General features: G+C 72.6%; 56 protein-coding genes, 4 tRNA genes and 1 pseudogene (2 of these 61 running past the window's edge). 29 read left to right on the forward strand and 32 right to left on the reverse strand.

Going from position 1 to position 54,870, the window contains the following annotated elements:
• From G6R13_RS04060 to G6R13_RS04100, 9 genes are all read right to left on the reverse strand, one after another.
• A protein-coding gene (locus G6R13_RS04060; protein WP_036381533.1) for a DNA-directed RNA polymerase subunit beta' crosses the window boundary here: on the reverse strand, nucleotides 1-1,766 show its 5' portion. It extends 2,131 nt beyond the left edge of the window; only the first 1,766 of its 3,897 coding nucleotides appear in the window; it begins with the start codon at nucleotides 1,764-1,766; the stop codon falls past the left edge of the window.
• Between the two features lie 83 nt (nucleotides 1,767-1,849).
• Nucleotides 1,850-5,356: a DNA-directed RNA polymerase subunit beta gene (rpoB, locus tag G6R13_RS04065; RefSeq protein ID WP_036381530.1), complete on the reverse strand. Its 3,507-nt coding sequence runs from the start codon at nucleotides 5,354-5,356 to the stop codon at nucleotides 1,850-1,852.
• Between the two features lie 285 nt (nucleotides 5,357-5,641).
• The gene (gene rplL / locus G6R13_RS04070; RefSeq protein WP_010080376.1) at nucleotides 5,642-6,031 is read right to left on the reverse strand and encodes a 50S ribosomal protein L7/L12; all 390 of its coding nucleotides are present in this window, start codon (nucleotides 6,029-6,031) and stop codon (nucleotides 5,642-5,644) included.
• A 69-nt stretch (nucleotides 6,032-6,100) separates the two neighbouring features.
• A complete protein-coding gene (gene rplJ / locus G6R13_RS04075; protein WP_002854782.1) occupies nucleotides 6,101-6,622 on the reverse strand; it encodes a 50S ribosomal protein L10 in 522 nt (173 codons plus the stop codon).
• Nucleotides 6,623-6,965: 343 nt separating this feature from the next.
• A complete protein-coding gene (gene rplA / locus G6R13_RS04080) occupies nucleotides 6,966-7,673 on the reverse strand; it encodes a 50S ribosomal protein L1 (protein ID WP_036317746.1) in 708 nt (235 codons plus the stop codon).
• 77 nt (nucleotides 7,674-7,750) lie between these two features.
• On the reverse strand, nucleotides 7,751-8,182 hold the full coding sequence (gene rplK, locus G6R13_RS04085) for a 50S ribosomal protein L11 (protein ID WP_010080374.1): 432 nt from the start codon (nucleotides 8,180-8,182) through the stop codon (nucleotides 7,751-7,753).
• Nucleotides 8,183-8,314: 132 nt separating this feature from the next.
• Complete coding sequence (nusG, locus tag G6R13_RS04090; RefSeq protein WP_145951043.1) at nucleotides 8,315-9,190, reverse strand: transcription termination/antitermination protein NusG; 876 nt, start codon at nucleotides 9,188-9,190, stop codon at nucleotides 8,315-8,317.
• Nucleotides 9,191-9,294: 104 nt separating this feature from the next.
• Nucleotides 9,295-9,546, reverse strand: coding sequence for a preprotein translocase subunit SecE (secE, locus tag G6R13_RS04095; protein ID WP_002854774.1), 252 nt, complete (start codon nucleotides 9,544-9,546; stop codon nucleotides 9,295-9,297).
• Between the two features lie 80 nt (nucleotides 9,547-9,626).
• Nucleotides 9,627-9,699, reverse strand: a tRNA-Trp gene (locus G6R13_RS04100).
• A 173-nt stretch (nucleotides 9,700-9,872) separates the two neighbouring features.
• Here G6R13_RS04100 and G6R13_RS04105 point away from each other — a divergent pair.
• Nucleotides 9,873-11,081 carry a pyridoxal phosphate-dependent aminotransferase gene (locus G6R13_RS04105; RefSeq protein WP_049146289.1) on the forward strand — a complete coding sequence of 403 codons (1,209 nt, stop codon included), beginning with the start codon at nucleotides 9,873-9,875 and terminating at the stop codon, nucleotides 11,079-11,081.
• 47 nt (nucleotides 11,082-11,128) lie between these two features.
• Here the strand turns inward: G6R13_RS04105 and G6R13_RS04110 are convergent, their stop codons facing one another.
• Complete coding sequence (locus G6R13_RS04110; RefSeq protein ID WP_145951044.1) at nucleotides 11,129-11,827, reverse strand: response regulator transcription factor; 699 nt, start codon at nucleotides 11,825-11,827, stop codon at nucleotides 11,129-11,131.
• Complete coding sequence (locus G6R13_RS04115; RefSeq protein WP_145951045.1) at nucleotides 11,824-13,083, reverse strand: ATP-binding protein; 1,260 nt, start codon at nucleotides 13,081-13,083, stop codon at nucleotides 11,824-11,826. The genes G6R13_RS04110 and G6R13_RS04115 overlap by 4 nt, the downstream gene beginning before the upstream one ends.
• Nucleotides 13,084-13,179: 96 nt before the next feature.
• Here G6R13_RS04115 and G6R13_RS04120 point away from each other — a divergent pair, with 96 nt between their 5' ends.
• The 3 genes from G6R13_RS04120 to G6R13_RS04130 all read left to right on the forward strand — a co-directional run bounded on the left by G6R13_RS04120 (nucleotide 13,180) and on the right by G6R13_RS04130 (nucleotide 16,114).
• Nucleotides 13,180-14,244 (forward strand): PspC domain-containing protein, encoded by a 1,065-nt coding sequence (locus G6R13_RS04120; protein WP_145951046.1) that lies wholly within the window; start codon nucleotides 13,180-13,182, stop codon nucleotides 14,242-14,244.
• A gap of 89 nt (nucleotides 14,245-14,333) precedes the next feature.
• Nucleotides 14,334-15,365 (forward strand): ATP-dependent 6-phosphofructokinase, encoded by a 1,032-nt coding sequence (locus G6R13_RS04125; RefSeq protein ID WP_036317733.1) that lies wholly within the window; start codon nucleotides 14,334-14,336, stop codon nucleotides 15,363-15,365.
• Complete coding sequence (locus G6R13_RS04130) at nucleotides 15,362-16,114, forward strand: hypothetical protein (RefSeq protein ID WP_134416836.1); 753 nt, start codon at nucleotides 15,362-15,364, stop codon at nucleotides 16,112-16,114. Before G6R13_RS04125 ends, G6R13_RS04130 begins: the two co-directional genes overlap by 4 nt.
• 13 nt (nucleotides 16,115-16,127) lie before the next feature.
• On the opposite strand, the gene G6R13_RS04135 is transcribed toward G6R13_RS04130, so the two are convergent.
• The 3 genes from G6R13_RS04135 to G6R13_RS04145 form a co-directional block, all read right to left on the reverse strand.
• On the reverse strand, nucleotides 16,128-17,324 hold the full coding sequence (locus G6R13_RS04135; protein WP_134416835.1) for a folate-binding protein YgfZ: 1,197 nt from the start codon (nucleotides 17,322-17,324) through the stop codon (nucleotides 16,128-16,130).
• Nucleotides 17,321-17,989 (reverse strand): FABP family protein, encoded by a 669-nt coding sequence (locus G6R13_RS04140; RefSeq protein WP_036337900.1) that lies wholly within the window; start codon nucleotides 17,987-17,989, stop codon nucleotides 17,321-17,323. The genes G6R13_RS04135 and G6R13_RS04140 overlap by 4 nt, the downstream gene beginning before the upstream one ends.
• A gap of 187 nt (nucleotides 17,990-18,176) precedes the next feature.
• Entirely contained in the window at nucleotides 18,177-18,983 is an 807-nt protein-coding gene (locus G6R13_RS04145) for a hypothetical protein (RefSeq protein WP_237069077.1), read from the reverse strand.
• A gap of 101 nt (nucleotides 18,984-19,084) precedes the next feature.
• On the opposite strand from G6R13_RS04145, the gene mshD reads away from it, so the two are divergent.
• The 8 genes and pseudogenes from mshD to asd all read left to right on the forward strand — a co-directional run bounded on the left by mshD (nucleotide 19,085) and on the right by asd (nucleotide 24,733).
• On the forward strand, nucleotides 19,085-20,038 hold the full coding sequence (gene mshD / locus G6R13_RS04150) for a mycothiol synthase (protein ID WP_049146270.1): 954 nt from the start codon (nucleotides 19,085-19,087) through the stop codon (nucleotides 20,036-20,038).
• A gap of 138 nt (nucleotides 20,039-20,176) precedes the next feature.
• On the forward strand, nucleotides 20,177-21,187 hold the full coding sequence (locus tag G6R13_RS04155) for an NUDIX hydrolase (protein ID WP_163721099.1): 1,011 nt from the start codon (nucleotides 20,177-20,179) through the stop codon (nucleotides 21,185-21,187).
• A 59-nt stretch (nucleotides 21,188-21,246) separates the two neighbouring features.
• A complete protein-coding gene (locus G6R13_RS04160) occupies nucleotides 21,247-21,603 on the forward strand; it encodes a GNAT family N-acetyltransferase (protein WP_134416831.1) in 357 nt (118 codons plus the stop codon).
• Between the two features lie 21 nt (nucleotides 21,604-21,624).
• Nucleotides 21,625-21,903 (forward strand): annotated as a pseudogene (locus G6R13_RS04165) (GntR family transcriptional regulator); the annotation flags it as partial.
• Nucleotide 21,904: 1 nt separating this feature from the next.
• Nucleotides 21,905-22,735 carry a thymidylate synthase gene (locus G6R13_RS04170; RefSeq protein ID WP_036317717.1) on the forward strand — a complete coding sequence of 277 codons (831 nt, stop codon included), beginning with the start codon at nucleotides 21,905-21,907 and terminating at the stop codon, nucleotides 22,733-22,735.
• A 22-nt stretch (nucleotides 22,736-22,757) separates the two neighbouring features.
• Nucleotides 22,758-23,318, forward strand: coding sequence for a dihydrofolate reductase (locus G6R13_RS04175; RefSeq protein WP_041103571.1), 561 nt, complete (start codon nucleotides 22,758-22,760; stop codon nucleotides 23,316-23,318).
• Between the two features lies 1 nt (nucleotide 23,319).
• Nucleotides 23,320-23,550: an NF038396 family protein gene (locus tag G6R13_RS04180; RefSeq protein WP_041103572.1), complete on the forward strand. Its 231-nt coding sequence runs from the start codon at nucleotides 23,320-23,322 to the stop codon at nucleotides 23,548-23,550.
• 10 nt (nucleotides 23,551-23,560) lie between these two features.
• On the forward strand, nucleotides 23,561-24,733 hold the full coding sequence (gene asd / locus G6R13_RS04185; RefSeq protein ID WP_052520052.1) for an aspartate-semialdehyde dehydrogenase: 1,173 nt from the start codon (nucleotides 23,561-23,563) through the stop codon (nucleotides 24,731-24,733).
• A gap of 204 nt (nucleotides 24,734-24,937) precedes the next feature.
• Here asd and G6R13_RS04190 read toward each other — a convergent pair whose 3' ends face one another.
• From G6R13_RS04190 to G6R13_RS04220, 7 genes are all read right to left on the reverse strand, one after another.
• Complete coding sequence (locus G6R13_RS04190) at nucleotides 24,938-26,137, reverse strand: UDP-N-acetylmuramate dehydrogenase (protein WP_101965855.1); 1,200 nt, start codon at nucleotides 26,135-26,137, stop codon at nucleotides 24,938-24,940.
• Nucleotides 26,134-26,625: a MaoC/PaaZ C-terminal domain-containing protein gene (locus G6R13_RS04195; RefSeq protein WP_078025942.1), complete on the reverse strand. Its 492-nt coding sequence runs from the start codon at nucleotides 26,623-26,625 to the stop codon at nucleotides 26,134-26,136. Before G6R13_RS04195 ends, G6R13_RS04190 begins: the two co-directional genes overlap by 4 nt.
• Nucleotides 26,625-27,074 carry a MaoC family dehydratase N-terminal domain-containing protein gene (locus G6R13_RS04200; protein ID WP_002854745.1) on the reverse strand — a complete coding sequence of 150 codons (450 nt, stop codon included), beginning with the start codon at nucleotides 27,072-27,074 and terminating at the stop codon, nucleotides 26,625-26,627. The genes G6R13_RS04195 and G6R13_RS04200 overlap by 1 nt, the downstream gene beginning before the upstream one ends.
• Nucleotides 27,075-27,114: 40 nt before the next feature.
• Nucleotides 27,115-27,408 carry a hypothetical protein gene (locus G6R13_RS04205; protein ID WP_041103577.1) on the reverse strand — a complete coding sequence of 98 codons (294 nt, stop codon included), beginning with the start codon at nucleotides 27,406-27,408 and terminating at the stop codon, nucleotides 27,115-27,117.
• Between the two features lie 89 nt (nucleotides 27,409-27,497).
• Nucleotides 27,498-27,571 (reverse strand) — tRNA-Met (locus tag G6R13_RS04210).
• 60 nt (nucleotides 27,572-27,631) lie between these two features.
• Nucleotides 27,632-27,703, reverse strand: a tRNA-Thr gene (locus tag G6R13_RS04215).
• An 87-nt stretch (nucleotides 27,704-27,790) separates the two neighbouring features.
• Nucleotides 27,791-29,920, reverse strand: a complete 2,130-nt coding sequence (locus G6R13_RS04220; protein WP_134416933.1) for a DEAD/DEAH box helicase — start codon at nucleotides 29,918-29,920, stop codon at nucleotides 27,791-27,793.
• A gap of 309 nt (nucleotides 29,921-30,229) precedes the next feature.
• Here G6R13_RS04220 and G6R13_RS04225 point away from each other — a divergent pair, with 309 nt between their 5' ends.
• Complete coding sequence (locus G6R13_RS04225) at nucleotides 30,230-30,859, forward strand: hypothetical protein (RefSeq protein WP_163721101.1); 630 nt, start codon at nucleotides 30,230-30,232, stop codon at nucleotides 30,857-30,859.
• A 40-nt stretch (nucleotides 30,860-30,899) separates the two neighbouring features.
• Here G6R13_RS04225 and G6R13_RS04230 read toward each other — a convergent pair whose 3' ends face one another.
• The 3 genes from G6R13_RS04230 to G6R13_RS04240 form a co-directional block, all read right to left on the reverse strand.
• A complete protein-coding gene (locus tag G6R13_RS04230) occupies nucleotides 30,900-32,108 on the reverse strand; it encodes an amidohydrolase (RefSeq protein ID WP_060974117.1) in 1,209 nt (402 codons plus the stop codon).
• Between the two features lie 66 nt (nucleotides 32,109-32,174).
• Nucleotides 32,175-33,434 carry a cystathionine gamma-synthase gene (locus G6R13_RS04235; protein WP_078025945.1) on the reverse strand — a complete coding sequence of 420 codons (1,260 nt, stop codon included), beginning with the start codon at nucleotides 33,432-33,434 and terminating at the stop codon, nucleotides 32,175-32,177.
• A 61-nt stretch (nucleotides 33,435-33,495) separates the two neighbouring features.
• Nucleotides 33,496-35,061 carry a pyridoxal-phosphate dependent enzyme gene (locus G6R13_RS04240; RefSeq protein ID WP_036317690.1) on the reverse strand — a complete coding sequence of 522 codons (1,566 nt, stop codon included), beginning with the start codon at nucleotides 35,059-35,061 and terminating at the stop codon, nucleotides 33,496-33,498.
• Between the two features lie 162 nt (nucleotides 35,062-35,223).
• Between G6R13_RS04240 and G6R13_RS04245 the strand changes: the two genes are divergently transcribed.
• Both G6R13_RS04245 and G6R13_RS04250 read left to right on the forward strand, forming a co-directional pair.
• Nucleotides 35,224-36,252, forward strand: a complete 1,029-nt coding sequence (locus G6R13_RS04245) for a 3-methyladenine DNA glycosylase (protein ID WP_163721103.1) — start codon at nucleotides 35,224-35,226, stop codon at nucleotides 36,250-36,252.
• 205 nt (nucleotides 36,253-36,457) lie between these two features.
• Nucleotides 36,458-36,922 (forward strand): hypothetical protein, encoded by a 465-nt coding sequence (locus tag G6R13_RS04250; protein ID WP_041103583.1) that lies wholly within the window; start codon nucleotides 36,458-36,460, stop codon nucleotides 36,920-36,922.
• Between the two features lie 15 nt (nucleotides 36,923-36,937).
• Here the strand turns inward: G6R13_RS04250 and G6R13_RS04255 are convergent, their stop codons facing one another.
• Complete coding sequence (locus G6R13_RS04255; protein ID WP_134416932.1) at nucleotides 36,938-38,698, reverse strand: AMP-binding protein; 1,761 nt, start codon at nucleotides 38,696-38,698, stop codon at nucleotides 36,938-36,940.
• A gap of 220 nt (nucleotides 38,699-38,918) precedes the next feature.
• Nucleotides 38,919-39,000, reverse strand: a tRNA-Tyr gene (locus G6R13_RS04260).
• Nucleotides 39,001-39,209: 209 nt separating this feature from the next.
• Between G6R13_RS04260 and G6R13_RS04265 the strand changes: the two genes are divergently transcribed.
• A complete protein-coding gene (locus G6R13_RS04265; RefSeq protein ID WP_002856881.1) occupies nucleotides 39,210-39,698 on the forward strand; it encodes a YajQ family cyclic di-GMP-binding protein in 489 nt (162 codons plus the stop codon).
• 16 nt (nucleotides 39,699-39,714) lie between these two features.
• Here the strand turns inward: G6R13_RS04265 and G6R13_RS04270 are convergent, their stop codons facing one another.
• Together G6R13_RS04270 and G6R13_RS04275 are read right to left on the reverse strand one after the other, a co-directional pair.
• The gene (locus G6R13_RS04270) at nucleotides 39,715-40,833 is read right to left on the reverse strand and encodes a site-specific integrase (RefSeq protein ID WP_095353676.1); all 1,119 of its coding nucleotides are present in this window, start codon (nucleotides 40,831-40,833) and stop codon (nucleotides 39,715-39,717) included.
• Complete coding sequence (locus tag G6R13_RS04275) at nucleotides 40,808-41,419, reverse strand: helix-turn-helix transcriptional regulator (RefSeq protein ID WP_095353641.1); 612 nt, start codon at nucleotides 41,417-41,419, stop codon at nucleotides 40,808-40,810. Before G6R13_RS04275 ends, G6R13_RS04270 begins: the two co-directional genes overlap by 26 nt.
• A gap of 75 nt (nucleotides 41,420-41,494) precedes the next feature.
• On the opposite strand from G6R13_RS04275, the gene G6R13_RS04280 reads away from it, so the two are divergent.
• The 13 genes from G6R13_RS04280 to G6R13_RS04340 all read left to right on the forward strand — a co-directional run bounded on the left by G6R13_RS04280 (nucleotide 41,495) and on the right by G6R13_RS04340 (nucleotide 50,308).
• The gene (locus tag G6R13_RS04280; RefSeq protein WP_235186517.1) at nucleotides 41,495-41,710 is read left to right on the forward strand and encodes a helix-turn-helix domain-containing protein; all 216 of its coding nucleotides are present in this window, start codon (nucleotides 41,495-41,497) and stop codon (nucleotides 41,708-41,710) included.
• Nucleotides 41,711-41,821: 111 nt separating this feature from the next.
• Nucleotides 41,822-42,109 carry a hypothetical protein gene (locus G6R13_RS04285; protein WP_095353642.1) on the forward strand — a complete coding sequence of 96 codons (288 nt, stop codon included), beginning with the start codon at nucleotides 41,822-41,824 and terminating at the stop codon, nucleotides 42,107-42,109.
• Nucleotides 42,090-43,154, forward strand: a complete 1,065-nt coding sequence (locus G6R13_RS04290) for an AAA family ATPase (protein WP_095353643.1) — start codon at nucleotides 42,090-42,092, stop codon at nucleotides 43,152-43,154. The genes G6R13_RS04285 and G6R13_RS04290 overlap by 20 nt, the downstream gene beginning before the upstream one ends.
• Nucleotides 43,147-43,584, forward strand: a complete 438-nt coding sequence (locus tag G6R13_RS04295) for a hypothetical protein (RefSeq protein WP_095353644.1) — start codon at nucleotides 43,147-43,149, stop codon at nucleotides 43,582-43,584. Before G6R13_RS04290 ends, G6R13_RS04295 begins: the two co-directional genes overlap by 8 nt.
• A gap of 1 nt (nucleotide 43,585) precedes the next feature.
• Nucleotides 43,586-45,040 (forward strand): terminase TerL endonuclease subunit, encoded by a 1,455-nt coding sequence (locus tag G6R13_RS04300; protein WP_095353645.1) that lies wholly within the window; start codon nucleotides 43,586-43,588, stop codon nucleotides 45,038-45,040.
• An 11-nt stretch (nucleotides 45,041-45,051) separates the two neighbouring features.
• A complete protein-coding gene (locus G6R13_RS04305; protein WP_095353678.1) occupies nucleotides 45,052-46,356 on the forward strand; it encodes a phage portal protein in 1,305 nt (434 codons plus the stop codon).
• Nucleotides 46,353-46,982 carry a hypothetical protein gene (locus G6R13_RS04310; protein ID WP_095353646.1) on the forward strand — a complete coding sequence of 210 codons (630 nt, stop codon included), beginning with the start codon at nucleotides 46,353-46,355 and terminating at the stop codon, nucleotides 46,980-46,982. The genes G6R13_RS04305 and G6R13_RS04310 overlap by 4 nt, the downstream gene beginning before the upstream one ends.
• On the forward strand, nucleotides 46,979-47,467 hold the full coding sequence (locus G6R13_RS04315; RefSeq protein WP_205521332.1) for a hypothetical protein: 489 nt from the start codon (nucleotides 46,979-46,981) through the stop codon (nucleotides 47,465-47,467). Before G6R13_RS04310 ends, G6R13_RS04315 begins: the two co-directional genes overlap by 4 nt.
• 11 nt (nucleotides 47,468-47,478) lie before the next feature.
• Nucleotides 47,479-47,724 carry a hypothetical protein gene (locus tag G6R13_RS04320; RefSeq protein ID WP_095353647.1) on the forward strand — a complete coding sequence of 82 codons (246 nt, stop codon included), beginning with the start codon at nucleotides 47,479-47,481 and terminating at the stop codon, nucleotides 47,722-47,724.
• A gap of 129 nt (nucleotides 47,725-47,853) precedes the next feature.
• Nucleotides 47,854-48,696, forward strand: coding sequence for a phage major capsid protein (locus tag G6R13_RS04325; protein WP_179288537.1), 843 nt, complete (start codon nucleotides 47,854-47,856; stop codon nucleotides 48,694-48,696).
• A 1-nt stretch (nucleotide 48,697) separates the two neighbouring features.
• Nucleotides 48,698-49,015: a hypothetical protein gene (locus G6R13_RS04330; protein ID WP_095353649.1), complete on the forward strand. Its 318-nt coding sequence runs from the start codon at nucleotides 48,698-48,700 to the stop codon at nucleotides 49,013-49,015.
• Between the two features lie 8 nt (nucleotides 49,016-49,023).
• Complete coding sequence (locus tag G6R13_RS04335) at nucleotides 49,024-49,413, forward strand: DUF6093 family protein (RefSeq protein WP_163721105.1); 390 nt, start codon at nucleotides 49,024-49,026, stop codon at nucleotides 49,411-49,413.
• 391 nt (nucleotides 49,414-49,804) lie between these two features.
• Nucleotides 49,805-50,308 carry a hypothetical protein gene (locus tag G6R13_RS04340; RefSeq protein ID WP_036317679.1) on the forward strand — a complete coding sequence of 168 codons (504 nt, stop codon included), beginning with the start codon at nucleotides 49,805-49,807 and terminating at the stop codon, nucleotides 50,306-50,308.
• Nucleotides 50,309-50,495: 187 nt separating this feature from the next.
• Here the strand turns inward: G6R13_RS04340 and G6R13_RS04345 are convergent, their stop codons facing one another.
• The 4 genes in view from G6R13_RS04345 to G6R13_RS04360 are tightly spaced (at most 41 nt apart) and all read right to left on the reverse strand, a layout consistent with a single transcriptional unit that may run on beyond the window.
• Nucleotides 50,496-51,791 (reverse strand): MFS transporter, encoded by a 1,296-nt coding sequence (locus tag G6R13_RS04345; RefSeq protein ID WP_049145128.1) that lies wholly within the window; start codon nucleotides 51,789-51,791, stop codon nucleotides 50,496-50,498.
• Nucleotides 51,792-51,832: 41 nt separating this feature from the next.
• Entirely contained in the window at nucleotides 51,833-53,260 is a 1,428-nt protein-coding gene (locus G6R13_RS04350) for an FAD-dependent oxidoreductase (RefSeq protein WP_163721107.1), read from the reverse strand.
• A complete protein-coding gene (gene cobA, locus G6R13_RS04355; protein WP_113914188.1) occupies nucleotides 53,257-54,525 on the reverse strand; it encodes a uroporphyrinogen-III C-methyltransferase in 1,269 nt (422 codons plus the stop codon). The genes G6R13_RS04350 and cobA overlap by 4 nt, the downstream gene beginning before the upstream one ends.
• Nucleotides 54,522-54,870, reverse strand: partial view of an ABC transporter permease subunit gene (locus tag G6R13_RS04360; protein WP_041104780.1) — the final stretch only. Its footprint extends 575 nt past the window's final position; 349 of the gene's 924 nt are visible here — the last part of the coding sequence; its start codon lies off the right edge, out of view; it ends in the stop codon at nucleotides 54,522-54,524. Before G6R13_RS04360 ends, cobA begins: the two co-directional genes overlap by 4 nt.

Below are 54,870 nucleotides of genomic sequence, written 5' to 3' on the forward strand. Positions count from 1 at the left end.
GTGAGGTGGTTCAGTCCGATGATCATGTCCTGGGCCGGCACGGCGACCGCGCGGCCGTCCGAGGGCTTCAGGATGTTGTGGCTCGAGAGCATGAGCAGGCGCGCCTCGGCCTGGGCCTCCGGCGACAGGGGCAGGTGGACCGCCATCTGGTCGCCGTCGAAGTCCGCGTTGAACGCGGAGCAGACCAGCGGGTGCAGCTGCAGGGCCTTGCCTTCCACGAGCTGCGGCTCGAAGGCCTGGATGCCCAGACGGTGCAGGGTGGGGGCGCGGTTCAGCAGGACCGGGTGCTCGGTGATGACCTCCTCGAGCACGTCCCAGACCTGCGGACGGAAGCGCTCCACCATGCGCTTGGCGGACTTGATGTTCTGCGCGTGGTTCAGGTCCACGAGACGCTTCATCACGAACGGCTTGAACAGCTCCAGCGCCATCTGCTTCGGCAGGCCGCACTGGTGCAGCTTGAGCTGGGGACCCACCACGATGACCGAGCGGCCCGAGTAGTCCACGCGCTTGCCGAGCAGGTTCTGACGGAACCGGCCCTGCTTGCCCTTGAGCATGTCGGAGAGCGACTTGAGCGGGCGGTTGCCCGGGCCGGTCACCGGCCGGCCGCGGCGGCCGTTGTCGAACAGCGAGTCCACGGCCTCCTGCAGCATGCGCTTCTCGTTGTTGACGATGATCTCGGGCGCGCCGAGGTCGAGCAGCCGCTTCAGGCGGTTGTTACGGTTGATCACGCGACGGTACAGGTCGTTGAGGTCGGAGGTCGCGAAGCGGCCGCCGTCCAGCTGCACCATCGGACGCAGCTCCGGCGGGATCACCGGGACGGCGTCCAGGACCATGCCCTCGGGCGAGTTGTCCGTGGTCATGAACGCGTTGACGACCTTCAGGCGCTTCAGGGCACGGGTCTTGCGCTGGCCCTTGCCCGTCTTGATGGTCTCACGCAGCATCTCGGACTCGGCCTCGAGGTCGAAGGTCTGCAGGCGACGCTGGATCGCCTCCGCGCCCATCGAGCCCTCGAAGTACTGGCCGTACTTGTCCCGCATGGCCCGGTACAGGCCCTCGTCACCCTCGAGGTCGGCGACCTTGAGGTTCTTGAAGCGGTCCCAGACCTGCTCCTTGCGGTCCAGCTCCGCGTCCGCGCGCTTGCGGATCTGCGCCATGGTCTTGTCCGCGGCGTCGCGGGCCTTCTTCTTCTCGGCGGCCTTGGCGCCCTCGGACTCCAGCTTGGCCAGGTCCTTCTCGAGGTCGGCGGCCACCGCGGCGATGTCGGAGTCACGCTGGTCGGCCAGGACACGGGTCTCCTGGTCGTACTCGGCCTGGAGGTTGGCCAGGTCGCGGTGCCGGGCCTCCTCGTCCACCGAGGTGATCATGTACGCCGCGAAGTAGATGACCTTCTCGAGGTCCTTCGGCGCCAGGTCCAGCAGGTAGCCCAGGCGCGAGGGCACGCCCTTGAAGTACCAGATGTGGGTGACCGGCGCAGCCAGCTCGATGTGGCCCATGCGGTCGCGGCGCACCTTCGAGCGGGTCACCTCGACGCCGCAGCGCTCGCAGATGATGCCCTTGAAGCGCACGCGCTTGTACTTGCCGCACGCGCACTCCCAGTCACGGGTGGGGCCGAAGATCTTCTCGCAGAAGAGTCCGTCCTTCTCCGGCTTCAGGGTGCGGTAGTTGATGGTCTCCGGCTTCTTGACCTCGCCGTAGGACCAGCGGCGGATGTCCTCCGCCGTGGCCAGGCCGATGCGCATCAGGCCGAAAGAGTTGTCAGTGGACATGCTGTTCACGCTCATGCTCCGGTGAACTCCCTTGGTTCAGTGGTTCTCAGGTGACGTCTTGTGGATGCGGGATCGGGCCCGGCTCAGACTTCCTCCACCGAGCTCGGCTCGGCGTGGGAGAGGTCGATGCCCAGCTCCTCGGCGGCGCGGTAGACCTCGTCCTCCGCGTCGCGCATCTCGATGGCCTGGCCGTCGGCGGAGAGGACCTCCACGTTCAGGCAGAGGGACTGCATCTCCTTGATGAGCACCTTGAAGGACTCGGGAACACCCGGCTCCGGGATGTTCTCGCCCTTGACGATGGCCTCGTAGACCTTCACGCGGCCGTGGATGTCGTCGGACTTGATGGTCAGCAGCTCCTGGAGGGTGAACGCCGCGCCGTACGCCTCGAGCGCCCACACCTCCATCTCGCCGAAGCGCTGGCCGCCGAACTGGGCCTTACCGCCCAGCGGCTGCTGCGTGATCATCGAGTACGGGCCCGTGGAACGGGCGTGGATCTTGTCGTCCACCAGGTGGTGCAGCTTGAGCATGTACATGTAGCCCACGGACACCGGGTCCGGGAACGGCTCGCCGGTGCGGCCGTCGAACAGCTGCGCCTTGCCGCTGTCGCTCATGAGACGGTCGCCGTCGCGGGTCACGTTCACGTGGCCGAGCAGGCCCGTGATCTCGTACGCCTCGGCGCCGTCGAACACCGGGGTGGCCACGTTGACCGGACCGGACTGCCGCGGGAAGTTCGGCAGGTCCTTGATCCACTCCGGCTCGCCCTGGATGTCCCAGCCGCGCGAGGCGGCCCAGCCCAGGTGCAGCTCCATGACCTGGCCGAGGTTCATGCGGCCGGGGACGCCGAGCGGGTTCAGCACGATGTCCACCGGGGTGCCGTCCGCCAGGAACGGCATGTCCTCGAGCGGCAGGATCTTCGAGATGACGCCCTTGTTGCCGTGGCGGCCGGCCATCTTGTCGCCGTCGGTGATCTTGCGCTTCTGCGCCACGTAGACGCGCACCAGCTGGTTCACGCCCGGGGGCAGGTCGTCGTCCTCGTCGCGGTCGAAGATGCGCACGCCGATGACGGTGCCGGACTCGCCGTGCGGCACCTTCAGGGAGGTGTCGCGGACCTCGCGGGACTTCTCGCCGAAGATCGCGCGCAGCAGGCGCTCCTCCGGGGTCAGCTCGGTCTCGCCCTTCGGGGTCACGCGGCCGACCAGGATGTCGCCGGCCTCCACCTCCGCGCCGATGTGGATGATGCCGCGCTCGTCGAGCTGCGACAGCACCTCCTCGGACACGTTGGGGATGTCGCGGGTGATCTCCTCGGCGCCCAGCTTGGTGTCTCGGGCGTCGACCTCGTGCTCCTCGATGTGGATCGAGGTGAGGACGTCCTCCGAGACCATGCGCTGGGACAGGATGATCGCGTCCTCGTAGTTCAGGCCCTCCCAGGGCATGAACGCGACGAGGAGGTTCTTGCCGAGCGCGAGCTCGCCGTTGTCCGTGGCGGGACCGTCGGCGATGATGCTCAGCGGCTCCACCCGCTCGCCCTCGGACACGCGCACGCGCTGGTTGTAGGCGTTGCCCTGGTTCGAGCGCGCGAACTTCATGATCGGGTAGTGCGTGGTGGTGCCGTCGTCGTTCATGACGGTCACCAGGTCCGCGGCCACCTCGGTCACGACGCCGCCCTGGGTGGCCGTCACGGAGTCACCCGCGTCCACGGCCACGTACTTCTCCATGCCGGTGCCCACGTAGGGGGCCTCGGAGCGGAGCAGCGGCACGGCCTGACGCTGCATGTTCGCGCCCATGAGCGCGCGGTTGGCGTCGTCATGCTCGAGGAACGGGATCAGGGCGGTGGCCGCCGACACCATCTGGCGCGGGGACACGTCCATGTAGTCGATCTCGTCCACGGTCGAGAGCACGGGCTCGCCGTCGCCGCCGCGCTGGCGGCAGAGCACGAGCTCCTCCTCGAACCGGCCGTCCTCATCCACCGGGGCGTTCGCCTGGGCGATCTGGAAGGCCAGCTCGTCGTCGGCGGTCAGGTAGTCCACGGTGTCCGTGACCCGGCCGTCGACCACGCGGCGGTACGGGGTCTCGATGAAGCCGAAGGAGTTGATCCGGCCGAAGGTCGCCAGCGAGCCGATGAGGCCGATGTTCGGGCCTTCCGGGGTCTCGATGGGGCACATGCGGCCGTAGTGCGACGGGTGGACGTCACGGACCTCCATGCCGGCACGGTCGCGGGACAGGCCGCCCGGGCCGAGCGCGGACAGGCGACGCTTGTGCGTCAGGCCGGCCAGCGGGTTGTTCTGGTCCATGAACTGGGACAGCTGCGAGGTGCCGAAGAACTCCTTGATCGCCGCCACCACGGGGCGGATGTTGATCAGGGTCTGCGGGGTGATCGCCTCGACGTCCTGGGTGGTCATGCGCTCGCGCACGACGCGCTCCATGCGGGACAGGCCGGTGCGGATCTGGTTCTCGATCAGCTCGCCCACCGCACGGATGCGACGGTTGCCGAAGTGGTCGATGTCGTCGATCTCCACGCGCACATCCACCGGCTCGCCGTCGCGCGTGCCCTTGATGACGGTCTCGCCGGCGTGCAGCGCGGCGATGAAGTGCACCATCTGGACGATGTCGTCCTCGGTGAGCACAGACGCGTTGGGGTCGCCGAGGTGCACGTCCACGCCGAGCTTGCGGTTGAGCTTGTAGCGGCCCACCTTGGCGAGGTCGTAGCGCTTCGGGGTGAAGTACAGGTTGTTCAGCAGCGTCTGCGCGGCGTCGACGGCGGCCGGCTCGCCCGGGCGCAGCTTGCGGTAGATGTCGAGCAGGGCCTCGTCCTGGTCCGCGGTGCCGTCCTTCTCGAGGGTGGCGCGGATGGAGTCGTAGTGGCCGAACTCCTCCAGGATGCGGGACTCGGTCCAGCCCATGGCCTTGAGCAGCACCGTCACGGGCTGCTTGCGCTTGCGGTCGAGGCGGACGCCGACCTGGTCACGCTTGTCCACCTCGAGCTCGAACCAGGCGCCGCGCGAGGGGATGATCTTCGCGGAGAAGATCTCCTTGTCCGAGGTCTTGTCCGGGGTGCGCTCGAAGTAGGCGCCCGGGGAGCGGACCAGCTGGGAGACGACGACGCGCTCGGTGCCGTTGATGATGAACGTGCCGTTGCGGGTCATCAGCGGGAAGTCGCCCATGAAGACGGTCTGCTGCTTGATCTCGCCGGTCGTGTTGTTCATGAACTCGGCCTTGACGTACAGCGGGGCGGAGAAGGTCGCGTCGCGATCCTTGCACTCCTCCTCCGTCATCTTCGCGTCGGCGAACTCGGGCTCGGCGAAGGACAGGGACATGGTGCCCTGGAAGTCCTCGATCGGGGAGATCTCCTCGAAGATGTCCGTCAGTCCCGAGGTGACGGGCACGGAGTGGTCGTCGGCGGCCAGGGCGGCGTCCACGCGCGCGGCCCACCGCTCATTGCCGATCAGGCGGTCGAACGACTCGGTCTGCAGCGCCAGCAGGTCCGGCACGTCCAGCGGCTCGGAGATCTTGGCGAAGGAGACGCGTCCGGCGGAGGCGCCGGATCGCGGGGAGACGGTAGCGGTTTCGTTGGAGGTGCTCGAGGCGACCACGTAGGATCCTTCCACAGGCCTTCTGGGTTCCGTTCGCTCCCCTGCCGCGAGACGGCGGCGCCGGCCCACCGCTATATGAAGGCCGTGCGGAACCGTGCGGGCCACGGCGGGACGCGAGGTCCTGCGGGCGGCACGGAACAGGGGAGATGCAAATATCCATCCTATCCGCGCCCGTCGCCCCTGTCCAGCCGCGGGTGCGTGACCTGGGACGCCACGAGGCCCCCGGTCCGCAGTGCGGGTCCGGGGGCCTCGTGAGGAGGCGTGATGCGGCTCAAGCCGCGATCATCACTTGAGGGTGACGGTGGCGCCGGCGCCCTCGAGCTGCTCCTTGGCCTTCTCGGCGGTCTCCTTGTTGACGCCCTCGAGGATGGGCTTGGGAGCGCCGTCCACCAGGTCCTTGGCCTCCTTCAGGCCGAGGGAGGTGAGGGCGCGCACCTCCTTGATGACGCCGATCTTCTTGTCGCCGGCGGCCTCGAGGATGACGTCGAACTCGTCCTTCTCCTCGGCGGCGGCGGCCTCGGCACCACCGGCGGCACCGCCGGCGGCGGCCACGGCCACGGGGGCGGCGGCGGTGACGTCGAACTTCTCCTCGAACGCCTTGATGAACTCGGACAGCTCGATGAGGGTCAGCTCCTCGAACGCGGCGAGCAGCTCTTCGGTGGTCAGCTTGGCCATGATGGCTCCTTTACGGGTACGTCTTGACTACGTGTGAAGTGGTGGGCCGTGCAGCCCGGGGCGGACTGCTCAGGCAGCCTCGCCCTGCGCGGCGCGCAGCGCCTCGACCGTGCGGACGGTCTTGGACAGCGGCGCCTGGAACAGGGCGGCAGCCTTGGACATGCTGCCCTTCATCGCGCCGGCGAACTTGGCCAGCAGCACCTCGCGGGACTCGAGGTCCGCGAGCTTCTTGATGCCGGCCTCGTCCAGGGGCTGGCCATCCATGTAGCCGCCCTTGAGCACGAGCTTCTCGTGATCCTTGGCAAAGTCACGCAGGGCCTTGGCGACGTTGACCGGGTCCCCGGTCACGAACGCGATCGCGGTGGGACCGGACAGGTGAGCCTCGAGGCCCTCCAGACCGGCGTCCTTGGCCGCGATCTCGGCCAGCGTGTTCTTCGCCACGGCGTAGGTCGCGTCCTGACGGATGGAGTCACGCAGCTGCTTGAGCTCCGTCACCGTCAGGCCACGGTATTCCGTCAGAACAGCGGCGCTGGACTCACGGAACAGGTCCGTGAGCTCAGCCACCGCCGACTCCTTCGCGGACGTCGCCATGGCACTCCTCTCGATGATGCGTGGGAACCGCCACCCCGAGACGAGAAAACGCCCCGTGCAGATGCACGGGGCGCAGCAGGAGCATCGACGCGGCCGGACCCGGAGGGTCGACGTGCGGATGCGAGCGTGGCTCACGTTCACCTGCGCGGGCCGTCTCCGTCAGGGAGATCCTTCGGTGGGCTCTGCCCGGAGGCAGGGCACCACGACCGGCGGTCTTCGGTAGGCACCAGCGTACACGTCCGGGACGGGTCCGCAAAATCGACCCGCGACGGCGACGGCCGGTCGCCCCGCTGCGGGGACGACCGGCCGGCGTCGTGGGCCCCGATCACCGGGGCCGCGTGGCTCAGAGCTCCGAGGAGTCCACCGAGGTCACGTTCGGGTCCATGGGCACGCCCGGGCCGAAGGTGGTGGCCACGGTGGCCTTGGAGATGTAGCGGCCCTTGGAGGAGGACGGCTTCAGACGCAGGACCTCCTCGAGGGCTGCGGCGTAGTTCTCCACCAGGGCCTTGGCCTCGAAGGAGGTCTTGCCGATGATGAAGTGCAGGTTGGAGTGCTTGTCGACGCGGAAGTCGATCTTGCCGCCCTTGATGTCGGCCACGGCCTTGGCCACGTCCGGGGTCACGGTGCCGGTCTTGGGGTTCGGCATCAGGTTGCGGGGGCCGAGCACCTTGCCCAGGCGGCCGACCTTGCCCATGAGCTCCGGGGAGGCCACGGCGGCGTCGAAGTCCACCCAGCCCTCGGAGATCCGGGCGATCAGGTCGTCGTCGCCCACGACGTCCGCGCCGGCGGCGCGGGCGGCCTCGGCGCGGTCACCGGTGGCGAACACGACGACGCGGGCGGTCTTGCCGGTGCCGTGGGGCAGGCTCACGGAGCCGCGGACCATCTGGTCGGCCTTGCGGGGGTCGACCGAGAGGCGGAGGGCCACCTCCACGGTGGCGTCGGTCTTGGAGGGGTTGGTCTCCTTGGCGAGGCGGATCGCCTCCACCGGCGAGTACAGGTCCTCGCCGATCGCGGCCTTGGCCGCCTTGTATGCCTTGCTGCGCTGTGCCATCTGCGTTCTTCTCCTTGTGCAGTCGTGGTCTGCGGGCCGCGCTCGGCCCTGCCACTGGAAGGGGGTGGGGGTGGGCGTCAGCCCTCGACGGTGATGCCCATCGAGCGGGCGGTGCCCGCGATGATCTTGGCGGCGGCCTGGACGTCGTTGGCGTTCAGGTCCTCCATCTTGGTCTGGGCGATCTCCTCGCACTGGGCCTGGGTCAGCGTGCCGACCTTGGCCGTGTGCGGGGTGGCGGAGCCCTTGGCGACGCCGGCGGCCTTCTTGATGAGCTCGGCGGCCGGCGGGGTCTTGGTCACGAAGGTGAACGAGCGGTCCTCGTACACGGTGATCTCGACCGGGACCACGTTGCCGCGCTGCGACTCGGTGGCGGCGTTGTACGCCTTGCAGAACTCCATGATGTTCACGCCGTGCTGGCCCAGGGCGGGGCCGATGGGCGGGGCCGGGTTGGCGGCGCCGGCCTGGATCTGAAGCTTGATCAGACCGGTGACCTTCTTCTTGGGAGCCATGAGTGGATCCTTCTCTCACTGGGGGAACCTCGGCGCAGGAGCGCACCGGGGGCGGTGGCCGCCGTGGCGCGGCGGCCGGTGCCGCGTCCGGGCCGGCAGGCGGCCGGCCCGGTGCGGAAGCGTCGGGTGTCCTCAGATGGCCTTGGTCACCTGGTTGAAGGACAGCGTCACGGGGGTCTCGCGCTCGAAGATCGAGACGAGCACCACGAGCTGCTGGGCCTCCGGCTTGATCTCGGAGATCGTGGCCGGGAGGGTCTCGAACGGGCCGTCGTTGACGGTGACCGACTCGCCGACCTCGAAGTCCACGTGGATCGCGGGGGCGGCGGGCGCGCCGGACTCGGCCGCGGCGGGGACGGCCAGGCCGGCCTTTTCGGCGGCGCGGGCGGCCTCCTGGATCACGGACGGGGCGAGCATGTCGTACACCTCGTCCAGGCTGAGCGGCTGCGGGTGGTGGGCGTCGTTGCCCACGAAGCCCGTGACGCCCGGGGTGTGCCGTACGACGCCCCACGAGGCGTCGTCGAGGTCCATGCGGACGAGCACGTAGCCCGGGATGCGCACGCGCGAGACGATCTTGCGCGTGGTGTTCTTGATCTCCACGACCTCCTCCATGGGGACCTCGATCTCGTAGATCGAGTCCTCCATGTCCTGGGTCAGGATGCGGGCCTCGAGGTTGGTCTTCACGCGCTTCTCGTAGCCGGCGTAGGTGTGGACGACGTACCAGTCGCCGGGCTGGCGGCGCAGGCGGGTGCGCAGCTCCTCGGCGGGGTCCACGGCGGGCTCGTCGTCGGCCTGCTCCTCGACGGGGGTCGGCGCGTCCTCGCCCTCGGCGACGGCCAGGTCTGCCTCCTGCACGGTGGCCTCGGCGGTCTCGTCACCGCTGCCGACGGGCTCGTCCAGGGCGGCCTCGACGGGCGTCCCGGCGTCCTGCGCGGTCTCGGCGGCCACAGCGTCCTCCGACATCGGGACGGACTCCTCGGCGGGCTGACGATCCAGTTCCTGCTCGGACACGGTTCCTGCTTTCTGCTGACGGACGGCGGGCCCTGCCGTCGGGGAGGGCCCTCACGGGCGTGCGGGGGACGCGTCCTGCGACGTCGGGACCGTCCGCGCCGGGCTCAGAGGCCGCCGGCGCCGAACAGGAGACCCGCCACGGTGCCGAACACCCAGTCCAGCCCCATGACCAGCAGGATCATGAACGCCACGAAGGCGAGCACCACTCCGGTCGTGCGCAGCAGCTCCTCGCTCGTGGGGGTGACGACCTTGCGGAGCTCGTCCACCACCTGGCGCAGGAACAGCGCGATCCGCGCGAACAGCCCGCGACGCTGCCTGCTCGGCGTGGGGGTGGGCCCCCCGCCGTTCGCCGCCATCTCAGTCACGTGGCCTCACTCGTCGGATCGCCGAATCGCTTTCTACACGTCCGATGCCGAGCACGAGGCCCGGCATCGAGCAGGGCAGACAGGACTCGAACCTGCAACCTGCGGTTTTGGAGACCGCTGCGCTACCAATTGCGCCACTACCCTTCGGACCGACGGAGCCGGCCGAACCCTCGCGGGATCGACCGTGAACGCGGTACCGGAGATCCAGGATACGCCATCGGGCGGCGGGAGTCGAACGGGCCCCGGGCAGTCAGTACCCTGGCAGGACGGAGCCCCGCTCCGCCCCGCCCTCCCCGTCGAGCTCGAAGAAGGTCCCCATGGCCGCGCCCGCCCGCCGCGTCTCCGCCCGTCTGTCCGCCATCGCGCCCTCCGCCACCCTCGCCGTCGACGCCCGCGCCAAGGAGCTCAAGGCCGCCGGGCGCCCGGTGATCGGCTTCGGCGCCGGCGAGCCCGACTTCCCCACCCCGGACTACATCGTGGAGGCCGCCGTCGCCGCGGCCCGGGACCCGAAGAACCACCGCTACTCCCCCGCCGCCGGCCTGCCCGAGCTGCGCGAGGCGATCGCGGCCAAGACGCTGCGCGACTCCGGCGTGTCCCTCGAGGCCGCCCAGGTGCTCGTGACCAACGGCGGGAAGCAGGCCGTGTACAACGCCTTCGCCGCCCTGCTGGACCCGCAGGACGAGGTGCTCGTCCCCGCCCCCTACTGGACCACCTACCCGGAGGCGATCCGCCTGGCCGGCGGCGTGCCGGTGGAGGTGTTCGCCGGCCCCGAGCAGGGCTACAAGGTCACCGTGGACCAGCTCGACGAGGCCGTCACGGACCGCACCAAGGTGCTCCTGTTCGTCTCCCCCTCCAACCCCACCGGCGCCGTGTACTCCCCCGAGGAGACGGCGGCGATCGGCCGGTGGGCACGGGAGCGGGGGCTGTGGGTGGTCACCGACGAGATCTACGAGCACCTGACCTACGACGGCATGCCGTTCACCTCGATCGTCCGCGCCGTGCCCGAGCTGGCGGAGCAGTCCGTGATCCTCAACGGCGTCGCCAAGACCTACGCCATGACGGGCTGGCGCGTCGGCTGGATGGCCGGTCCGCTGGACGTGGTCAAGGCCGCCACGAACCTGCAGTCCCACGCCACCTCGAACGTGGCCAACGTGTCGCAGCGGGCCGCGCTGGCCGCCGTCGCCGGCCCGTTGGACGCCGTGGCGGAGATGAAGACGGCGTTCGACCGCCGGCGCCGGGCCATGGTCGAGGCCATGGACGCCGTGCCGGGCTTCCACTGCCCCACCCCGCAGGGCGCGTTCTACGCGTACGTGGACGTGCGGGAGGCGCTCGGGAAGACCTACCGCGGGGGCGTCACCCCCACGACGTCGGCCGAGCTGGCCGCCTTCATCCTCGACGAGGCGGAGGTCGCCGTAGTCCCGGGCGAGGCGTTCGGCCCGTCCGGCTACCTGCGACTGTCCTACGCGTTGGGCGATGCGGACCTCGCGGAGGGCGTCGAGCGCATCCGTGCCCTGCTCAGCGCCTGAGCCGCCCACCCCGTCCCTGAGCCCCGCGACGCCGCGCGCCACGGGGCTCAGGCGTATCCGCGGCGCGCGGCCCAGCGGGTCAGCTCGTGGCGGTTGGAGAGCTGGAGCTTGCGCAGCACGGAGGACACGTGGGTCTCGACCGTGCGGTCCGAGATGAACAGCTCCGCCCCGGCCTCGCGGTAGGTGTATCCGCGGGCGATCAGCCGCATGACCTCCCGCTCCCGTGCCGAGAGCCGGTCGAGATCCTCGTCGGGGGCCGCAGCACCGCTCGTCGCCGCGGCTGGGACGGGCGGGGACGCGGGCGCCGTGCCGCGGAAGGCGTCGAGGACGAACCCGGCCAGCCGGGGCGAGAACACCGCGTCGCCGTCGGCCACGCGGACCGCCGCGTCCGCCACCTCGGCGCCGGAGGCCGTCTTGGTGATGTAGCCGCAGGCCCCCGCACGGATCACGGCGACGACGTCCTCGGCCGCGTCCGAGACGGACAGGGCCAGGAACCGCTGCGCGGGTCGGCGCGCGAGGACACGCTCGGCCACCTCCGCTCCCCCGCCGCCGGCCCCGCCGGGCAGGTGCACGTCCAGCAGCACCACATCCGGCGCCAGGTCCAGCACGGTGCGGACGGCCTCGTCCACGTCCCCAGCCTCGCCGACGATGGCCAGTCGGTCCGGGTCCAGGTCGGCGCGCAGGCCGGAGCGGAAGATCGCGTGGTCGTCCACGATGACGGCCGTGCGCAGGGCGGGGTCGGTCATGGATGCTCCTGTCCGGTGCGCGCTCGCGCACCCTCGGGCTCGGTCAGGGTCAGGTGGACCTCGGTGCCGCCCGGGCCGGACCGGATGCGGGCGGTCCCGCCGGCACGCTTCATGCGGCCGAGGATCGACTCCCGCACGCCGAGCCGGTCGGCCGGGGCCGTGGGCAGGTCGAAGCCGGGGCCGCGGTCCCGGACGAACACCTCCGCGACGGTGCGGCCGCGGTCGTCCTCACCGGCCTCCGCGAAGACCTGCGCGTCGCCGGCGTGCCGGGCCGCGTTCTGCATGGCCTCGCGCGCCGCGGCCGCGAGCGGCTCGAGCCACGCCCCCGCGGCCCGCCCCACGGCCACGACCTCCACCCGGGACCCGTGCGCGTCCTCGACGGCGGCGGCGTGCTCTTCGAGGGCCTCCGCCAGGGAGTGCGGGCCGCCACGGGAGTCCAGGGCGAGGAACTGACGCAGCTCACGCTCCTGGGCGCGGGCCACCCGGGCCACCGCGTCCGCGTCCTGGGCGCGCCGCTGGATGAGGGCGAGGGACTGCAGCACCGAGTCGTGCAGGTGCGCCGCGATCTCGGCGCGCTGGGCCTGCACCGCGAACGCGGTCCGCTCCGCGTCGCGTCGGCGCAGCCAGGCCAGGACGTAGGGCATGGCCACCAGCGCCGCGCCGGCGAGCATCGCGACGGCGGCCAGCAGAGCCCGCCACAGCTCGCCCGAGCTCACGGCGCCCAGGACGATGGCCAGCACCGCCAGCAGCACGAGGGCCGTGCCGAGCACGAGGCGGACCAGTCGTCCGCTCCGCCCGGCCCGGGGCCCGCCCGCCAGGTCGAGCTGCATCCAGGCCAGGCCGAGGCCGATCACGAGGACGGCCACCGGGCCCACGAGCGCCCAGTCGACGGTGAGGCCGAGGCCGTCCGCGACGGTCAGCACGCCCACGCCGAGCACCACGGCGGCCAGCAGCACCGGCCAGCCGCCCTCGCGCACCCGCTCGAGCACCTCGGGGGCGCGACCACGCAGGGTGGGGGCGTCGGCGGCGGGGGCGCCGTCCGGACCCTCCTCCGGCATGAGCAGCCAGAGCCACACGTACAGGGCCAGGCCCGCGCCGCCCAGCAGGCTCAGCAGCGCCAGGGCCGCGCGGACGCGGCCGGCGGGCATCCCGAGGTGCCGGGCGAGCCCCGCGGCGACGCCGGACACCGGACGGTCGGCCCCGTGCCGCATCAACGGCGGACGCGGGGCCGGCGCGGGCGCGGACGGGGTGGACATGCCCCCATCCTGCCGTGTCGGACGGGGCGGCACATCCGGGGAGGATTCCGGGAGTTCCCGGATGGGCGGGGGCCGCAGGCGGACGAGGATGGAGACATGACGAGCACACCCGACCCGTTCACCGGCCCCGGCCCCCACGTCGCCCTCGACGGAGCCGCCGCGGGCGAGACCGGCCCCGACGGACTGGACGCCCTGCCGGGCTGGCTGCGCCGCGCCGTCCTGAGCTGGGGCGTGCGCCGCTCGCCGGCCTCGTGGGTCGGCGGGGTGCTCGGCGGGGTGGCCGAGCGCTACCGCATCGACCCGCTGCTCGCCCGCGGCGTGTTCGTCGCCGTGTGCATGATCTCCGCGGGTCTGGGCCTGCTGGCCTACGCGGCCGCCTGGGCCGTGCTCCCCGACGCCGACGGACGCGTGCAGTTCGGCCGCCTGCGCCGCGGGGAGTGGCAGGACGCCACCGTGGCCATCGGCGTGATCGGGGCGATCGGCGCCCTCAACCTGCTGCTCGGCGCCGGGTTCACCCTCATCGCCCCGGCCGTGGGCGGCCCCGGCTCCCTCGTGGGCCTGGGCGCGCTGGCCGTGCTCGTCTGGTGGCTCGTGACCCGCTGGGACGGCCGGGCGCAGGCCCGCGTGGCCCCGGGCCGGGCCCCCGACGCTGACCAGCCCGCCCACGCCGTGCCGCGCCCGGCCTGGTACGTCGGCGGAGGTCCGCGCGAGCGGGCGGCCGAGGTCACCGACCCGCACGGCTTCCGCCCCGAGTGGATCGACCCCGCGACCGGCACCTGGCGCGACCACGTCCACTCCCGCGAGCGGCGAGCCGCGGCGCGCCTGGCCGAGGAGGCCCCCCGGGCGGCCACCGCCCCGACCGGCTCGGGGTCCGCAGCCACGGCCGTGAAGCCGCGCCTCGGGCCGATCGCGCAGGCCGCCACCTACGCCGGGGCCGTCCTCGCCGCGCTCGCCGCCCTGGGGATCAGCCTGCTGCTCGGTGTCGGTCCGACCCCCACGCTGCTGGCGGTGCCCATGCTCGTCGCCGCGCTCGCGGTGATCGCCCCCGTCCTGCTGGGCGCTCTGCTCAGCGGCCGTCGTCCCGGCACCCTCGGCCCGGCGAGCGGCATCCTCGTGGGTGCGACGGCCCTCCAGGTCGCCGTCCTCGTGGCCCTCGGCTGACCCGCCGCCCGTCGCCCGTCCCCTGACGCGACGCGGCGGGCACGCCTAGGGTGGTGCCGACCCCCACGAGAACGCCCGAGAGGACCCCCATGCGCGTCGGAATGCTCACCTCCGGAGGCGACTGCCCCGGCCTCAACGCCGTCATCCGCTCCGCCGTCCTGCACGGCATCAAGTCGTACGACATGGAGATGGTGGGCATCCGCAACGGGTGGTCCGGCCTGATCGAGAAGGACGTCGAGGACCTGCCCCGCTCCCGCGTGCGCGGCCTGGCCCGCACCGGCGGCACCATCCTCGGCACCTCGCGCACGCACCCCTACAACGCGGAGGGCGGCGGCCCGGAGAACATGCTCCGCAACCTGCGCGAGCTGGACATCGACGCCGTCATCGCCATCGGCGGCGAGGGCACCCTGGCCGGCGCGAACCGCCTGGCCGCGGACGGGCTGCCGATCGTGGGCGTGCCCAAGACGATCGACAACGACCTGCAGGGCACCGACTACACGTTCGGATTCGACACGGCCGTGCAGATCGCCACGGACGCCATGGACCGGCTGCGCACCACGGGCGAGTCCCACCACCGCTGCATGGTCGCCGAGGTCATGGGCCGCCACGTCGGCTGGATCGCCCTGCACTCGGGCATGGCCGCCGGCGCCCACGCGATCCTCATCCCCGAGGTCCGCACCCCGATGTCCCAGGTCGCCGAGTGGGTGCAGCAGGTCCACGACCGCGGTCGCTCCCCGCTGGTCGTGGTGGCGGAGGGCTTCGTCCCCGAGGGCCACGACGACCCGCTGGCCGAGGCCGGCGTCGAGGCGTCCGGCCGGCCGCGTCTGGGCGGCATCGGCGAGTGGGTGACCCGCGAGATCGAGGAGATGACGGGCATCGAGACGCGCAGCACCATCCTGGGCCACATCCAGCGCGGCGGCGCCCCCACCGCCACGGACCGCGTGCTCTCCACGCGCTTCGGCATGGGCGCCGTCGACCTCGTCGCGCAGCGCCGCTGGGGACAGATGGTGGCGGCCAACGGCACGGAGATCATCTCCATCCCCATGAGCGCCGCCCTCAAGGGCCTCAAGAAGGTGCCGGTCTCCCGCTACGACGAGGCGAAGATCCTGTTCGGCCGGTGAGACCCGACCACCCCGCCGTCGGCGTGCTGGCCCTCGGGCTGGCGCGTCGGCTCGGCCTGCCCGACACCGCGCTCCTGCCCGGCGACGCCCCGGCGGCGGGCGCCGAGCCGCGCCGCATCGAGGTGGCCCGGCAGGGCGTCGCCGAGGCGGAGGTGCTGGCCCTGCCCTGGGCCACCGTCGTGGCGGGGCCGGCGTGGTTCACGCGTGCCTGCCGCGGCGTGCCCGCCGAGGCGCTGGGCGTGGAGTCGGCCCTGCTGCGGACGGCGGTGCGCGCCGCCGCCGGGGAGGCCGTGCGCTCGCGCGGCGAGTTCACGCTCTACGCCGCCGAGGAACCGCCGCCAGTCGACCCCTCGCGCACCGTCGCCGTGTCCGACGACCCCGCCCACGTCCACGCCGTGGTCGCGCAGGCCCCCGCAGACGACGTGGCCGAGGCGGGTGTCCCCTCCTGGGAGTCCTCGGTCGCGCTCGTTCCCGACGACGGCGCGGGACGGGCGATCGAAGCCGCGGTGGCGGCGGCGGGGCATCGCGTGACGGGCGGCGTGCTGGCCTCGCTGGGCACCCTCACCCCACCGCGGCTGCGCGGTCGTGGGCTCGGCCGCTACGCGGTGGCCGTGGCGATGGACCGGGCGGCGCTGGAGGGGCTGCTGCCGTTCGCCGAGGTGCCGGCGGGCCACACAGCCGCGCACCACGTGGCGATCGCCGTCGGGCTGGAGGCGGCGGGCACGCGGACCGTCCTCGCGCTGGACTGAGCCGGCGAGTCGGTCAGCGCAGGCGGCCCACGCCGCGCGGTCGGCCGACGACCTGCCCGGCGTCCGGGGACACGAGCGGCTCCTGGCTCGCGGCGATCCAGCCGCCCTCGGCGGCACCGACCTCGCCGGGAGCGTCCTCGCGGACCAGCAGCTCGGCGTCCACGGGCACCGTGCGCTTGAGCAGCGCCAGGGCGACGGCGCCCGCCTCATGGTGCTGGGCCGCGGCGGTGACCGTCCCCACCGGACGGGCGGCGGCGCGGGCCTCGGGCGTGTCCTCGGCCGGCCGGAGGATCACGGGGGCACCGTGCTCGGGGAGCGCGTGGACGGAGCCGTCCAGGAGCAGGCGGGTGAGGCGGCGGGGCGGGCGGCCCAGGTTGTGCACGCGCGCCACGGTCTCCTGACCGCGGTAGCAGCCCTTCTCGAGGTGCACGGCGGTGCGCAGCAGGTCCAGCTCGTGCGGGATCGCGCGGTCGTCCACGTCGAGGGCCCGGCGGGGGCGGCCGGCCTCGATGCGCAGCGCCTCGGCCGCCGTCGTGCCCGCCAGGGACCAGCCCGCGAGCACGCCCGTGCCGAGCGCGCGGACGGTGGCCTCGAGGTCGGCCCGGGTGACGAGGTACTCGCGCCAGGACCAGTCCGCACCCGGGTGGGTCGCCGGATCCGGATCGGCCGTGTAGGCCCAGCCGCCCGCCCCGACGCGCGGCCACGGGTCCAGCCACACGGTGCGGTCCTCCCAGCCGGGCACGGGCGCGGTGGCGCCCACGACGGCGACCGCCCCGGTGTGGTCCCGTAGCGTGACGTCGTGGGAGAAGCGCATCGAGGTGAGCCACGCGGCCAGGCCCGGGCCGTCCTCGCGGTCCGTGACGAGCCAGGCCGCGGCGCCGTCCTCGAGCAGGTGGGCGGCGTGCTCGATCCGCCCCTGCACGTCGAGGAAGAGGATCTCGGTGCTCGTGCCGGGGGGCAGCGTCTCGACGTGCTGCGTGCCGAGCGTGTGCAGCCAGCTCAGCCGGTCCGGGCCGGACACGGAGAGCACGGCCCGGTGGGAGAGGTCGACCAGGGCGCGGCCCCGGGCGAGGGCGCGCTGCTCTGGCAGGGGGCGACCGTAGTGCGCGGCGACGCCGGCGTCCGGGCCGCGGCCCTCGACGGCGCCGCCGGCCGGCCCCTGCGGCTCGGCCACGGCCAGGTCCAGCAGCGGGCTGCGGGAGGCCGTCACGACTGCTCCCCGCGAGCCCCGCGAGGACGCTCGGCCCCCGGGGCGAGCCGACCCTCGGCCGCGCTCGGCATGCGGTCCAGGATGGCGGAGGCGTGCGCCTCGAGCTCGGCGCCCGCTGCGTCCGCGACGTCCCAGCGCCAGAACAGCTGCCCGTTCACGAGACCGGCCATGCGGGTGGCCCGGTGGTACGGGCCGGCGGCGGAGCCGCGCAGGACCGCGTCCGTGGCCAGCTGAAGCTGCGGGCCCTTGATGCGGCCGTAGTACAGCTCGGACAGCGAGCCCGGATGCGTGATGGTGGCGGTCAGGCCGAAGCCCTCGTCGCCGGCGCGCAGCCGCTCGACGTCCTCGGCGGAGCGGAACGCGGGGACGATGTCCGCCGGGCGCATGCCGGGGCCGACGTCGCCGTCGCGCCGCGCCCGGTCCACCTGCCAGAAGCCGGACTCCACGGTCAGCGGACGCAGCAGCGTGCCGTCCGCCTCGCACAGCCACGACTCCGCGCGGTACTCAACGAACGGCAGACCGTGCTCGGTGAAGTCCACCCGCTGGTAGAAGATCTCGGTGCCGGCGGAGCCGTCGCCGAGGCGGCCCTGGCCCTCCCAGCTGCCGATGAGCCAGGACAGGGGCGCGAGCTCGGGGGTGAGGTCGTACGGGAGTTCAGTCGCCATGGCAGATCACGGCGCGGCCCGACAGCGGGCCGCGCGTCCTCAGCGCTGGCCCTTGAAGAGGCCGCTGATGACGACCGCGGCGACGGCGGCCATCCCCAGGCCGGCCAGGACCACGAGGGCCAGGTAGAAGATCTCGAGCGCAAGAAGGGTATCCATGCGGGACATCCTACCGAGCGGGCCCGACCTGTCAGGCCAGGAAGCCCACCATGACGTGCGCCACCACGCCGGCCGCGCCCACGGGCGCCAACGCGAGGGCGTAACCCGCCCGGCGCGGGCGCAGGGTGGTGCCCACCGGCCGGTCCTCGGGTCGCGGCCGCGACGACGGCGCCGTGGCGGCGGTCAGGGACACCAGCACGCCCACCGCGAGCGCCGCGGCCGTGACGGCCGGCCGGTCCCGGGCGCCCACGCCGGCCAGCGCCGAGACGGGCCAGGCGAGCACCGTGCCGAGGGGGATGACGACGAGCGCCAGGACTCCCGGCCGGCCCTGCATCCACGGGGTGAGGCCGACGAGGGAGACCGCGGCCACCGCGACCGCCAGCGTGATGACCAGCCCGGCGACCGCAGGGGTGTCGGCCCAGCGTGAGACGGCCACCCAGCACGCCGTCACGACGGCCATGAAAGCCCCTCCCATCGTGGCGACGGTGGACTCGAGGCGCAGCGGCCGGCCGGTCCCGCGCACCAGCTGGACGACGAACGAGGCCATGGTGCTCCAGGCGACGACGACGGCGAGCGGCTCGAAGAGCGTCCAGGCCCCGCTGTGGCCGTCCTCGAGCGGCGGCCACAGCAGCATGAGCAGCACCGCGGCGCCCCCGGCGACGGCCAGGGTGACGCTGAGCGAGAGGCGCGCGGGCGCCCCCATCTGCCGCGGCCAGCCCCAGGCGATGACCAGGATCACGACGGCGGCGGCGAGGGCGGCGGGGACCGGGCCCAGCAACGCGGCACCGCCCAGGACGAGGGCGGCGACGGCCGCACTCAGGGCCATGGACAAGCGCATCACCTGCCCCATCCTGCCAGGTGCGCACCGGCTCGGCCCTGGGCGGGCGACGGCGGGGCGCACCTCGCGGGCCACCGTCCTCCTTCCGTAGGGTGGCCGGCATGGCCGAACACCCCACCCCCACGACCTCCGACGCCGACGGCATGCCGCGCGTCGTCACCCCGCGCCCGGAGGAGGCGAGCGCCGTCCTGGACCTGGCCGACCGCGCCGGGGCGGCGGACGGTCATCCCCCGCTGTCGGACCAGACGCGGGTGCTGCTCGCCCGCGGCGGGCAGCTCTGGTGGGGAGCCACCCGGGGCCCGGACGGGGCGATCGACGGGGCGGCCGTGCTCGTGCCCGAGGGCACGGCGGCCGTGCTCGAGCTCGTCGTCGACCCGACCGCACGCCGCACCGGCCGGGGGACGGTCCTGGCCGACGCCGCGGCCGCCGCGGTCCGGGACCTGGCGCGGGAGGAGACCACGAGCGTCTGGGCCCACGGCATGCTCCCGGGGGCGGTCCGGCTCGCCCGGCGGCACGGCCTCGAGCCCGTCCGCGAGCTGCGCCGGATGCGCCTGTCGCACGCGGCGCTCGCGGCCCTGCCGGAGGTGCGGCTCGCCGACGGGGTGGCCCTGCGCGGCTTCGTCCCCGGCCAGGACGAGCAGGCCTGGCTGGACGTGAACGCCGCCGCCTTCGCGGACCACCCCGAACAGGGCAGCCTGACCCGCGCCGACCTCGACGACCGCATGGCCGAGGACTGGTTCGACGCCGACGGCCTCCTGCTCGCCGCCCGCGAGGCGGACGGGCGGCTGCTCGGCTTCCACTGGACGAAGGTGGAGCCGGATGCCGGAGCCGACGGCCCGCGCGTCGGGGAGGTGTACGCCGTGGGCGTCTCCCCCGACGCCCAGGGCCTCGGCCTCGGTCGGGCCCTGACGCTGGCGGGGCTGCACCGGATGGCGGAACAGGGAGTCGACGTCGTGGACCTGTACGTGGACGCGGACAACACGGCCGCCGTCGCGCTCTACGCGTCCCTCGGCTTCGAGCTGTTCGCCGCCGACGCCCAGTACCGCCGCCCCTGAGACCCTCGGGCGGGGACCGGCCGGGCACATCCCGGCGGCCTCGTATCCTGGTGGGGCCGGCCCCCGCGGGGTCGGCCACGCCCCGTGCCCTGCCCCAGCAGTCGTCGCGGCCGCCGCACCCCGAGAGGAACCCGCCCCATGCCCTCGTCCCACGCCGACCGCGTCGCCCGCTGGTCCACGGAGGACCGCGCCTCGGAAGGCCCCCGCGCCGAGGTGCTGGCCGCCGGCATGCTGCCGTGGCGCCGCGTGCCCGGCGGCCTCGAGGTGATGGTGATCCACCGGCCCCGCTACGACGACTGGTCGTGGCCCAAGGGCAAGCTCGATCCGGGTGAGACGCTGCCGGAGTGCGCGGTCCGCGAGCTGCGCGAGGAGGTCCGCCTGGAGCTGCGGCCGGGCATCCCGCTGTGCGTGACCGCGTACGAGGTGCCCGGCAAGCGGGGCGTACGTCAGAGCAAGGAGGTCTGGTACTGGGCCGCCGAGGTCGACGGCCAGCGCGCCCTGCCCGACGGCGACGAGGTGGACGAGGTCCGCTGGGTCGGGCCGGACGAGGCCCGGCGGCTGCTGACGAACGACTCGGATCGCGAACCGCTCGAGCTGCTGCTGCGTGCCGCCTCCCGGGGGCGCCTGCGGACCGTGCCGCTGCTGGTGCTGCGCCACGCCAAGGCCAAGCCCCGCTCCTCGTGGTCCCGCGCCGAGCAAGAGCGCCCGCTGGCGGCGACGGGCCGGCGGCAGGCGCTCGCTGTCGAGGGCCTCGTGTCGGCCTGGCGGCCGGAGCGGCTGGTCTCCTCCCCGTGGCGCCGCTGCGTGGAGACGCTGGCCCCGCTCGTGAAGTCCAGCCGGCTGCCGCTGAAGACCAAGGGCGCGTTCACGGAGACCACGGCCCGGGAGAAGCCCAAGAAGACCCGCAAGGTGATGGCCGAGCTCATGGGCCGCTCCCGGCCGCTGGTCGTGTGCACGCACCGGCCGGTGCTGCCGACGCTGTTCGAGGTGGTCGAGGACGCGGCCGCCGGCCAGGCGGACCGCGTGCTGCGGGCCCTGCCGACCGAGGACCCGTGGCTGCGGCCCGGCGCTGTGCTCGTGGCGCACCGCGCGCTCGACCTCGACGGCGACGTGGTGGCCGTCGAGGTCTACGACCCCTGGGACGACTGAGCCGCCCGCGCGACCGGGCCACCGTTGAGCGGGCCCGCCCCCGGCCCTAGGCTCGGGTCATGGAGAACACCGCCGCCCAGAGCCAGCCCGAGAAGATCGTCCACGAGCGCCTCACGGTGACCCGGGACCCGGACCGTCAGCGCTTCGAGCTGCGCCAGGACGGGACCTTCATCGGGTTCCTCGGCTACGACCAGGAGACCGTGCGCGGCGCGGACGGCGAGGACACCGTGGTCCTGCGCCTGCAGCACACCATCGTCGACGAGCAGTTCGGCCGCCGCGGCTTTGCCCGCGCCCTCGTGACCATGGTCCTGGACCGGCTGCGCGCGGAGGGTGACCGGATCGTGCCCGAGTGCTCCTACGTGGAGGACTACCTGCGCCGCTACCCCGAGTACCAGGACATGGTGCTCAACGGCTGACCGGGGGCGGGGCCCTGCCCTGCCGGCACCCGCCTCCCCTCCGTCCGGGCCCTCGCAGGCGACCTCGGCATCGCCCCCAACACCGTGGTGCGCGCCTACCGCGAGCTTGAGGCGGCCGGCGTCGTGCGCACGGCGCGCGGCAGGGGCACCGTCGTGGCGGACACCCCACCCGCCCCGGACGACGCCGCGGTGGGCGCCGCCGTCGAGCGCGCCGTGGCCCTGGCCCGGGCCGCGGGCTGGGATGAAGCCCGCCTCCGCCGGGCCGTCGACGACGCTCAGCGCGTCCGCTCGGATCGCTAGAGTGGACCGGGTGAGCATCCCGACCCCCTACGAGGACCTCCTCGCCGACGTGATGGCCCACGGGGCCGTCAAGACGGACCGGACCGGCACGGGCACGCGCAGCGTGTTCGGCCGCCAGCTGCGCTTCGACCTGGCCGAGTCCTTCCCGCTGATCACCACCAAGCGCGTGCACTTCAAGTCGGTCGCGCTCGAGCTGCTGTGGTTCCTGCGCGGGGACTCGAACGTGCGGTGGCTCCAGGAGCGCGGCGTGCGGATCTGGAACGAGTGGGCGGACGAGGACGGCGAGCTCGGCCCCGTCTACGGCGTGCAGTGGCGCTCGTGGCCCACCCCGGACGGGGGCCACATCGACCAGATCGCCAAGGTCGTGGAGCAGATCCGGACGAACCCCGACTCGCGCCGGCACATCGTCACCGCGTGGAACCCCGCCGAGGTGGACGAGATGGCGCTGCCGCCGTGCCACGCGCTGTTCCAGTTCTACGTCTCCCCCGGTCAGGACGGCGCCCCCGGGCGGCTCTCGTGCCAGCTCTACCAGCGCTCGGCGGACCTGTTCCTCGGCGTGCCGTTCAACATCGCCTCGTACGCGCTGCTCACGGTGATGGTCGCGCAGCAGACCGGGTTGACGCCCGGCGAGTTCGTGTGGACCGGCGGGGACGTGCACATCTACGCGAACCACGAGGAGCAGGTGCGCGAGCAGCTCTCCCGCGAGCCGTACCCGTACCCGCGGCTGCGGCTGCGGCGCACCCCCGCGTCGATCTTCGACTACGACTACGACGACTTCGAGGTCCTCGACTACCGTCACCACCCCACCATCACGGCGCCGATCGCCGTCTGAGCCGAGGATGCGCAGCGACCCCATGAGCCGGGCCACCCGTCCCACCGAGCCCGTGATCGCCATGATCTGGGCCCAGACCCCCGAGCGCGTCATCGGCCGCGACGGCACCATGCCGTGGCACGTCCCCGAGGACCTCGCCCACTTCCGGGCCCACACGCACGGCCACCCCGTGATCATGGGCCGGCGCACGTGGGAGTCGTTCCCGGCGCGCTTCCGCCCGCTGCCCGGGCGCACGAACATCGTGGTCTCCCGCACCCTGACGGCCACCGAGGAGGCCGGCGCGGAGCTGCGGGCCGCGGGCGCCGTCGTCGTGCCGGGCTTCGGGGCGGCCCTGGCCGCCGCGGCCGAGGCCGACGGCTGTGACACCGTGTGGGTGATCGGCGGGGCGACCCTCTACGAGCAGGCCCTCGACGTGGCCTCGCGCGCCGAGGTGACCGTGATCGACGCCGACGTCGACGGCGACACGCACGCCCCGCCGCTCGACGCCCGCTGGCGGCGCACCGCCGTCGACCCCGCCCCCGACGCGTGGCTGGACTCCGCCTCCGGCCCGCGCCACCGCTTCGAACGATGGGAACGCGACTGACATGGCCTCGACCGACTCCGACCAGCGTCTGCTCTCCCCGCAGGCGGTCTCGTTCCTCGCGCTCGTCGCCCTGCCCGTGCTGGCGTTCGTGTGCGCCGTGTTCGGGCTGATCCTCGTGCTGCAGGGCAAGACCCTCGCCGGGCTGGTGTTCCTGCTCGTGCTGACCCAGGTGTTCGCCGTGGGCGGTCTCATCGCGTGGAACAAGCGGAAGCGCGCGCAGCAGGGCCGCTAGCCTGGAGGGCATGACTTCCGCTGCCCCCGCATCTGTGAACGCCCCCGACGCGGCCGCCGTGCCCACCGTGGGCCTGGTCGGCTGGCGCGGCATGGTGGGGTCCGTCCTCCTGCAGCGCATGGCCGAGGAGGGCGACTTCGCCCGTATCCATCCCGTCTTCTTCTCCACGTCCAACGCCGGCGGTCCCGCGCCCGTGCTCGAGGGCATGGCCGGTGACCCGGGCGTGCTCCAGGACGCGTACGACGTGGACGCGCTCACGGCCCTGCCCGTGATCCTCACCGCGCAGGGCGGGGACTACACGCAGGCCGTGTACCCGAAGCTGCGCGCCGCCGGCTGGGACGGCATCTGGATCGACGCCGCCTCCACCCTGCGCATGGCGGACACCTCCGTGATCGCGCTGGACCCCGTGAACCGCGGCGTCATCGACGCCGCCCTGGCGAACGGGACGAAGGACTTCATCGGCGGCAACTGCACCGTCTCCTGCATGCTCATGGGCCTGGGGGGCCTGTTCAAGGCGGGCCTGGTCGAGTGGGGCACCGCCATGACCTACCAGGCGGCCTCCGGCGGCGGCGCCCGGCACATGCGCGAGCTGCTCACCCAGTACGCCGAGCTGGGCGGCGCGGTGCGGGCCGAGCTGGCCGATCCGGCGTCGGCGATCCTCGAGATCGACCGCAAGGTGATCGAGCTGCAGCGCGGCGGCCTGGACTCGACGCAGTTCGGCGTGCCGCTGGGCGGCTCGCTGATCCCCTGGATCGACTCCGACCTGGGCGACGGCGTCTCCCGCGAGGAGCGCAAGGCCTACGACGAGACCAACAAGGTGCTCGGACTGACCGGGGCGGACCGGATCCCGTTCGACTCGCTGTGCGTGCGGATCGGCGCCATGCGCTCCCACTCGCAGGCCCTCACCCTCAAGCTCACCCGGGACGTGCCGCTGGATGAGGTCGAGCAGATCATCGCCGCGGACAACGAGTGGGTGCAGGTGGTGCCGAACACCAAGGAGGCCACGGTCACCGACCTGACCCCGATCGCCGCGACCGGCACCCTGCAGATCCCCGTCGGCCGGCTGCGCAAGCTCAACATGGGTCCCGAGTACCTCTCGGCGTTCACCGTCGGCGACCAGCTGCTGTGGGGTGCGGCCGAGCCCGTGCGTCGCATGCTGATGATCGCCACCGGCAACCTCTGAGCCGCGACGCCGGTGCCGCGGCGCGCGCGGGGACCCGGCCCCACCCCCCTGCCCCCGTGCCCCCAGCCCCCGTTTTCGTTCGGGAAACGGCGGGTGTTCGCGCGTTGTCGTTCGGGAAACGGCGCCCGCGCCGCCTCGGGGGCGCCGTTTCCCGAACGAAAGCACTCCTGGGGGCGCCGTTTCCCGAACGAAAGTGGAGGGGGGTCAGAGGCTGGTGCCGATGATCATCGGCTCGGGGTGCAGCTCGACGCCGAAGCGTTCGCGCACGCCGTCGCGCACGGTGCGCGCGACCGTCAGGACGTCCTCGGTGGTCGCGTCGCCGCGGTTGGTCATGGCGAGGGTGTGCTTCGTGGACACCGACGCGCGGCCCCCGGCCAGGCCGGTGCCGTCGGCTCCGCGGCCGTCCGGCCCGCCCTCGCGGGGGGCGACCTCGGGCAGCCCGAAGCCCTTCGCGAAGCCCGCGCGATCGATCAGCCAGGCCGCCGAGAGCTTCACGAGCGGCGTCCCGTCCTCGGCCTGGCCGGCGGCGAACGCCGGGGCGCCGTCGGGCAGGGAGGCCCGCACGGACGCGGGCACGATCGGGTTTGTGAAGTAGCTGCCCGTGGACCACGTGTCCGGGTCCGCCGGATCGGACACCATCCCCTTGGCGGCGCGCAGGGCCAGCACCTCGCGGCGGACCACCGCGAGCGGGGCATGGGCGCCCTCCTCGACGTCGAGCGCGGCCGCCAGCTGCCCGTAGCGGACCGGCACCGTCGGCTCGGCGTCGGAGGAGGCGCGACGCAGCCGCAGGTCGATCGAGAGCACGATCCACCGGGGACTCGGCGCGCCGGTCTCCAGCATGGAGCGCTTGATCACGGAGTCGCGGTAGCCGAAGCGCAGGTCCGCGGGCGTCAGCTCGACGACGTCGCCCGCCTCCCGGTCCCACGCGCGCAGGGCGACGAGCACCTGCGAGACGTCCGCGCCGTACGCGCCGACGTTCTGCACGGGCGTCGCGCCGGCCGAGCCCGGGATGCCCGAGAGCGCCTCGATCCCGCCGAGCCCGTGCGCCACGGTCCATGCGACGGCGTCGTCCCACGGGTGGCCCGCCGCGATCCGCACGACGACGGCCTCCCCCTCGTGGTCCGCGGACCGGGCCCCGTCGCCGGCGGGCGGCGTCTCGCCCTCGCCGGGCAGCGGCCCGTCCAGCACGTGGATGCCCTCGAAGGCCAGCCGCACGACGGTGCCGGGGAAGCCGGCGTCCGCCATGAGGGTGTTGGAACCGCCGCCGAGGACGAACAGGGGCTCGCCCGCCGCGTCGGCGGCGCGCACGGCCTCGATCGCCTCGGCCTCGGTGCGCGCGGTGACCCACGCGCGCGCAGGCCCGCCGACGCGGGTGGTGGTGTGGTCCGCCAGCCGCTCGCTCACGCGCTCTCCCCCGCGGGGTCGGCCAGACGGACCACGGCCTGCGCCTTGGTCAGCACGCGCGGCTTCGCCGCGTCCGGGTTGGTGACGTTCAGGTCGATCCGCACGGTCCCGGCGGCCTCGTCCACGGCGCCGACCGTGCCGACGACCTCGAGCGTGGCGCCGGGGACGGGCGCGCCGTCGTCGTCCGTGCGCCCCGTGGTGTCCGCGACGGGCACCATGCCGGTGAAGCGGGTCTGGTAGTCGACGACGGCGCCCGGGTCGCCCGCCCAGTCCGAGACGAGCTGCACGGCCGCGCCCATGGTGAGCATCCCGTGGGCGATGACGCCGGGCAGGCCGACGTGCTCGGCGAACGACGGGGACCAGTGGATCGGGTTGCGGTCGCCGGAGGCACCCGCGTAGGCGACGAGGTCGGCGCGGGTGAACGTGACGGTGCGCGTGCCGACCACCTCGCCCCGGGCGAGGTCGGACAGGCGGGGGGCGGTGCTCATCAGGACTCCTCTCCCCGGACCAGCAGGGTGGACGTGACGGTGGAGACGGGCGCGCCGTCCAGATCCGCGATCTCGGTGACGGTGGTGACCATGCGGTTGCCGCCGAGGGACTTCACGGCCTCGACCCGCACGGTCGCCACGACCTCGTCCCCGGCCACCAGCGGGCGGTGGTGGACGAAGCGCTCGTCCGCGTGGACCACACGCGAGAAGTCGATCCCCAGCTCGGGATCGGCGACGACGGCGGCCTCGGCGCGCTGCGCGATGACGACGGCGAAGGTCGGGGGGGCGACCAGGTCGGCGTGTCCCAGGGCCCGGGCGGCCGCGACGTCGTGGTGCGCGGGATGCTGGGCCTGCACGGCCTCGGCGAAGCCGCGGACCGCCTCACGACCGACCTGGAAGGGGGGCGCGGGCGGATAGCTCCGCCCGGCGACGTCGGGGTTCACGCTCAACTCGGGCCTCCTGCGGGACGGTTCTCGACTGCCGTCCAGCCTAACGGCCGGGGCGCCGCTCCCCCTGCCGGCGGGCGGCCTGGCGGAAGCGCACGAGCTGAGCGGACAGGTGAACGGCGACGCCCGCGCCGAGCACGCCCAGGGCGGTCCCGGAGACGGCGAGGCGTCCGGTGGTGCCGCCGACGACCGCCAGCACGATGCCCACGAGGAACAGCGCGGAGCCGGTCAGCACGAGGGTCCGGTACAGCCGGGAGCCGTGCTCCCACGGGGAGACGAAGCCGCGGGGCGCGGCGGTGCCGCGGGTGGGCTGGTGGGCGGGGCGACGCGTGGACATGCCCGCCAGGCTACCGGGGCGACGGACGGGCCCCGGAACGCGAAAGGACCCGGCCCCTCCGAGGAGGTGACCGGGTCCGTCCGATTCCGTAGCGGCGGGGGGACTCGATCCCCCGACCTCACGATTATGAGTCGTGCGCTCTAACCAGCTGAGCTACGCCGCCACGACACGAGAACGCCCGCACTCACGGTTTTCACGCCGCGAGGGCGGGCTCTCATGTCAGAGCCCCGACCGGGAATCGATCCCGGGACCTCCATCTTACCAAGATGGCGCTCTACCACTGAGCTATCGGGGCAACGAGGTGAGACTCTACCAGGGCCCCGGGGCCGATGCAAAATCGGCCCCGGTCACGGCCTCCGGCGGGGTCGGCACCCCGGCGGAATCAGCGGCGGGCGCCCCGATCCGAGCGCTCCTGGGCGCCCCAGCGGGGCTTGCGGCCGCCGGGGCGTCCCCTGCGGTCGCCACGGAAGCTGCGGTCGTCCCGGTCCTTGCGGAAGCCGCCACGATCCTCGCGGGAGCCGCGGTCGTCCCGGTCCTTGCGGTACCCGCCGCGCTGGCCGCCGTCGCGGTCCCCGCGGAAGCCGCCGCGCTCGCCGCGCTCGCCGCGGTCCTTGCGGAAGCCGCCGCGGCGCTCACCGCGGTCCTCGCCGTCACGCTCGGCGCGGGTCGGGCGGCCGGTGTCCTTGCGCAGGCCGAGGCGACGGCCGTTGATCTCGGCGTTGGCCGCGGCCTCGAGCTGGGCCGAGGTCAGGTCTGCCGGCAGCTCGACGAGCGAGTGGTTGCCACGCAGGTCGATCGCGCCGATGGCCGAGGCGGGCAGGCCCACCTCGTTCGCCAGCGCGCCCACGATGTTGCCCGGCCGCACACGGTCCTGGTGGCCGACGGCGATCCAGTACGTCGCGTTGCCGGCCGCGGGCTCCCGGGCCGGGCCACGCGAGCCGCGGCCGTCGCTCGCGCCGCGCTCACGGCCGCCGTCGCGCCCACCCTCGCGACCGCCGTCGCGGTCCTTGCGGCCCCGGCCGCCGCCGGACGGGATCTCCTGTTCGCGGGCCAGCAGCGGGCGGCCGCCCTGGGCCATCATGCCCAGCGCGGCGGCCACACGCGCCGGCTCGACCTCGTGCTCGTCGACGTACGCGGCGACGATCTCACCGAACACCGCCAGCTCCTCCTCCGAGGCGCGCTCGAGGGTGCGGGTGATGCCGTCGGCGAAGCGGCGCTTGCGGGCCGCGTTGACGTCGGCGACGGAGGGCACGGCCATCTCCTCGACCTGCTGGCGGGTGGTCCGCTCGATCTGCTTGAGCAGGAAGCGCTCGCGCGGGGTCATGAAGAGCACGGCGTCGCCCTGCCGGCCGGCGCGGCCGGTGCGGCCGATGCGGTGCACGTAGGACTCCGCGTCCTGCGGAATGTCGTAGTTGACCACGAGCGAGATGCGCTCGACGTCGAGGCCGCGGGCGGCGACGTCGGTGGCCACGAGGATGTCCACGCGGCCGGCCTTCAGGTCCTCCACGGTCTTCTCGCGCTGCTTCTGGGCGACGTCGCCGGAGATGGCCACGGCCTTGAACCCGGCGCGCGTGAGCTTCTGGGCGAGCTCCTCGGTACCGGCACGGGTGCGCACGAAGGCGATGACGCCGTCGTGCTCCTCGGTCTCGAGGATCCGGCTCAGGGCCTCGAACTTCCACTGGTGACCCACCTGCAGGTAGCGCTGGCGGATCGTGGCGGACGTCGTCGACTGACGGGCGACGGCCACCTCCTCCGGGGCGTTCAGGTACTGGGCGGAGATGCGGCGGATGGCCGGGGGCATGGTGGCGGAGAACAGCGCGGTCTGCTTCGTGTCCGGGGTGGAGGCGAGGATGCGGTCCACCTCCTCCGCGAAGCCCATGCGCAGCATCTCGTCCGCCTCGTCCAGCACGAGGGTCTGCAGGTCGGAGAGGTCCAGCGAGCCGCGCTCGAGGTGGTCGATCACGCGGCCCGGCGTGCCGACGACGACCTGGGCGCCGCGGCGCAGCGCGGAGAGCTGGGGGCCGTAGGGCGAGCCGCCGTAGACGGCCAGCACGGACACGTCGCCGAGATGCTTGGCGTACGCGTCGAAGGCCTCGGCGAGCTGGAGCGCGAGCTCGCGCGTGGGGGCCAGGGCGAGGATCTGCGGGGCGTTGGCGCGCCCGTTGACGTCCGAGGCCTCCGCCAGGCGGGAGAGCGCCGGCAGCGCGAACGCGCCGGTCTTGCCGGTGCCGGTCTGGGCCAGGCCCACGACGTCGCGGCCCGCGAGCAGCAGGGGGATGGTCGCCTCCTGGATGGGCGAGGGCGCGGTGTAGCCCAGGTCCTCGACGGCGGCCAGGACGCGGGCATCCAGGCCGAGGTCCAGGAAGGTGGGGCCGGCCGGCTCGGCGGGAGCCTCGGGGGCGGCGGGCTCGGCGGCGTCGACCTGCGGGACGGTCCCGGTGGCCTCCTGCTCCGCCTCGGCGAGCTCGGGGGCGACCTCGGCGGTGGTCTGGGGATCGAGGATGTCGGACATGGGTCCTCCTGTGGGGATGCGCGGGCGCACGCCGGAGGACGTCGGTCGCGGGTCGACGTCGTGGGGCGCAGGGGCCAGCTGGGTCAGATGATTCCGTCCACCCGGCAGCCCCCGAGGGCCACGACGTTCGTGACCCGCACACACATCTGCACAGACATCTGCAGTCCGGCGTGGCACACGCGTCCACGCTCATTCATCACAGGGGGAGAGACCGGATCCGGTCCGCCCAGTCTACGCCACCGGATCCCGGGCCGGGCTGCGCCCTCGGACACCCCGGTCGCTCACCGGCCGGGGCGATAGGCTCGGCAGGTGCCCCAGAACAGCGAAGACCGCCCCCTCGCCCGCGGGCTCGGCCGGGCCGCCGGCCGCGCCGCCCAGTCCTTCCGGGAGAATCAGCGGGCCGACGACGCACGGCTGCGCGCCGAGCGCGCCCGCCTCACCGCCGAGGACGAGGAGCGCCTGGAACGGCGCCGCGCGGACCGCGAGCGCGACCTGGCCGCGCGGGACGCGGCCGAGTCCGACGCCGGCCTCGTCCACCCGCTCCTGAAGGTCGCGCGCCTCTACTGGCTCGCGGTCACCGTGGTGCTGATCGGCATCGCGGGCGCGTTCCTCTGGAACGGGGCCCGCGCACAGGACAGCGGCGAGCCCGTCATCGATCCGCTCACCGGCATGGAGTCGGTGGGCGTGCTGGGCGGCGCGACGGGGCAGTTCACGATGGGCACCGCCGTCGCCCTGCTGGCCGCGGCGTCCCTGTGGGGCTGGATCGGTCTGCTGCGCCGCCGTCGTTCGGCGATCGGGACCCTGACGTTCATCGCCGTCCTGCTGGCCGCCCCCGCGTTCCTGCGGGCCAACGGCCTGCTGATCATCCTCGCCGTCGTGATGCTCCTGGGCGCCGCGCTCGTCTGGCTGCCGCCCGTGCGCTCGCGCGTGCGGCGCTGAGCCCGCGCGTCCCGCCCCCGCCGCCGGGCGGCGGCGCCGCTCAGTCCTCCACGGGACGGGCGGAGGCGACGACGGGCCGGGCCGTGGCGAGGTCGTACTCCATGACCTGACGGCCGCCGATCCACACGCGCAGGGCCCGCTGCATGACATCGAGCGGGTCGCCGGACCAGAGCACCAGGTCGGCATCCTTGCCCACCTCGAGGGAGCCGATGCGGTCGTCCAGCCCCAGCACGCGCGCGGGATGCAGGGTGATGGCGCGCAGGGCGGTCTCCCGGTCCAGGCCCTCCTTCACCGACAGCGCCGCCTGGTAGACGAGGAAGTCGATGGGCACCACCGGGTGGTCGGTGATGATGCTGATCTCGACGCCGGCCCGCGCCAGACGGCCCGGGTTGCGCATCGAGCGGCCCCGCAGCTCCGGCTTGGACTTGGTGGTGAACAGCGGGCCGATCAGCACCGGCACGCCGCGGGCCGCGAGCTGGTCGGCCAGCGGGTGCGCCTCGGTGCCGTGGTCCAGGACGAGGTCGTAGCCGAACTCGTCGGCCAGGCGCAGGGCGGTGGCGACGTCGTCGGTGCGGTGGCAGTGCTGGCGCCAGGGGATCGTGCGCTCCAGGACGAGGGCGAGGGCGTCGAGGTGGGGGTCGCGGGTGAAGGGCTTGTCCTCGCGCTCGGCCTCCGCGCGGCGGGCCATGTAGCCCTGCGCCCGCAGGAACGCCTCGCGGATCACGAGGGCGGTGCCCAGCCGCGTGGACGGGGTGCGGCCCTTCTCCTTGTAGACGTTCTTGGGGTTCTCGCCGAGGGCGGACTTCACGCCCGAGGGACTGCGCAGCACCATCTCGTCCACGGTGCGTCCGTGGGTGTGCAGCGCCACCGCCTGGCCGCCGATCGGGTTGCCCGAGCCGGGGTTCACGTTCACGGTGGTCACCCCGCCGGCCAGGGCGTCCTTCCAGCCCGGCTCGTTCGGGTCGACGGCGTCGATCGCCCGCACCCCGGCCATCACCGGGTCCGTCATCTCGTTGACGTCCGCGGTCGCACCGACCTCGCCCTCGGCGTGCATGCCGAGGTGGACGTGGGCATCCACGAAGCCGGGCAGCAGCCAGCGCCCCTCGCAGTCCACCACCTCGGCGCCGTCGGGCGCCTCGACGTCGGGGCCGAGCGCGGTGATCCGGCCGTCCTCGACGAGCAGGGCGCCGTCGAACGGCTCGGCGGCGACGGGGACGACATGGGCGTTGACGAAGGCGGTGAGGGTCATGCCCGTCACACTACGCCGCCCCGTGCTCCCCACCCGTGCGCTAGACCTCTGGCGGACGTCGGCGGGTCAGAGGCTGCCCAGAGCCCGCTCCAGGTCCGCCACGAGGTCCTCGGCGTCCTCGATGCCCACCGACAGGCGCAGCAGGTCGTCCGGCACGGCCAGCTCGGTGCCGGCCACGGAGGCGTGGGTCATCTCCGCCGGGTAGTTCATCAGCGACTCGATGCCGCCCAGGGACTCGGCGAGCTGGAACAGGCGGGTCGACTCGGCCACGCGGCGGGCCGCCGCGGCGCCGCCGGACAGGCGCAGCGAGACCATGCCGCCGAAACCGCGCATCTGCCGCTGCGCGAGCTCATGGCCGGGGTGGTCCGGCAGCCCCGGGTAGAGCACCTGGGAGACCTCGGCGCGGCCGGTGAGCCACTCGGCGACCGCCTGGGCGTTGGCCTGGTGACGGTCCATGCGCACCCCGAGCGTCTTGAGGCCGCGCGTGGTCAGGTACGCGTCCATGGGCCCGTTCACGGCCCCCGCCGCGAACTGCTGGAACTTCACCTGCTCGGCGAGTGCGGCGTCCGGGATCACGAGCGCCCCGCCGATCACGTCCGAGTGGCCGCCGATGTACTTCGTGGTGGAGTGCACCACCACGTCCGCGCCGAGGGCGATCGGGGACTGCAGGTACGGCGTCGCGAAGGTGTTGTCCACCACGAGCAGGGCGCCGTGCGCGTGGGCCGCCTCGGCGACCGCGGCGACGTCGGAGATCTTCATCATCGGGTTCGACGGGGTCTCCAGCCACACCATGACCGGCCCCGCGGCGGCGGCGCGCTCGACGGCGGCGGCGACCTGCTCGGCGTCCCCCATGTCCACGACGACGTGCTCCACGCCCCACGGGGCGAGCACGCGGGAGATGAGGCGGTAGGAGCCGCCGTACACGTCGTTGCCGAGCACGATCGTCATGCCCGGCCGGCCCGCGCCCATGATCAGCGCGGTCTCCGCGGCCAGGCCGGAGGCGAACGTGAGGCCGGTGGCCCGGGGGGCGCCGGACTCGTCGACGCCGGCCTCGAGCGCGGCCAGCTGCTCCTGCAGCGCGTCCCGGGTGGGGTTGGTGCCGCGGCCGTAGTCGTAGCCGCGCCGCAGCTCGCCGACGGCCGTGGGCGCGTAGGTGCTCGAGAGGTGGATCGGCGGGACGACGGCGCCGAACACCTCGTCCAGGTGCTGGCCCGCGTGCACGGCGCGCGTGCCGAAGCCTCCCCCCTGGGGGTGGGCGGCGGCGTCTTCGGCGCCGGTGTCGGGGGTGGTGGCGTGCGGGTCCTCGTGGACGTTCTGCTCGGTCATCTCGGGAGCCTCCTCGGAGAGATCGGGTCGGGTGGGGCGGGCGCGGCCGGTGCGGCCGGCCTCAGGCGGTGACGTGGGCGAGGACGTCGTGCAGGGTGACGACGCCCTGGACGCGGCCGGCCTCGAGCACCAGCAGCACGGGGTCCTGGGCGAGGCGCCGGGCCACGGCGCGCAGCGGGGTGCGCGCCCCCAGGCAGGGCAGCACGGGGCCCATGACGTCGGCCACGGGGGTCTGCGCGGTGGCCCGCCCCTCAGCGAGGGCGTCCGCGAGCGCGGCGGAGGAGACGGTGCCGCGGACCTCGCCGATCCGCAGGTCGTGCCGGGGCTCGAGGATCACGGGCAGGGCGTCGACGCCGTACCGGTTCATGGTCGCCACGGCGTCCGCCACCGAGGTGGTCGGGGCCGCGGTGACGAGGGTGGGCACGGAGCCCGGGAACAGGTCGGCCTTCTCGGTCAGCAGCTCCCCCGCCGTCGCGGACCAGCGGTCGGCCTCGGCGGGGGCGCCCGCGCGGGTCGCCGGCTCGGCGTCGGCGTGCTCGAGCACCTCGACGGGCGTGCCGGCCCCGCCGGCGGCCCCCGTGGCGCCGTCGTCGTCCATCTGCGGGACCGCCGAGCGGGTGCGCCCGCGCGCCCACGCCGGCAGCACGGTCTCGCGGACGTCGTAGTCGAAGCCGCGCTCGTCCATCCACGGGTCGTTGAAGATCTTGGCGAGGTAGCCGCGGCCCGAGTCGGGCAGCACGATCACCATGACGTCCTCCGGGCCGAGCTCGCGGGCGGCGCGCAGGCCGGCGACGACGGCCAGACCGGAGGAGCCGCCCACGAGCAGGCCCTCCTCGGCGGCGAGGCGGCGGGTCATGGCCAGGGCCTCGGCGTCCTCGACGGCGATGACCTCGTCCGGGACCGCGGGGTCGTAGTTGTCCACCCACATGTCCTCGCCGACACCCTCGACGAAGTAGGGCCGGCCGGCGCCGCCGGAGTACACCGAGCCGCTGGGGTCCGCGCCGATCACGCGGACCGGACCGGACGGGCGGTCCGCCGAGACCTCCTTGAGGTAGCGGCCGGTGCCCGTGATGGTGCCGCCCGTGCCGGCGCCCATCACGACGTGGGTGACGCGGCCGGCCGTGTCCTCCCAGATCTCGGGGCCGGTGGTCTCGTAGTGGGAGGCCGGGGCGGCGGGGTTGAAGAACTGGTTGGGCTGATAGGCCCCGGGGATCTCCCGCACGAGGCGGTCGGCGACCCCGTAGTAGGACTCCTCGGACGTCGGGTCCACGGCGGTGGGCGTGACGACGAGCTCGGCGCCGTACGCGCTGAGCACGTCCCGCTTCTCCTGACCCACCTTGTCCGGGGTGACGAACACGGTGCGGTAGCCCTTGAGCTGCGAGACCAGGGCCAGCCCCACGCCCGTGTTGCCCGAGGTGGGCTCCACGACGGTGCCGCCCGGGCCGAGCAGGCCCTCGCGCTCGGCCTCCTCGATCATCTTCAGCGCGATGCGGTCCTTCACGGAGCCGCCGGGGTTCAGGTACTCGACCTTCACCAGGACGGTGGCCTCGATGCCCTCCGTCACGGAGTGCAGCTTCACGAGCGGGGTGTGCCCGATCAGCTCGAGGACGTTCTCGGCGTACTGCATGGGCTGCGCAGGGGTGGGCGCGGGGGTCTTTTCACTCACGCACCCCACGCTACGCCAGGGGCCGGACGCCGAAGGAGGGCTCCGGACACGCGGGGCAACGCCCGGCGTGCGCGCCGTCACGGCCGACGTCGTCCTGTCCGGGCCCGGGTGTACGGTGCGGGCATGACCGCCCCGGACGCCGAGCGCCGCGTGCGCGTGCCCGTCCCCGTGGACGTCGCGCTCACCCTGCGCCCCCTGCAGCGCGGTGCGGCCGACCCCACGGTCCGCGCCACACCGCAGGGCGTCTGGCTCACTCTGCGCTCCCCCGCCCCGGACGTGGCGTCGGGCGGCCCGGGCCGGCCGACGTCGTTGCTGGTCTCCGGCGTCCGGGAGGCCGCAGGGGGCGGCACCGCGGTGACGGCCCGCGCGTGGGGCGCGGGCGCGAGCGCCGCCGTCGCCGGCGTGGAACGCCTGCTCGGCCTGCACGACGACGGCTGGGACGCCTTCGACGCCCTGCTGCGGCCGGACTCCGGCGCGCCCGCGCTGCCGCCGCACGTGCGCGAGGCGCGGCGGATGCGGGCCGGGCTGCGGCTGCCAGCGGCGGGCGCGCTGTCCCGGCAGCTGCTCACCGCCGTGCTCGAGCAGAAGGTCACCCACGACCAGGCGCGGCACGGCTGGCGCACCCTCGTGCGGCTGGCCGCCCGGATCGACGACGACGGGCCCGCCCCCGGCCCGGTGCCGCCGGGGATGCTGCCGCCGCCGACCCCGGCCGCCGTCCTGCGGATCCCCTCGTGGGACTGGCATGCGCGGGCCCGGGTGCAGCCCTCCCAGTCGCGGACCATGCTGGAGGTCGCCCGGCGGGCCGCGAGCATCGACCGGCTCGGCGACGCGGTCGCCCCCGGGGACACGGCCGGGGTGGCCGCGCTGGCCCGGCGCCTGGAGTCGGTGCCCGGGATCGGGCCGTGGACCACGGCCGAGGCGCTGCAGCGCAGCCACGGGGCGGCGGACCTCGTCTCCGTGGGCGACTACCACCTGGCGCAGTACGTGGGGCAGGTCCTCACGGGACGCCGGACCGACGACGCCGGGATGCTCCGCCTGCTCGCGCCATGGGCCGGGCACCGGCAGCGGGTGGTGCGGATGATCGGGCTCTCCGGAGAGCGCAAGCAGGCGTTCGGGCCCAAGCTCGCCCCGGCCGACCACCGCGCCCACTGACGCGACGCCGGGCCGGCCGAGGCCGTGCCGGCGCGTCCGCGCGACCCCTCCGCTCCTGCACAGGCCGCTGCTCCCGGCGTGTCCTCCCCAGCCCCGGCCGGGTCCGGCCGGCCGCCCGCCCCGGGTTCCTAGCGTGGGCGATGCCGCTCCGACCGGTGCGGCGCCGCCGGGACCCTGATGAGTCCCCACCCGGGAGGAGACCGCCATGACCACCGCCTTCGAGCCCCGCCCGCACACCGCCGCCGCCCCGCGCGAACCCGACCCGCACGGCCCCGGCACGCCCGGCTCCCTGCGTCCGGGCGAGCGCGGCTCCGTGCTCATCGTGACCCGCCACCCCGACCCGGACGAGGCCATGCGGCACGCGATGGCCTGGATCACCGCCTTCGAGGAGGACTGCGGCCTCGTGCTGGACACGGACGAGACCGCGCTCTACGCCGTCGGCCGAGCGGGCGACCTGGGTGAAGCCCTGCGTCGCGGCCCCCTGGTCCACGAGGACGGCAGCCCCGCCGACACCTCCGCGTTCGTGGACGCGGTGCTCGCGGACGGCACGTGGCGCCTGCGCGACGCCGACCCGCGGGCGTGGTCGACCACGTACCGTGCCACGATCCTGGGCGCCGCCCCCGAGGCGGTCTGCACCATCTGGGACGTGTTCCCGCTGCCCGCCGCCTGAGGGTGACGGTCGTCGTCAGCCCGCACCCTGGGCGTGGGCCTGGGCCTGGGCCTGGACGACCTTCGCGCCCTCTTCGCGCAGCTCGACCTTGCGGACCTTGCCGGAGACGGTCATGGGGAAGGCGTCGAGCACGCGGACGTAGGCCGGGATCTTGAAGTGCGCGATCCGGCCCGTGGCGAACTCGCGGACGGCGTCCACGGTGAGCGGCTCGACGCCGTCCTTCATGATCACGCAGGCCATGAGCTGCTCGCCGTACTTCTCGTCCGGCACGCCCACCACCTGGACGTCCTGGATGTCCGGGTGGGTGTAGAGGAACTCCTCCACCTCGCGCGGGGAGATGTTCTCGCCGCCGCGGATCACGAGGTCCTTGATGCGGCCCTCGATGCGCACGGAGCCGTCCTCGTCCATGGAGGCGAGGTCGCCGGAGTGCATCCAGCCGTCGGCGTCCAGCACCTCGGCGGTCTTCTCGGGGGCGTCCCAGTAGCCGAGCATCACGGAGTAGCCGCGGGTGCACAGCTCGCCCGTGGCCCCGCGCGGGACGACCTCACCGGTGGCGGGGTCCACGATCTTCGTCTCCACGTGGGGCATGGTGCGGCCGACGGTCTGGGTGCGCACCTCCAGGGAGTCGTCGCGGCGGGTCATGGTGGACACGGGCGCGGTCTCCGTCATGCCGTAGCAGATGGCGACCTCGGACATGTGGAACCGGTCGATGACCTTCTTCATCACCTCGACGGGGCACGTGGAGCCGGCCATCACGCCGGTGCGCAGCGTCGTCAGGTCCAGCTCGTCCGCCTCGGGCCGGGCGAGCATGGCGATGAACATCGCCGGCACGCCGTACAGGCTCGTCGCGCCGGTGGCGGCCACGGCCCGCAGCGCCGAGACCGGCTCGAAGCTGCGCGCCGGGATGACGGCGAGCGAGCCATGGGAGACGGTGGCGATCACGCCGATCACCATGCCGAAGCAGTGGAAGAACGGCACCGGGATCACCACGGTGTCCTCCTCCGTGTAGCCCAGCAGCTCGCCGATGTGGAAGCCGTTGTTCAGCACGTTGCGATGCGTCAGCGTGACGCCCTTGGGGAAGCCGGTGGTGCCCGAGGTGTACTGCAGGTTCACGGGGTCCGCCGGCCGGGTGGCGGCCTCGCGCGCGGCCAGGTCCTCGTCCGAGACCCGCGCGGCCCCGGCCAGGAAGGCGGCCCACGTGCCCTCGGCCACGGGATCGGCGGCGTGCCGGCCGGCCACGTCACCGTCCTGCACGTGGGCGTAGGCGTCCTCGCCGCTCCCGGCCGGCAGCATGATCAGCTGCCGCAGGTGCGGCGCCGACTCACGGGTCACGGCCCGCGCGGTGGCGGGCGGGTCCATGCGTGCGTCCGCGCAGGCCACCACCAGCCCGCGCATGTCGCACTGCTCGACCACGTACGTCAGCTCGTGGGCGCGGTACGCCGGGTTGAGGTTCACGAGGATGACGCCGGCGCGTGCCGCGCCGTAGAGCAGCGAGACCCACTCGGCGACGTTGGGGCTCCACATCCCGATCCGGTCCCCCGCCTCGTAGCCCGCAGCCATGAGCGCCTTGGCCACCGTCACGGACTCCTCCCGCAGCTGCCCGTAGGTCCAGGTGCGTCCGGTGGCAGGGTCCCCGTCCGGTCCACACTCCAGGAGGGCAGCGCGGTCGGCGAACCGGCGGGCGGTGTCGTCGAGGTTCTGGGCCAGGGTCTGCTCGAGCAGCTCGACGTCGGTCGGTCCCTGGGTGAAGGACTCGGGGGCGGTGGACTCGGTCATCGGGCGCTCCTCGCGGACGGTCGGGCGACGCCGCACGGCGTCACGATGCACGGCCGTGCCGCCGCCGGACCGCGGAGGGCATCGGGTGTGACACGGACCACAGGCAGGCTACGTCGCCTGGCGGGAGGCCGCCACCTCCCGGGGCGGGGACGCGGGGTGTGCCACGGCCCCGGACGGCAGAAGACCCCGGGACCGTACGGTCCCGGGGTCTTCGTTCCGGTGGCAGATACTGGATTCGAACCAGTGAAGGCAGTGCCAGCTGATTTACAGTCAGCCCCCTTTGGCCGCTCGGGAAATCTGCCCTGCCACCCGGCGGCTGCCGGACGTCTCGAGGACGACCGCACCGGTCGGGCGAGAGTCCACTGTACAGCATCTCCGCGCCACGCCGCCAATCGGCCCGGGACCGCGTCCGTCGTCCCCGGTAGGCTGGCCCGCAGAGCGCTCCGCGCGGCCCCGCAGTGGCCGTCGACGACGGGCGCGCCCCGTCCGCAGACCCTGAAGGAGAGCACCCGTGGCCAGCGATTCCACGTTCGACGTCGTCAGCAAGGTGGACAGCCAGGAGGTGTCCAACGCCCTGAACCAGGCGCAGAAGGAGATCGCCCAGCGCTACGACTTCAAGGGCGTCGGCGCCGAGATCGACTTCTCCGGCGAGAAGATCCTCATGAAGGCCTCCTCCGAGGAGCGCGTCAAGGCCGTCAAGGACGTGTTCGAGTCCAAGCTCGTCAAGCGCGGCATCTCCCTCAAGTCCCTCGACGCCGGCGCCCCGTTCGCCTCCGGCAAGGAGTACCGCATCGAGGCGACCATGAAGGAGGGCATCGACCAGCCCACCGCGAAGAAGATCACCAAGCTGATCCGCGACGAGGGCCCCAAGTCCGTCAAGGCCCAGATCCAGGGGGACGAGCTGCGCGTGTCCTCCAAGTCCCGCGACGACCTGCAGTCGGTCATCGCGATGCTCAAGGACTTCGAGGACGCGGACCTGCAGTTCGTGAACTTCCGCTGACCTAGAGGCATAACCCCTAGTCAGCAACGATTTTCAGGGCGTCAGTCCGCAGGGAGTCCGCAGGAGCCAAGCCGGCCTCCTGCATCAGACCCGTTGCGGCCTGGCGCGTCTTGTCCTCCGCCGAGGGCCACAAGTGCGCGTAGGTGCCCAACGTGATGGTGGCCGAGGCGTGCCCGAGGGCCCGCTGGACCGTGACCACATCGCACCCGCTGGCGATCAGGCCAGAGGCGTAGTAGTGGCGGAAGTCGTGCAAGGTGTTCGCCTCCATGCCGACGCGGCCTCGGAGCTGCCTCCAGTGGTGACCGGCGATCCCCCGGTGCCACAGCGCCCCGCCCGTCTGGAAGATCCAGCGCTCCTGCCCGTAGGTGCCGATCTCCTGGACGTGGCGGGCCAGCATCTCCACGAGGGCCTCGGGGATGAAGATCTCCCGCTCGGAGCCATGCTTGGGCAGCACCACCGTCGTCGTGGCCTTGTTCGAGCCCTGGACCTGCCGGGAGACCCGGACGGTGCGTCGCAGGAAGTCCACGTCGCCCACCTGGATCCCCGAGGCCTCCCCGAGCCGTAGCCCGGCGAACGCGCACAAGCCGAGGTAGGCCCGGAACATCGGCGGCGCTTCCTGAACCGCCCGGCCCACTTGCTCGGAGGTGGGAAGCACCATCTGAGCCTCGGCACGGCGGGCACGCGGCAGGGTGACGCTGTCGGAGGGATTCTCCGCGATCCGCCGATCCCGGACCGCCCCTCGGAGCGCCATCCGCGTGAAGTTGAAGCGATTCCGGATCGTGGCCGGCGAGAGGCCGGCGTCCACCATCTCCTTGATCCACAGCTGGACGTGACGAGTCCGGAGCTTGCCCAGGGGCACGTCACCGAAAGGGACATGCTTCATCGCGGACGCCGCCGAGCTGCGCGTCCCTTCCGTCCAGATCTGCTCATCGGACCACGTCGAGAACCAGGCCGAGAAGGTGACCTTGCCGGCACCGGGATCCACGTAGCGGCCCGTGACGACGGACGCCGTGACCTCGTTCAACCAGTCCTGCGCGTCCACCTTGCGCTTGAAGTGCCGGGCGTGCTCCTTGCCGGCCTCATCCCGGTAGCGGGCGCGCCAGATGCCGTCAGGGCGCTTCTTGATGCTGGCCATCCCCATCACCGCCCCACACGACTCTGTCATTGGTGTACTCCATGTACTCGTTCAGCACATCGACCACGCTTACTTTTACGTCACGGCGACTCATGTTCACGAACCGCTTTGCGCGCTCGCGAATGCCCTCGTCAATGTTCTCGTCATCGAGCAAGCTGTCGTCCCACTGGCTCAACTCGTACTGGAGCGCCTGGCGCGCCACCTCGAAGTGGTGAATGGAGAGTTCCAGGTTCTTCGTGGCGGACTTCAGTTCCTGCCATTCGAGTTCTAGATTCCGGAGGGAACGGGCCTCTTCCGTAGGAAGAATCATCTGCCCCACCAGGGTTCCGAGCACTTGAGCGATACCGCGTGCCTCACCCAAGCGAACGGGGCGCTCCCCCTTCTCCAGTCGAGAGATCGTCGTCTGATGGAAGCCGGGCCAGCCTGCGTCGGTCATCCGCCGCGCCATTTCTCCCTGTGACCAGCCGTTCTCCTCTCGGAGCCTCTTCATCGAGGCCACGAACCTCTCTTCGTCTTCCGCCCCGAGCGGGCCAACTTCGTTCGACATGCGCCAACAGTCCCACAGATCAGACTTGACAGTCAACACGGTCCGTGTTTAGTCTCGCCAGTGTTAGATCGGTACAACACAGTGTTGGACCGCCCGACGACTACGGAGGCTTCCGTGACCACCCCGCTGATGACCACCACAAGCAACTACGACCTGATGCTGATCGACGAGGTGTCCGCGTACACGCGGATCCCGGAGGCGACCCTCCGCTGGTACCGCCACAAGGGCACCGGCCCCAAGGTCGCCAAGATCGGAGGCCGTCTGATGTACCGGCGATCCGACGTGGAGGCATGGATCACCGCCGCCTTCGAGGAGGGGGACGACGAATGAGACCCCTCCCCGGACATGACGAAAGCCCGGCCCATTCCGCCAAGAACTCGCCGAGCTTCCGCGTCCACCACCTTGCAAGCAGCTGGACCCTTCGAGACTACCGGAGACCCCTTGACCACCACCGCTGCGTCAACCTCCCCCACCTGCACACACTGCTCCGACTGGTCGCACGGCTACGCCCTCGGGTACGCCCAGGGACACGCCGCCGGCTTCTCTGACGGACGCCTCGCCGGAGCCTCCGAGGGCTCCGCGCACCCCGCCATCGTGGACTCCGTCAAGCGCATGTTCGGGGACTGGGACGGCCACGAGGCCGCACACCAGCGCTCCGTGATCCGCTTCCGCGACTGGTACGCCGCGTCCCGTCAGGAGGTGGCCGTCCGTGAACCCCGCGCTGCCTGATCCCCTGGACACCGTCTTCACCGCCGCGTCGCTGGAGAACCAGCACTTCCCCCCGCTGGAGTACGTGGTCCCCGGGCTCATCCCCGAGGGCCTCACGCTCCTGGTCGGCGGGCCCAAGCTCGGCAAGAGCTGGATGGCCCTCGGCATCGCCCTCGCCGCCGCTGACGGAGGCCGGGCGCTGGGGACGATCCAGGTGGACCGCCGCCCTGTCCTGTACCTGGCGCTGGAGGACGGACCGCGCCGGCTGAAGTCCCGCATGGAGAAGCTGGGGGTGACCACCTGGCCCTCCACCCTCCACTTCATGACGGAGCTGATCGCCCCGGCCATCCTCACCATTCAGACCTTCATGGAGAGGAACGCCCACGCGCGACCCCTGGTCATCGTGGACGTGCTGAAGAAGATCACGGGCACCTACGGCGGCAACGACGCCTACGGCCACGACTACCAGCAGATGGCGGCGCTGAAGGGCCTGGCCGACGCTGTGCCCGGATCCTCCATCCTCGCCCTGCACCACACCCGCAAGGCGGCGGCCGATGACTACGTGGACTCCGTCTCCGGATCCCAAGGTCTCGCCGGAGCCGCTGACACCATCCTGATCCTGTCCCGCTCACGCGGCACCGGGGAGGCAACTCTCCACGCCACGGGCCGCGAGACCGGGGAGGGAAGCTACGCGGTGCAGCTGAACGAGGGGGCCTGGAGCATCGACGGCTCCGGACTCCACCAGGCATCCGAGAAGGCTGCCCTGCGCGTCATCACCGGAGGCGTGGGCGACACCATGGGCGAGCTGATCGAGATCGTGTCCAACCACGAGGAAGGGATCAAGCCCGCCGACGTGGCCGTGCTGATGCCCAACGTCCCGCCCGACACGGTGCGGCAGTACCTGACGCGGGCGCACAAGGAAGGCCGCGTCGCACGGATGAAGCGTGGTCTCTATGGGCCTGTCACAAGTGTCACAAGTGTCACTACGGAGGAACTGATCCCCTCGGAAGTGACACATGTGACAGATGTGACAGACCTCCAGTGGAAGGCCGCGAGCAATGAGTGACCTCCTGCGCCCCTGCATCACCTGCGGAGAACTCTCCCTCCAGGCCCGCTGTGGGGAGCACCAGCTCCAGCGCACACCCAAGGCCGGAGCCAACGAGCTGGGCTACGACTACGCCTGGCAGAAGCTCTCCGCCCGAGCCCGCCGGCTCCAGCCCTTCTGCGAGGACTGCGGATCCCCCGAAGACCTCACCGCCGACCACTCCGTCGAGGCGTGGAAGCGCAAGGCCGCAGGCAAGGTCATCAGGCTCCGCGACATCTCCGTGGTCTGCCGCCGCTGCAACTCCGAGAGGGGAGCCGCACGCGGTGAGAAGGCGTCCGATCAGTGGCGCAAGACCTGGGGGGAAGGGGTCGCTGAAGACGTTCTAGACCGCGGGGCCAAGGCAAAGTTTCCAACCGACTGCGATTCGTTCTCAACAGAGGAGGTGGACTGACATGGCGATGGGCCCCAAGAAGGCGGTGACAGCCCCGCCGCTGGACTTCAAGGGCTGGCCGAAGGACCGTGCGAAGCGCCGCGAACGGTTCATCCGCGAGTACCTGCTGGTTCCTCGCGGCCACGGGGCGGGCAAGCCGGTGAAGCTGCGCCCGTTCCAGCGCGAGATCCTCCAGGGAGCCTTCGCGCCCGGCATCAGGACCGCCCTGGTGTCCCTGCCCCGAGGCAACGGCAAGACGGCCTTCGCGGCCATGCTAGGCCTTGCCGAGCTGTTCGTGGGCCCGCCGTCCGCCGAGGTGCTGGTGGTCGCCACGGACCAGCGCCAGGCCAACATCACAATGAACCTGGCCCGGCGGATGGTGGAGCTGAACCCGGAGCTGGCCGAGCGGGTGCAGATCTACAAGGACCGCCTGCACGTCCCCCACAACGACGCGAACCTGATCCCGCTGCCCGCCGAGTATGGCGCGCTGCAGGGCTACGATCCGTCGCTCCTGGTGGTGGACGAGCTGCACGTCGTCACGGAGGAAGTCTGGAGCGCGGCCACGTCCGCCGCCGGCAAGCGCGAGGAGTCCCTGACCCTGGCCATCTCCACGCCGGCCTCCACCGAGGACAGCATCATGTGGGCGCTGGTGAAGCACGGGCGCTCCGGCGAGGACCACCAGTTCTACTTCAAGGAGTACGCGGCCCCGGAGGGCTGCGCAACCACGGACCGGGACGCCTGGAAGATCGCCAACCCCGCCCTGGCCTGCACTCCCCCGTTCCTGGCCGAAGACGCCATCGAGGCGGTCCGCAAGACGCTGCGCGAGCCCGTGTTCCGTCAGCTGCGCCTGGGCCAGTGGGCCAAGGGTGTGGACTCATGGCTGCCCTTCGGAGCCTGGGAGGCCCTGGCCGCTCCGGAGCGGGAGATCACCGGGAAGGTGGTGCTGAGCTTCGACGGGTCCGCCTCGGGCGACTCCACGGCCCTGATCGGCTGCACCGTGGGCCCGGACCCCCACGTCTGGGTCGAAGGTCTCTGGCAGAACCCCGGCGACCTGCGCTGGCGCGTGCCTCGCTCCGAGGTGATCGCCACGATCAACACCGCCTTCCAGAAGTTCGACGTGCTGGAGTGCGCGTTCGACCCGTGGGGGTGGCGCTCGGAGATCGAGGAGCTGGCCAAGGTCCACGGCGAGCGTCGCGTCATCGAGTGGAACACCGCGCACGCCGGACGCATGGCCCCGGCCACGGACCGCATGTACCAGGCCGTGATGACCAAGACGCTCTCGCACGACGGGGACGAGCGCATGGCGGCGCACTTCGCGCACGCCGTGGCCAAGTCCACCGCTCAGGGAGATCTCGTGACCAAGGACAAGAGGAACAGCCCCCGCAAGATCGACGCCGCCGTGGCGGCAATCGTGGCCCTGGACCGGGCTGCATGGCATCACGCCAAGACCAACAAGCGCCGCGTTGTCGGCTTCTGATGGAGGACACCATGAACCCCAACCCCGTACTGAACACCCTGCTGCAGACCCTGGACGCCCCCACCGCCCGCTTCACCGAGCTGGACCGCTACTACGCCGGCGACCAGGCCCTGGCCTTCCTCTCCCCCGAGGCCTCCAAGGCCCTCGGGAATCGCATGACGCGGATCTCCGCGAACATCCCTCGCCTGGCCGTGACGTCCCTGGCCGAGCGGCTGCGCGTCATCGGCTTCTCCCGCGACGGCCAGCCCGACGCCCAGCTCTGGACCGACTGGATCTCCAACGACCTGGACCAGACCTCCACCGTGGCCCACCGCGAGGCCCTGACCCTGGGAGCCTCCTACGTCATCGTGTGGGCCGACCCGTCCGGTGCCCCGAGCGTCTCCGTCGAGTCCGCCCGCCAGGTCGCCGTCCTGCGAGACCCCGGCACGCGCCGGATCACCGCGGCACTGAAGCGATGGGAAACGGGCACCACCACGGAGGCCGTGCTGTACGAGGCGGACAAGATCACGCGGCTGCGCGCCCAGCACACGGGCGCGGTCACCTTCGGCCAGTTCGCCACGGTGGAGGTGCTGGAGAACCCGCTGGGCATGGTGCCCGTGGTGGCGCTGCGCAACAGTGACCGGCTCCTGGACGACGGTGTCTCCGAGATGACGGACCTGATCCCCCTGGTGGACGCGCTGAACAAGCTGCTGGCCGACATGATGGTCAGCTCCGAGTTCTTCGCCCGGCCTCGCCGCTGGGCCACGGGCCTGGAGCTGGTCGAGGACGAGGACGGCAACGCCGTGAACCCGATTTCCGAGGATCACCGGATGATGGTCTCGGAGGCCCCGGAGACGAAGTTCGGTCAGCTGCAGGCGGCGGACCTGTCCTCCTATGAGGCCTCCGTCCGCGTCGTCCTGGGCCAGATCATGGCGGTCTCCGGCCTGCCGGCCCACTACATCGGGATCCTGACGGACGCGCCCACGTCGGCGGACTCCATGCGCGCCGCCGAGGCCTCCCTGGCCGCACGCGCCGCCGCCCGCCAGGCTCAGCTCGGACGGGCGTGGGAGGACGTGGCACGCCTGATGGTGGCCGTCCGGACCGGCCTGGACCCGCTGAACCTGGACGTGCGCGTCCACTGGGCCGACACCACCACGCGCTCTGTCGCCCAGGAGGCCGACGCCGCCGTCAAGCTGTACTCCGCCGGCCTGCTGCCCGCCTCCACCACCCTGGCCCGCCTCGGCTACTCCGACGACGAGATCACCGGGATCCGCCAGACCCGCCAGGCCGAGGCCCTGGACGCCGCCGGGATCGACCTGACGGAGCTGGCCCAGTGAGCTACACGGAGAAGGTGGTGGCCCTCGGTGCCCGGACCGAGGCCAAGGCGACCGAGATCCTCCGTCTGTGGAAGGCCGGCCAGATCTCCAAGACCGAGGCCATCGGCACCATGGCCTCCCTGATCGCCAAGGCCAATGTGAAGGCCACGGCCCTGGCCGACGCCTCCCTGGCCGCGACGCTGAGCCTGGAAACCGGGGAGGCGGTGCCGGCCATCGGAGTCACCCAGCGCTCCGGAGGCACGATCCTGCGCCGGGCCATCAGGAAGATCCTGAACACCCCGACCACCGAGGCCGACATGCTCATGCGCGTCCAGCGGATCGCCCGCCTGGAGCCCATCGGCCAGGCAGCGCGGGCGCACTCCAAGGCCCTGGCCGCTCAGCCCGCCGTCGAGGGATGGGTCCGGGGCATGGACGCCGACCCGTGCCAGCTGTGCCGCTGGTGGTACCGGGACGGGCGCGTCTGGCCGAAGAACCATCCGATGCCCCACCACAAGGGCTGCACCTGCACGCAGATCCCCACCATGATCCCCGGCGTCCCTTCGACCGGCTACACCGCCAAGATCGAGCGCCGCCGCAACGCCCTGTCCAACACCAAGAAGCACAACCCCGAGAGGACCGCACGATGACCGAGCACGCCGCCCCCCAGATGACCGATGCCAACGGCGACCCCGAGGAGATCCTCCCCGGCACTCCGGCCTCCACGGCCCGCGAGGACGCCGAGGACCACACCACCGAGGACACCGCCGAGGTGCTTCACAAGGAAGCACCTGCCCCCGCCGAGGCCGAAGCGGACACCTTCTCCCGCGACTACGTGGAGAAGCTGCGCCAGGAGAACGGCAAGTACCGTCAGCGGGCCCAGCGCGCCGACGATCTGGCCCACCGCCTGCACACCGCCCTGGTGACGGCCACGGGACGCCTGGCGGATCCCACGGACCTGGAGTTCTCCGAGGACCACCTGGAGGATCCCGAGGCCCTGGAGGCCGCTGTGGAGGCCCTCCTGACTTCCAAGCCCCACCTGGCCGCACGCCGGCCCCGTGGGGACGTGGGCCAGGGTGCCACCAGCTCCGGTGCTACCGTGGACCTGGCCGGACTTCTCCGGTCACGAGCCTGAAAGGGGCCACGGTGAAAGAGCCGGACGCAACGCTGAACGATCTGTACGCCCAGAACGAGAGCATCATCCGCCACCTAGAGCGGATGAACGAGAACCTGTACTACATCCGCGAGGCCGTCTACGGACAGACGCGGGAGGAGTCAGGCGAGCCCTACGCGAACCCGAAGCACGGCAGCTGGGGCATGGTGGACTCGGAGCAGATCGAGTCCCTGGAGGCGGTGCTCCAGGAGATCGCTGACTCGCTGGGCAAGCGATAGGCCCTACTGGTCGAAAATACCCCCTAGGGGTATACTGAGAGGGTCGGCCCTGGTGGCCGGCCCTCTCTGCCGTCCTGGTGACGTCGAGGTCGAGATCCATCTCCCTCCGTCCCCGAAAGGACACCCATCATGGTTGAGACCACCGCCACGAACCCCGAGCTGCTCCAGGAGCAGGTCGCCCGCATCCTGATCCAGCCGCTGGAGGCCGCGTCCGTCGTCCTCGCCGCCGGCCCCCGCATCTTCGACACCGCCTCCCCGCTGCGGATCCCCAAGCTGGTGTCCTCCACCGAGCCCTCCTGGATCGGTGAGGGCGAGCTGATCCCCGAGCACGACGTGGACTTCGACGAGGTCACGCTGATGCCGACCAACCGGAAGTCCGTGAAGACCCTGATCCGGTTCACCAACGAGCTGCTGCGCCAGTCCGTCATCGGCCTGGACTCCGTCCTGAAGGAGCGCCTGGTCTCCGACGTGGCCCGCAAGATCGACGACGCCTTCCTGACCGGCGACGGCGCGGACGGCTCCGTGACCGGCATCGTGAACCAGCCCGGCGTCCAGACCGCCGTCCTGGACGCCTCCGAGCCCGACTCCCTCCTGGACGCCCTGGCCCTGGCCCACGCCGCCGAGGTCGCCCCCAACCGCTGGTTCCTCTCCGGCGCGGACTTCTTCTCCGTCCGCAAGATCAAGGACACCTCCGGCAAGTACGTCCTGGAGTCCGACCTGACCACGGACGCCACGCACCGACTGTTCGGCGTCCCCGTCACCGTGACGAACAAGCTGCCCGCCGGCACCGCCGTCCTGGCGAACATGGCCGAGGTGGCCGTGGCCCGCGACACGAACCCCACGGTGAAGATCCTGGACCAGCGCTATGCCGAGTTCGACGAGCAGGCCATCCGCGTCACCGCCCGCTACGACCTGGGCCTCCTGCGCCCCGAGGGCGTCGTCGTCCTGAAGTCCGCCGTGGCCGGGGCCTGAGATGCTGACCGGCCAGCGAATCGCTGAGTTCCTCGGTCGAGGTGATGACACCGAGCTGGCGACGCTGGCCGGTCACCACCTGCCCGTCGTGACGGCCTTCGTCCGGGCCTACACGCGCGGCAACGGCTTCTACACGGACAACGACCCGAACGACGATCTGGAGGCCGTCCTGACCACGGCCACGGCCCGCCTGGTGGTGAACCCCGACCAGGCGCGCCGGATCCAGGTGGACGACTTCTCCCAGACGTTCGCCACCCTGGACGGCTTCACGCTGCCGGAGCTGGCGGTGCTGAACATGTACCGGAAGCGGGCCCTGTGATGGACGCCGTGGCCGCAACCCTCGCCGGACGCCGCGCCGCCGAGCGCACGCTCACGGACCGGATCCGCGTCACCCGCGCCGGCGGCAAGCCCGTCACCGATCCCGACACGGGTGTGGTCACCTTCCCGGAGGCCACCGTCTGGGAGGGGAAGGCACGGGTGCAGATCACGGCCCCGGCTGCGGAGACCTCCGCCGTCGCCGGAGCCATCTACACGATCCAGGCTGCCTTCCTCCACGTACCCGTGGGAGCTGGGCCGTTCAAGATCGACGACCAAGCCGAGATCACCGCCTCGCCGCTGGACCCGCACCGCGTCGGACGCAGACTCCGGATCACCGGACTGCACGAGAAGACGCACGCGGTGCTTCAACGGCTGAAGATCGAGCAGATCACCGGCTGACAGACCGGCGTCAACGTCACCGCCCGATGCCTAGTACAGCGGTCACGGGACAACGGAAACGATGGTGGCGAGGGGGATCCTTACGCCCTGAGACCCACCAGCGCCGAGAGGCCCCTCCGACTTCGGTCGGAGGGGCCTCACCTACGTCAGCAGGTCAGCGCGTGCGGTGTTGTTGGTGACGGCAATCATGGTGTTCTCCTTCGGTTTCAGTCCGCAGGGAGTCCGCAAGACGGTTGAATCCCGTCCATACGGCCCCACACGAACCAATAGGAGGATCCGCAGAATCATGCGGAATTCATGGGTATCCGGTAACGTCCAATGCGAGACCGGAAGTTCGTGAACTTCCGCTGATCCGCACGCCGTCTCCCCTCCGAGCCCACCAGGAGTCCCCATGCTGTACCTGATCGACCCTCGCGGGGCCGTGTGGTCCGCCGACACCACGATCGGCCGGGCGCGGGCCCGGGCCCGCGTGGACGGCCGCCCGGTCGACGACCTGAAGTTCACCAAGGCCGCCATGCTCCTGACCTTCGAGGACCATGTGGACCTCGCGCTGCGTCACGGCATCGCCGCCCCGCGCGGCCTCCTCCTCGACCACGGGTTCGTGGCCCAGGTGCTCGCCCCCGCGAACCTGAAGGCCCAGCGCGCCAACCAGGACGCGATCGCCGAGCAGCTCGCGGTGGTGGAGCGTCGCACGGAGGACGTCGGATCGCTGCGCTCCCACCGGCACGCGGCCGCCTACGAGGGCGCGGACCAGGATCTGGAGCGCCGCATCAAGAAGGCGGAGGAGGCGGCCCGCGAGACGCTCCAGGCGGCCCCGGACGAGGACCTCGTCCGCCACTGGACGCGCCTGGGCGGCGCGGTGCCGGCCACGCTCCAGGCCGACCGCGACCGCTGACCCGCCGGCCGCCGTCGTCGTGGTGGCTCCCGTGGACGGCGGCTCAGGCTGCCGCGAGCCAGACGTTTCGGCGGTTTCGCGGCCCGATCTGCAGCAGAATCATCTGGCTCACGGGCAGAAACGTCTGGCTCGGCGCTCCTCGGCGGTCGCGGGCTCGCAGCCTCCCGCCACGGAACCCCGCGCCCGCTCAGGGTGTGGGGTTCCGCGCGTCGTAGCGCAGGAAGCCGGGCTCCCACCGCATCAGCGCGGTCACGCCGAGCATGCACAGCACACCGCCGGCCAGCAGGGTCGGCCCCTCCCCCAGGCCCACGGAGGCGCCGCCGGTGAGCAGCTCGCCCAGGCGCGGCCCGCCCGCCGCCACGACGACGAACACGCCCTGCAGCCGGCCGCGCAGGTGGTCCGGGGTCGCGGACTGCAGGATCGAGCCGCGGAAGACGCCGGAGAGCGAGTCCGCGGCCCCGCCCACCGCCATGCACAGCGCGGCGAGGGCGAACGCGAGCGTGAGGCGGGGATCGCCGTCGGGCAGGGACTGCGCCCACCACACCACGCCGCCGAACGCGGCCACCGCCGCGCCCCACACGAGGATCGAGACGTACACGCCCCAGCCCTGCGCATGCAGGCGTGTGAACGGCGCGGAGAACAGCCCCGCGAGGAACGCGCCCGCCGCCATCGCGGCCAGCAGCACCCCGACGGCGGCCTCACCGCCGCCGAGCACCACGGCGCCGATGGCGGGCAGCAGGGCGCGCGGGAACGCCGTCGTCATGGCCACGATGTCCGCCAGGAAGGTCATCCGCAGGTTCGGTCGCGAGCCGAGGAAGCGCAGGCCCTCGACCACCGAGGCCAGGCCCCAGCGCGCCCCCGAGGCGGGCGCGGCCTCGCCCCGCTGCGGCGGCAGGGACGGCAGCCGCCACACGGCGTACAGGGCGGCGAGGAAGGTGACGACGTCGATCGAGTAGGTCCACGCGTAGCCGACCGCCGCCACGAGCACGCCGCCCAGCACGGGGCCGACCATCAGGGCCACGGAGAACGTCATCATGTTCAGCGCGTTCGCCGCCGGCACGAGCGGCAGGCCCACGAGCGCGGGGATGATCGCGCCGCGGGTGGGCTGGTTGATGCCGGACGCGCCGGAGTGCAGGGCCACGAGGGCGTACAGCACCGGCACCGACTCGAGCCCGGCCCAGGCCTGCGCGGCGATGCCGACCGTGGTCAGCCACATGACGGCCGACGAGGTCAGTGCGACGCGGCGGCGGTCGTGCCGGTCCGCGATCGCGCCGCCGTACAGGCCCGCGACCACGAGCGGCACGAGCGCGGCGAGGCCGAGCAGGCCCACCGCGAACGAGGAGCCGGTCAGGGCGAACACCTCGAGGGACACCGCCACGAGCGTGAGCTGCGTGCCCACGTACGCGAGCGTGTTGCCGAGCCACAGCCGCCGGTAGGCGGGTGAGACCCGCAGCGGGGTGATGTCGACGAGGAGGCGGGCCACCCCGGAAGCCTAGCGCCGGGGCGGCCAGGGCCCGCCCCGGATCAGACGGTCGGGACGGAGGCCCCGTCGCGGGAGATGCGGGTCATCTCCTCCCGGTCCACGACCTTCACCCGCTCCCGCGCCACCGGACCGGCCTCCGTGGCCCGCGCACCCAGGGACTTCTCATGGTCATCCAGAGCATGCCAACCGGCCCACGTCGTGTACGGCACCTCACGGGACTCGAGCAGCTCGATCACCGACTCCTCGGAGGGCTCCTGGGCCGTCCACAGCCCCGGCTCGTCCTCGATCAGATGCTTGATCGTCTCCAGGGAGTCACCCTTGGTGTGCCCGATCAACCCCACGGGGCCGCGCTTGATCCAGCCGGAGGCATACAGGCCGGGGACGGGGGCGCCGTCCGCGTCGAGCACGCGGCCCTGCGCGTTCGGGATCACACCGCGCACCTCATCGAACTCCACCCCCTCCACGGGCGAACCGAAATACCCCACCGCCCGGTACACCGCCTGCACCGGGTAGTCCACGGTCTCCCCCGTCGGACGGACCCCACCGGAACCGTCCAACTCCATCCGGCGCATCCGCAGGCCGTCCACCCGGCCGTCGCCGTCCTCGTCCAGGAACTCCTCCGGGGCCTGGAGGAAATGCAGGTGCAGCCGACGCGAGGCGCTCTGCTGACGGTCCTCCTGCTCCATGAGCCAGTTCGTCAACGTGCCCACCATGGTGCGGACCTGGTTGTTCTCCTCGATCGCCTTCTCCGAGGCCTCATCGAAGTCGAAGTCCTCCTCGTACAACACGATGTCCACATCCCGGGAATGCGCCAGCTCCCGCAGCTCCAACGGGGTGAACTTCACCTGCGCCGGCCCACGCCGGCCGAACACGTGCACATCCGTGACCGGGGAAGCGGCCAGATCCCGGTACACGTTGTCCGGGATCTCGGTGGGCAACAGGTCCTCGGCATGCTTGGACAGGATCCGGGCCACATCCAGGGCCACGTTCCCGTTGCCGATCACCGCCACCTGCGTGGCCTCCAACGGCCAATGCCGCGGCACATCCGGGTGCCCGTCATACCAGGACGCGAAGTCCGCGCCACCGAACGAGCCGGCCAACTCCACCCCCGGCACGTCCAGGGCAGCGTCCCGCACCGCACCGGTGGAGAACACGATCGCGTCGTAATGCCGACGCAGATCCGCCAGGCTCAGGTCCGTGCCGTAGTCCACATTCCCCAGGAAACGGATGTCCCCGCGGTCCATGACCTTGTGCAGCGCGGTGACGATGCCCTTGATGCGCGGATGGTCCGGGGCCACCCCGTAGCGGATCAGGCCGAACGGGGCCGGGTACCGGTCGAACAGGTCGATGCTGACACGGAAGTCCCGTTCCTCCTTGGTCAGGATGTCCGCCGTGTACACCCCGGCGGGTCCGGCACCGATGATGGCGATGCGCAACGGGCGGTCAGGCCTCGAGGGGGTCAGGGTCATGCTCGTGCTCCTTCGGAGGTCGGGTTCAGGGTCAAGATCGGGGCAGGGACACCGGCTGCAGGCGCGCCGGTGGCGTAGGGGCTCAGGCGCACGACGTCGCCCACGACGATCACGGCGGGGTTCTCCACACCGACGGCGGCCGCCTGCGCGGCGATGGTCTCCACCGTGCCCACGGTGACCCGCTGGTCCGGCATCCAGCCGCGCTCGATGATCGCCACGGGCGTCGCGCCGTCGAGGCCGCGCTCCGTCAGTCGGCGCGCGGTGTCCGCGAGCCGGCGCACGCCCATCAGCAGGACGAGCGTGTGGTCGGCCCGGGTGGGCACTTCGGCCAGCTCTTCGTGGCCGGTCACCAGCGTGAAGCCGGTGGCGACGCCGCGATGGGTGACCGGGATCCCCGCGGCGGCGGGCACCGAGACGGCGCTCGTGACACCGGGGACCACCTCGACGTCGACGCCATGGGCGCGGCAGTGCGCTGCCTCCTCGCCGCCGCGGCCGAGCACGTACGGGTCGCCGCCCTTGAGCCGGACGACGAGGCGGCCGGCCCGGGCCTCCCGGACCAGGACGGCGTTGATCTCGTCCTGCGTGGCCAGGTGGTTCCCGGGGGCCTTGCCGACCTCGATCACGGGCACCGCCGGGTCCAGCTCGGCCAGGAGGGCGCGCGGGCCCAGCCGGTCGGCGACCACCACGTCGGCCTCCGCGAGCAGCTGTCGGCCGCGCACGGTGATGAGCCCGGAGTCGCCGGGGCCGCCGCCGACGAGGGCCACGCGGCCGGGCTCGGCGGACGCGCGCCGCCGGCGCAGCGGCAGCCGCCCCGTCGACAGGGCGAGGGTGATCGCATCCTTCAGGGCGCGGGCGCGGCGAGGGTCTCCCCCGGCGTTGACGGCCACGGTCACGTCCCCGGCCCGGACGACGGCGGGCGTCCAGGCGGCGGAGGACTCGGCATCGGAGGCGTCGACGCACCAGACGCGGCGGGCCTCGGCGTCGGAGGCCACGGCCCCGTCCACGGCCCGGTCGCCGGTGGCGGTCTGGGCGAACCAGACCCCGTCGAGGTCGGACGGGCGGTAGGGGCGGCGGTGCAGGGTGATCAGGCCGGCCGCCGCGAGCCGCTCCACCTCCTCCCCCGGCTCCGGGGCCACCACGGTGACGAGCGCGCCGGCGTCGAGGAGGGCGCCCATGCGGCGGCCGGCCACGCGCCCGCCGCCCACCATCAGGACGGGCCGGCCGAGCAGACGCAGGGAGGTGGGGTACAGATCGGACGCGGTCATCGCGTGCTCCCTTCCAGCAGCCCCCGGCGGCGCAGCATGCGCCGCTCGACGGGGCCGAATACGGCCAGTTCGACGAGGACGCCGACGGCCAGGATGGTCAGGACGGCGCAGAGGACGACGGCGAGGTCGGACGCGGCACGTCCCTCGTGGAGCAGGGTCCCGAGTCCCACGCCCATGGGCCCGCCGACGGCGATGATCTCGGCGGCCATGAGGCCTCGCCACGCGAAGGCCCAGCCCTGGCGCAGGCCGGAGACGAAGGCGGGCAGGGCGGCCGGGAGGACCACCAGCAGGGCGGTCTCGAGACGCGAGGCGCCCAGCACCCGGGCCGCGCGACGCAGCTGCGGC

The organism is Micrococcus sp. Alg238-R198 (assembly GCF_900537135.1).
GTDB lineage: Bacteria > Actinomycetota > Actinomycetes > Actinomycetales > Micrococcaceae > Micrococcus > Micrococcus luteus.

Bases quoted from the DNA above. Each gene is read 5' to 3' on its own strand.
- cobA (WP_113914188.1), bottom strand. From the start codon at position 54,525: ATGACCGCGTCCGATCTGTACCCCACCTCCCTGCGTCTGCTCGGCCGG.
- rplJ (WP_002854782.1), bottom strand. From the start codon at position 6,622: ATGGCGACGTCCGCGAAGGAGTCGGCGGTGGCTGAGCTCACGGACCTG.
- G6R13_RS04140 (WP_036337900.1), bottom strand. From the start codon at position 17,989: ATGGCGACTGAACTCCCGTACGACCTCACCCCCGAGCTCGCGCCCCTG.
- G6R13_RS04155 (WP_163721099.1), top strand. From the start codon at position 20,177: ATGCCCTCGTCCCACGCCGACCGCGTCGCCCGCTGGTCCACGGAGGAC.
- G6R13_RS04330 (WP_095353649.1), top strand. From the start codon at position 48,698: ATGCTGACCGGCCAGCGAATCGCTGAGTTCCTCGGTCGAGGTGATGAC.
- G6R13_RS04240 (WP_036317690.1), bottom strand. From the start codon at position 35,061: ATGCAGTACGCCGAGAACGTCCTCGAGCTGATCGGGCACACCCCGCTC.
- G6R13_RS04220 (WP_134416933.1), bottom strand. From the start codon at position 29,920: ATGTCCGACATCCTCGATCCCCAGACCACCGCCGAGGTCGCCCCCGAG.
- G6R13_RS04350 (WP_163721107.1), bottom strand. From the start codon at position 53,260: ATGACCCTGACCCCCTCGAGGCCTGACCGCCCGTTGCGCATCGCCATC.
- asd (WP_052520052.1), top strand. From the start codon at position 23,561: ATGACTTCCGCTGCCCCCGCATCTGTGAACGCCCCCGACGCGGCCGCC.
- G6R13_RS04145 (WP_237069077.1), bottom strand. From the start codon at position 18,983: ATGCGCTTGTCCATGGCCCTGAGTGCGGCCGTCGCCGCCCTCGTCCTG.
- G6R13_RS04120 (WP_145951046.1), top strand. From the start codon at position 13,180: ATGACGAGCACACCCGACCCGTTCACCGGCCCCGGCCCCCACGTCGCC.
- G6R13_RS04255 (WP_134416932.1), bottom strand. From the start codon at position 38,698: ATGACCGAGTCCACCGCCCCCGAGTCCTTCACCCAGGGACCGACCGAC.
- G6R13_RS04250 (WP_041103583.1), top strand. From the start codon at position 36,458: ATGACCACCGCCTTCGAGCCCCGCCCGCACACCGCCGCCGCCCCGCGC.
- G6R13_RS04315 (WP_205521332.1), top strand. From the start codon at position 46,979: ATGACCGAGCACGCCGCCCCCCAGATGACCGATGCCAACGGCGACCCC.
- G6R13_RS04125 (WP_036317733.1), top strand. From the start codon at position 14,334: ATGCGCGTCGGAATGCTCACCTCCGGAGGCGACTGCCCCGGCCTCAAC.
- G6R13_RS04205 (WP_041103577.1), bottom strand. From the start codon at position 27,408: ATGTCCACGCGTCGCCCCGCCCACCAGCCCACCCGCGGCACCGCCGCG.
- G6R13_RS04300 (WP_095353645.1), top strand. From the start codon at position 43,586: ATGGCGATGGGCCCCAAGAAGGCGGTGACAGCCCCGCCGCTGGACTTC.
- G6R13_RS04180 (WP_041103572.1), top strand. From the start codon at position 23,320: ATGGCCTCGACCGACTCCGACCAGCGTCTGCTCTCCCCGCAGGCGGTC.
- G6R13_RS04305 (WP_095353678.1), top strand. From the start codon at position 45,052: ATGAACCCCAACCCCGTACTGAACACCCTGCTGCAGACCCTGGACGCC.
- rplA (WP_036317746.1), bottom strand. From the start codon at position 7,673: ATGGCACAGCGCAGCAAGGCATACAAGGCGGCCAAGGCCGCGATCGGC.
- G6R13_RS04340 (WP_036317679.1), top strand. From the start codon at position 49,805: ATGCTGTACCTGATCGACCCTCGCGGGGCCGTGTGGTCCGCCGACACC.
- rplL (WP_010080376.1), bottom strand. From the start codon at position 6,031: ATGGCCAAGCTGACCACCGAAGAGCTGCTCGCCGCGTTCGAGGAGCTG.
- mshD (WP_049146270.1), top strand. From the start codon at position 19,085: ATGGCCGAACACCCCACCCCCACGACCTCCGACGCCGACGGCATGCCG.
- secE (WP_002854774.1), bottom strand. From the start codon at position 9,546: ATGGCGGCGAACGGCGGGGGGCCCACCCCCACGCCGAGCAGGCAGCGT.
- G6R13_RS04115 (WP_145951045.1), bottom strand. From the start codon at position 13,083: ATGTCCACCCCGTCCGCGCCCGCGCCGGCCCCGCGTCCGCCGTTGATG.
- G6R13_RS04160 (WP_134416831.1), top strand. From the start codon at position 21,247: ATGGAGAACACCGCCGCCCAGAGCCAGCCCGAGAAGATCGTCCACGAG.
- G6R13_RS04235 (WP_078025945.1), bottom strand. From the start codon at position 33,434: ATGACCGAGCAGAACGTCCACGAGGACCCGCACGCCACCACCCCCGAC.
- G6R13_RS04230 (WP_060974117.1), bottom strand. From the start codon at position 32,108: ATGACCCTCACCGCCTTCGTCAACGCCCATGTCGTCCCCGTCGCCGCC.
- G6R13_RS04195 (WP_078025942.1), bottom strand. From the start codon at position 26,625: ATGAGCACCGCCCCCCGCCTGTCCGACCTCGCCCGGGGCGAGGTGGTC.
- G6R13_RS04175 (WP_041103571.1), top strand. From the start codon at position 22,758: ATGAGCCGGGCCACCCGTCCCACCGAGCCCGTGATCGCCATGATCTGG.
- rplK (WP_010080374.1), bottom strand. From the start codon at position 8,182: ATGGCTCCCAAGAAGAAGGTCACCGGTCTGATCAAGCTTCAGATCCAG.
- G6R13_RS04245 (WP_163721103.1), top strand. From the start codon at position 35,224: ATGACCGCCCCGGACGCCGAGCGCCGCGTGCGCGTGCCCGTCCCCGTG.
- G6R13_RS04295 (WP_095353644.1), top strand. From the start codon at position 43,147: ATGAGTGACCTCCTGCGCCCCTGCATCACCTGCGGAGAACTCTCCCTC.
- G6R13_RS04105 (WP_049146289.1), top strand. From the start codon at position 9,873: ATGGCCGCGCCCGCCCGCCGCGTCTCCGCCCGTCTGTCCGCCATCGCG.
- G6R13_RS04270 (WP_095353676.1), bottom strand. From the start codon at position 40,833: ATGGCCAGCATCAAGAAGCGCCCTGACGGCATCTGGCGCGCCCGCTAC.
- G6R13_RS04110 (WP_145951044.1), bottom strand. From the start codon at position 11,827: ATGACCGACCCCGCCCTGCGCACGGCCGTCATCGTGGACGACCACGCG.
- G6R13_RS04325 (WP_179288537.1), top strand. From the start codon at position 47,854: ATGGTTGAGACCACCGCCACGAACCCCGAGCTGCTCCAGGAGCAGGTC.